Here is a 57671-nt window from a genome sequence, read left to right as displayed (position 1 = left end):
ATATATCTGTTGCTTTTACATTCAGGATTACTTTTTCACGGGCTTTATATACCGCTTTATTAGGCCTGATGCTGTAATTTACCTTTCTCTCTCCCTCAATAAAAGCCAAACGTTCACAGTGCGGTTTTCCTAAATCATCTACCAATGTAATGACCGCTATACCTGAATTAAATCCTTTTTTAGGGATGGAAACAGCAATGGTTGGCTTAATTAAATTTGCCTTTCCTGAATAAATGGTTTCTCCTGCCTGTTTGATGATGATGGATAAGGATTTCCCGTTCATCTCTTTGAACATTGGATCATTGGCACTTATCGCGGCTTTTATATTCAGTGAATCGCTGGTTATATGGAGTGCAAAACCTTTTTTTAAGATTTGCGGCAACACTGCAGAAAACTTTTCCTTCCCGTAAAAACCCGTTACTTTATAGGTTTCGTTTGCTTTAGGTATAAAGGTAAATAGCCCTAAACCCGCCTCAGTGCTCTGGAAACTCGTTACCGTATCGCCTCTGCTGGAAATAACAGTGCCCGATGCTTTTAATCCAATGCCCAAATCGTCATTTGTTTTAAAAGCCACCAAACTGTTTATGCCTTCTACCAATGCGCCACCTTCTGGGAAAAAAGCAATTGTTTTTTGCTGCCTGCTTTCGGCGATACCTGCAGCTTTTTTATCTGCATTCCTGGTAGCGTAGGTGGCATTTTCTTTCAAATTATTAGTGATGTAAATGCTTTTCTGAAACACAAATTCATTCGCAAAATTTCTCATCCAATTGGTGTAAGCACGAATGTTATACCACCCTGTCGGGATAGAATCCATTAATTTAAAATCTCCATGACCTAAACCTTTGTTCAATAGAATGGTTTTTTTATCCAGAATCTTCGAATCTGCAGAAATTAGCTCTACATATAAATTTGCACTGCTCGAAGTAAGGCTTGTACTTTTTCCGTTTACCAGATAGGCACTAAACCAAACATCTTCACCAGCACTGTAATAGCTTCTGTCTGTTTGAAGGTAAACTTTTTCGAAAAAAAGTTTCATTGTTTTAGCATCTGCTGCAGTACTTAATGACTGCTGTTGCGCATAACTGAATTGCGAACAAATGCTAATTGTGATAAAAAAAAGTGCGCTTTTGATATTCATTTGAGGTTAATTAGATTCAACGGCAATTTCATATACCTTCCCGGCCACTGTTTCGATTGTAGTTTTATAGTATTGACCAAGCTCAGCTGTTGTAGCGTTTTCAGCTTTGAGCCTCACTGGGGTTAAAAGGTTTAATTGTCCTCCGTTTTTAGATAGAATCGAAGCTTTTGTAAGCTTACCATCGTTCCAATACAAATCTACCTCAAAGCCACCACGGGCAACCAATCCTTTAACATAACCTTGTTTCCATGCATCCGGTAGCGCAGGCAATAGCTGTACATTATCCAAATGACTTTGCAATAACATCTCAGCAATACCAGCAGTTGCACCAAAATTGCCATCAATTTGGAATGGTGGGTGTGTATCAAAAAGATTGTTTAATGTGGAGTTTTTAAGCAATTCCTGATACATTTTATAAGCATGATTTCCATCAAGCAGTCTTGCCCAAAAGTTAATTTTCCAGGCTTTACTCCAGCCTGTGCCTTCATCTCCGCGAACGGTTAATGTTTTAATGGCGGCGTTCGAAAACACGGTATCAATCAAAGGAGAAATTTCTCTTCCAGGATGCAGGCCAAACAAATGCGAAACATGTCGGTGCTGAGGCTCTACATCTTCAAAATCACCATACCATTCCTGCAAATTGCCTTTTTTCCCGATTTGAAGTGGACGAAGCTGATTGCGTTTGGTTTTCAGAAGAGTTGCAAATTCGTGATCGATGCCTAGAACTTTAGCAGCGTCAATCATATTGTTAAACAAATCACGTATGATGGATAGATCCATTGTTGAACCAATAGTTACAACTTCTTTGCTCCCATCAGGCAGCAGATAGCTGTTCTCTGGAGAGGTTGAAGGTGCAGTAACCAAATAACCATCTTTCTCTACCAGCCAATCCAAACTGAAAAGTGCAGCACCTTTCATTAATGGATAGGCCGTTTCCTTTAAATATTTTTTATCCCCTGAAAAAAGATAATGTTCATATAAATGCTGAGAAAGCCATGGACTGCCCAAAGACCAGTTTGCCCATTTGGGATCGCCAGTGCCCTCGCCAACAGGATTGGTTTGCGCCCAGATATCTGAATTATGATGCAATGCCCAACCTTTGGCGCCATAATAATTTTTTGCCGTTTTTTCTCCATTGATTGCCATGTGTTTGATTTGTGTAATCAATGGCTCCGTCAATTCCGATAAATTAGTGACCTCTGCCGGCCAGTAATTCATCTGTAAATTAATATTGGTGGTATAATTACTGCGCCATGATGGCCGGATGGATGCATTCCAAATTCCTTGTAAATTGGCGGCAATACCACCCGGACGTGAGCAGGAAATCAGCAGGTATCTTCCAAACTGAAAATACAACGCTTCTAAACCAAAATCAGGCTTGCCTTTTTTGTAATCGCTCAAGCGTTCATCGGTAGTGATGTTTGCCAATGAATCACCCGCGTCATTAATAGAAATTGACAGACGTTTAAAATACTTTTGGTAATCGCTAACGTGGGCATTTTTGAGTGCATCAAAGGTCTTTTTCTCCGCAGTTTTTAAATAGTTTATTGCTTTTGAATTTTCATCAATCCCATCTTTATCAGGATATTGATCAAAGCCATTGAAGCTGGTCGCGGCCGAAACCATCAACACAATTTCCGAAGCGCCATTAACATTCAACAAGCTATCGGTACTTAATTTGCCATCGGTTTTAATAATTTTTAGCCTGGTTTGGTAGCGCATTCCATTATGATGAAGGCTATCTGCATAAATTAATGGCTTCTGATTTCTTCGTTCATCTGATGTGATACGGACTTTTCCTTTCAGTACAATTTGATTATTTCCTTCCGTTTTAACCGAATGTTCTAATTCATGATTTAAACCGAAATTCACGTTAAGGGCTGCCTTTTTACTTGAAGTTAACCGAATGATAATGACCTGATCAGGAAATGAGGAGAAAATTTCCCTTTTGAAGTGAACGCCATCTGCATCAAATGATGTTGTGGCAATGGCAGTAGAAATATCCAAAGTTCTGTTATAACCGCTTACCGCTCCAACAAGTTTTTGTTTGATAATAAGATTTGCCAGTGGCTGGTACATATTGGTATTTGGCCCCTGCATTTTTTTCATCAGTTTTACGGCCTCACCATTCTGCCCGGCAAAAAGTAATTTTCTTACTTGTGGTAAATATTGAGCGGCTCCCGGATTTGGGTTTGGATCAGCTGGTCCGCCTGTCCAAAGGGTTTCTTCGTTGAGCTGAATGAGTTCTGACTCAACGCTTCCAAATATCATGGCGCCCAATCTTCCATTGCCAATCGGCAAAGCTTCATCCCAATTTTTTGCTGGATTTTTATACCACAAAGTTTTGCTTAATGCTGGTTTTTGTGCATAGGAATTCGCACAATAACAGATCATCATTACAAAAAAATTGAAATAACGGAGCCTCATAAAATGATATTGGTTAGTGGCGATGACTGCCTAATAATGGGCTGAGATGATCATCGATTCGACAATTTAGAGACTAAATCACGAACTCGCATCCTGTAGTATCCTGCATTTTGATGTTAATATGCTACAATAATGATTTGAGCGCATTCGAGCCGGCCAAAAACAGCTCTTCCACATAAATGTTACGAAATACGAATCTTTCAGCTAAATGACGGGTGATTGATTAGCATATCGATGATAATATTCTAGTATACGATCAATAAAAAAAAATAATCGTACAAATAACGTTTATCTCCTTAAAAATTTTACTTTTACAAATAGTACCGACCAAATATTATCACGATGAGATTCCATGCCCCTATAAAAAGTGTGTTATTCACATGTTTTACAGCATTTTTCGCCTTTACTTCTGATGCACAAACAAAGGTTATTAAAGTTAAAATGGATCAATCCATTGCAAAAGTTCAGCCTAATATGTGGGGCGTGTTTTTTGAAGACATTAATTTTGGAGCTGATGGCGGAATCTACGCCGAGTTAATTAAAAACAGATCATTTGAGTTTGCAAAACCCCTGATGGGCTGGTCGGTTTCGAGAAAAAAGCCACAGGAAGGAGAAGTTTTGGTCGTCAATCGCAAGGAAGCTAACGCCGCAAATCCGAGATACCTTCAAATTAAAAAATTAACTGACGATTTTGAACTGATTAATGAAGGTTTCAAAGGTATTGGTGTAAAGAAAGGGATGCGTTACGATTTTTCGGTGATGTATCGCCAGTTGCAACCGGGCGTAAAAATGGTTTTGCTATTGAAAGATGCTGATAAAAAAGTAATCGGCCAGGGTACTTTCACACCAGAAGGAACTGGCAGCGACTGGAAAAAACAGTCTGTTAGTTTTGTCGCCACCGAAACCCATGCGAAAGCAAAATTTTCTATTTTATTTCAAGGGAAGGGAAATATTGATTTAGATATGATTTCCTTATTTCCCGGCGATACCTGGAAAAACCGAAAACAGGGCTTAAGGGCAGATATGGTTCAGCTTTTAGCCGATATGAGGCCGGGCTTTATTCGTTTCCCTGGCGGATGTATTGTGGAAGGAACAGACCTTGCCAATCGTTACCAGTGGAAAAATACCATTGGCCCTATTGAAGAACGAAAACTGCTCATCAACAGATGGAATACAGAATTTGCGCATCGCCCTGCGCCAGATTATTATCAAACTTTCGGACTTGGATTTTTTGAATATTTTCAATTGGCTGAAGATATTGGATCAGATGCTTTACCGATTCTAAACTGTGGAATGGCTTGTCAGTTTAATACAGGCGAAGTGGCTTCGCTGGATGAACTTGATCCTTATGTACAGGATGCACTTGATTTAATTGAATTTGCAAACGGCGATAGCTCCACAACCTGGGGCAAAAAAAGAGCTGAACTTGGACACCCAAAACCCTTTAATTTAAAAATGATGGGAATTGGCAATGAGAACTGGGGGCCTCAATATCTGGAGCGCTTAGCCATTTTCACAAAAGCAATTAAGGCAAAATACCCTGATTTTAAATTGATCAATAGTTCAGGGACAGATCCTGAAGGCGATCGTTTTAATTTACTCAACACATCACTACGTGAAAATAAAGCCGATTTTATTGATGAACATTATTACCGCCCGGCCGATTGGTTTTTGAAAAACGCTGGTCGTTATGACAACTATCCTAGAAATGAAACCAAGGTTTTTGTTGGCGAGTATGCCGTTCATGCCGATAAAAATGTAATTGGAAGTAACCGAAACAACTGGCAGAGCGCACTGGCTTCAGCATCGTTAATGACGGGTTTAGAACGCAATGCTGATGTGGTTCAAATGGCATCATATGCACCGCTTTTTGCCCATATTGATGGCTGGCAATGGGCTCCGGATATGATTTGGGTTGATAATCTGCAATCTTACGGAACGCCGGACTATTATGTTCAGAAATTGTTTTCTACCAATAAAGGAACTGATGTGGTTTCCATCACGCTCGATGAAAAAAATATCATTGGGCAAAATGGGCTTTTCGCCTCTTCCGTAGTGGATCAGGGTAAAAAACAATTGATTATTAAAATTGCAAACAACTCCGATCAAAGCCAAAAGGTAGATTTCGATCTGGAAGGAAAAACGAAGTTGAAAAGCAAAGGCACAATTGATGAGCTGTTTAGTGCTAACCTCAACCAATTAAACTCCTTCGAAAATCCTGGCGCTGTTAGCCCGAAAATATCCGCAATTAGCGTAAAAGGCAAAAAATTAAATACCACCTTAAAACCATTTTCGTTCAACGTTATCAAAATCCCATTCAATTAATCACGCCAAACATGAAGAAATTAATCCTCTCAGCAGCCATACTCTGTAGCTCCATCTTCGCCAACGCACAAACCGAAACGCTACTCAGCATCAAACCGGCGACCGATCAGGTTGTCAGTAAACACATTTATGGGCATTTTTCAGAACATTTGGGACGCTGTATTTATGATGGATTTTGGGTTGATGAAAATTCAACCATCCCGAATAAAGGCAGAATCCGTTTGGATATCGTAGATGCTTTGAAAAAAATTAACGTACCCAACCTACGTTGGCCTGGAGGTTGCTTTGCTGATGAATACCACTGGAGAGATGGCATTGGACCAAGAAATGAGCGGCCTAAAATGGTGAATACCAATTGGGGTGGCGTAACTGAAGATAACAGCTTTGGTACACACGAGTTTCTTGAACTTTGCAAAATGCTGAATTGCGAACCTTACATTGCAGGAAATGTGGGCAGCGGAACCGTAGAAGAAATGGCCAAATGGGTGGAGTATTTAAATTTTGATGGTGTGAGTCCGATGACGGCGATACGCAAGCAAAACGGCATGGATAAACCCTGGAAAGTTGCTTTTTGGGGTGTTGGAAATGAAAGTTGGGGTTGCGGCGGCAACATGACTGCCGCCTATTACAGCGATTTGTACAGACGATACGCTACTTATGCCCGTGATTATCCTGGCGCACCTTTAAAAAGAATTGCCAGTGGTGCTAATGCCGAAGATTACAACTGGACAGAAACCTGCATGAAGAATATTGGTTCAGGCAGAATGTGGGGTTTAACCTTACATTATTATACCATTCCAACCGGAAAATGGAACGCAAAAGGTTCTGCAACCAAATTTGATGAAGAACAATATTTCAACACGATGAAAAATTGTATCCGGATGGATGAAATTGTAACCAAACATTCGGCAATTATGGACAAATACGATCCTAAAAAGAAGGTAGCCTTAATTGTAGATGAATGGGGAATCTGGACAGATGTTGAGCCAGGCACAAATCCAGGATTTCTTTACCAGCAAAACAGTTTACGCGATGCTTTAATTGCCGGAACTACATTGAATATTTTTAACAACCACTCTGACAGGGTTCGCATGGCCAACCTGGCACAAACGGTAAATGTGCTGCAAGCCTTAATTTTAACCGAGAAAGATAAAATGATCCTCACCCCTACTTATCATGTTTTCGATTTATTTAAGGTGCACATGGATGCAAAGTATTTGCCTATCAGTTTCACCAGTCCTGATTACGTTTATGGCGATAGAAAAATTGCAGCTTTAAATGTATCTGCTTCACAGGATTCGACGGGTGCCATTCACATTTCATTGGTTAACCTCGATCCAAAAAATAAAATATCCCTTAATACTGATTTAGGCGACCTGAAATGGAAAACCGTAACGGGACAGATTTTAACTTCTGGAAAATTAACTGATGTAAATACTTTTGCTGATGGCAATAAAATCCATAATACCAGGTTCACAGGCGCAAAAAAATCTGGCAACGCTTTACAGGTAAATGTTCCGGCACAGTCTGTTGTCGTTTTGGAGTTGAAATAATTAGCAGTTGTAAACATGAGAAAAAAATACATCCTTTTGGCATTGCTGGTTTTGAACGTTGCAAACTTGCTGGCCCAATCTAAAAACGAAGTTTATCTGTTTGCCTATTTTAAAAATAACGGACAAGATGGTTTGCATTTGGCTTACAGCAAAAATGCTTTACAATGGACAGCACTTAAAAATGATTCATCGTTTTTAAAACCAAGCGTAAGTAAAGATAAACTGATGAGAGATCCATGTATCATACGTGGTGCTGATGGCTTATTTCACATGGTTTGGACCGTAAGCTGGAAAGATAAAGGTATTGGATACGCCAGTTCTAAAGATTTAATCCACTGGAGTGAACAACAATTTTTGCCGGTTATGGCTAAAGAAGAAGGGACACGAAATACCTGGGCGCCTGAAATTACGTACGATAATGATACCAAAACGTATATGATTTATTGGGCAAGTACCATCACTGGAAAATTTACAGAAACTGCATCAACGATGGAAGACGGCTACAATCACCGGATTTACTACGTGACCACCAAAGATTTCAAAACCTTTTCTGACACTAAACTCCTTTACGAACCAGGATTTAATGTAATTGATGCCTCAATTGTGAAGGATAACGTAAAATTCATCATGTTCTTGAAAGATGAAACCCGCGAGCCAGTACAGAAGAATATCAAAATAGCTTATGCCGATCAACTGACTGGCCCTTATTCGAAGGCGAGTGAACCCATAACTGGAAAATATTGGGCAGAAGGACCAACAGCTATCAAAGTAGGCAACAACTGGTTGGTTTATATCGATAAATACCGCGACCATAAATATGGCGCTATCCAGTCTGCCGATTTAAAAAACTGGACTGATGTTTCTGATAAAATTTCGCTACCAAAGGGTTTGAGACATGGAACCATACTCAGCATTAAAACAAAAGAACTCAAAAAATTACTAGCTCAATAGATGATGTTGAAAAAAATCAGTTTATCCATCCTCATGCTTTCAGCCATGCATTTCGCTAGCAAGGCTCAGGAAAAAATCATTACATCAAAAGGCAATCCTATTATCACCGATAAATATACTGCCGACCCCGCAGCCTATGTTTATGGTGATTCGGTATATTTGTACACTGGGCATGATGTGGCACCAAAAGGCAAAGAACGTTATGAAATGCATGACTGGTTGCTTTATTCATCTGCCGATATGGTAAACTGGAAGGAACACAAATCGCCGTTGAATGTGAAAGATTTTGCCTGGGCAAAAGATGATGCCTGGGCTTCTCAGGTTATTGAACGCGATGGTAAATTCTACTGGTTCGTAGCCATTTCTCATGGTACCATTCATGGCAAATCAATTGGCGTAGCGGTGGCAGATAATCCACGTGGTCCTTTTAAAGATGCGATAGGGAAAGCGTTGATTACAAACGACATGACCACAGATGTAAAAATCAGCTGGGACGATATCGATCCAACAGTTATTATTGATGATGATGGCCAGGCCTACTTATTTTGGGGGAATCAAAAATGTTATTACGCTAAACTTAAGAAAAACATGATTGAATTGGATGGCCCGATCCAGCGTGTTGATATTCCAAATTTCACTGAGGCGCCCTGGATTCATAAACGTAAAAACTGGTATTACCTGTCCTATGCATCTGGCTTTCCTGAAAAAATCGTTTATGCCATGAGTAAAAACGTAACCGGACCATGGGAATACAAAGGCATTTTAAACGAAGTTGCCGGCAACTCCAATACCAACCACCAGGCGATTATCGATTTTAAAGGAAAATCATACTTCATCTACCACAATGGCGCCATCAATGAAGATGGTGGAAGTTTCAGGAGATCTGTATGCATTGATTATTTAAATTACAACAGCGATGGCACCATGAAAAGAGTGGTAATGACCAGTGAAGGCGTGAAAAAAGTGAAGTAGTTTTTGCGATGGAAGATGGATTAAGAGGATGGGAAATGGATGATGGTCAATGGGAAATGGACATGGCGTTTATACCGGCATAGATGCATTCACTTAATTTCTTAATTCTTTAATGGTTATTGATGTAAGATGGACTAATGGTCAATGGAAAATAGACATGGCGTTTATACCGGCATCATCGCATTCTTAATTTCTTAATGCCTTAATGGTTATTGATGTAAGATGGATGATGGGAAATGGGAAATGGCGTTTATCCCGGCCTCATTGCATTCTTAATTTCTTAAGGCCTTAATGGTTATTGATGTAAGATGGATGATGGTCAATGGAAAATAGACATGGCGTTTTTACCGGAATTATTACATTCTTAATTTCTTAACGCCTTAATGGTTCTTGATGTAAGATGGAAAATGGGTGATGGAAAATCGACATGGCGTTTATACCTGCATTATTACATTTCTTAATGCCTTAATGGTTATTGATGCAAGATGGACAATGGTTGATGGAAAATAGACATGAAGTTTATACCTGCATTATTACATCCTTAATTTCTTAATGCCTTAATTGTTATTTATGATGTAAGATGGATGATGATCGATGGAAAATAGACAAGGTGTTTAAAGTCCCTCATCCACCCAACATCGATACATTTTACATCCACTTATTGGTTAGCTATCTTAGTTTAAAAACATGCTGAACACCTCTTAATCCAGGTGCAGAAACCGTTAATTTCACCTTCCCAGCTATTTGCTTAGACCGAAGAATCGCCATCACAAACCCTTTATGCAAATTCTTTTTATTCCCTGAAAATAATTCATTGCTTGCATGGTCACCGTTGTCAACTGCAATTAAATTTGCTGATCCTTCAACATCAAATGCTACCTCTCCTGCAGCAGTTGGTACTTTGCGTCCCTCGCTGTCGATAGCATATACCCGCACATACTGAAGATCCATACCATTAGCTTTCCATGCCTCGTTTTCAATTTCTAGCTTTAATGCCACTGCCTTTCCAGTGGTTTCCATTTCGCTTTGTGCCACCACTTTTCCACCTTTGCGGGCTATGGCAGTAATTTTTCCAGCCTGGTAAGGAACATTTTGCCAATAAATTACATTTCGACTTTTCACGTCAGTGGTATTTTTCTGAACACCTATTGATTTTCCATTGATGATGAGTTCAACCTCATCCGCATTGGTATAAGTATAGATATTATATTTTCTGCCTTCCTCCCGGTTCCAATGAGACGAAATGTATTTCCTACCTACCACCACATCATTCCATAAATGTGATTCAGCTTCGCTATCTACCACACCAATCTGAACTAAAGGTTTTTCCTGGAAAATACTTTTGATTAAATAAGCTTGAGGATTGGGTTCAAGTGAATGGTTAAAAAAAGAATAATTCCAGCCTTTATTGGGCCAGCCGCTAGATTCACCCCAATATTCAATTCCACCCCAATAAGCCAAACCAACCATTTTATTGTAGTCCATGCCAAAATAGGGTGCACCCAGTTCGTTAGTAACCGCTTCACTTTGATAAACGATCATATTCGGGGCATGCTTCAGGTATTCCTGATAATCATCCCATACATAATTAAAACTGGCAACTTCAGTCACCGTTGCCAATTCTGGTGGCACAATGTTTTCTTTTATTTTAAATGCCGGATCAGCTTTAATAATGCCCTTTGCCCGGGCAGGATACATGGCCACAGTGGTTTTTCGGGTAGGATCATAACGTTTTGCCACTACATCCATCAGGCGATAAGTGGTTACACCCCAATCGCTGGTTGGGAAATTCCATCTTTCTTCCTGAAACTGTAATTCGTTACCCAAACTCCACATGATTACCGATGGATGGTTCCGATCTCGTTTAATCCATTCTTTGATACTTGGGTACCATAAATCATTCCATGATGCGTCACCAGCCCAGGCTACCGTACTGCCCCATTTGTCATATAATTCATCAACCACTAAAATCCCTTTCTCATCAGCAAGATCAAAAAAGGCTTCGGAATATGGGTTATGAGAAGTACGAATATGATTGAAGCCAAATGCCTTGAGCTGATCCATCATCCTTGCAATAGAAGTTTCGTAAGCCGCTGCCCCTACAGCACCCAGATCATGATGATTTGCGACCCCTTTAAGAAAAACCTTTTTGCCATTTAACTTCATTCCAAATTCCTTTGAGAATTCGATCGTACGGATACCAAACTTTTTGGTCAGCTGATCGATCACCTTGCCATTTAAAACCAGTTCCACTTCTGCCGTATACAGGTTTGGTGTTTCACAATCCCACAGTTTCGGGTTAGAAATATTAATCTTAGGCAGAGGTACTTCCACTTCCGTAAGATTTACTTTTTGTGGTGCTTTTGCAGTAGTTTGCCCCACTTGTGTTCCATCCGGAGCAAGTATTTTCGTGTTAATTACTAATTCATAGGCTTTGGCCCTAATCCCAGCGATTTCAACCTGAACATTCACTTCCGCATTTTGATTTGAAATATTTGGTGTCGTAATAAAAATGCCATGGCGGGCAATAGAAACAGTATCTTTCACCACCAGATGTACATCACGAAAAAGCCCACCACCAGTATACCAGCGTGAGTTTGGCGTATCGCCGGTTGATGCCCGGACAGCAACTACATTGTCTGCATCGTATTTGATTACACTCGCAATATCGGCCTCAAAACCCAGGTAGCCATAATTGGTTCCACCGATTTTTTTCCCATTCAGCCAAACTTCACCGTGTAACATAATGCCTTCAAAATCCAGCAGAATCTTCTTACCCTTCCAGTTTGGATCGGCCTTAAATGTTTTTCGGTACCAACCAGTGCCCATTGCTTTAAAGCCCCGTCCTCTGCTGGCAGTTTTGTCCCAGGGTTGTTCAAACTGGAAATCATGTGGCAAGTCGAGTTTTCGCCAACCACTATCATCAAAACCAGGCTGTTGTGCATCGCTGATTTCTCCAGATTTAAATTTCCAACCAAAATTAAATAACTGGTTTAACCTAACCTGTTTCTTTTGCTGGGCAAAAAGTGATGTGCTTAAAATAACAGCAATTACCAATGCCATTATCTTGAAATGTTTTATAATCATATTAAACTATTGGTATTTTGAATTAAAAATTATTTGATCCGCTCTACAATCAATACATTGTCAATAATACCCGACGGCACCAAAGTGGTTTGTGGTGTAACGATTTCAGGATAAGCATAAGTGACCCTCTTATTTTCTGGCAAATCGGCATCGCCTACCATGCGGTTTACTAGGGAGTTTACCACTTCAATTTCAAGCAGATTTTCTCCGTTTTGGATAGATGATGTTATATCCGCCTCCCAGGGGCTACACCAAACGGTTGAAATTTCTTTGCCATTCAGAAAAACCCGGGCAATAGAAGCTAGGTTTGGAAATTGCAGCAATGTTTTTGTACCATTAGCAGCCTTGCTAAGTATTATTTTCTTTTTGTAAACAGCAGTTCCTGAATAAAACTTAATTCGGTTATCCGCATGCTTAGTCCAATCATTTAAAGTGGTAAATGTAACCTCGCCTGGTCCGCCCCATTTTTGATCAAAATAAACCTTCCAATCTCCTGTTATCGCTTTTGATTTTTCTTCCACACCACTTTGTTTTACGGGCAGGATATTTTCAGATCCATTTGTGGTTATGATAAATCCAGATTCATTTGGTTTTAAATTCAGGTTTAACAAAAGTCCGTTTTTGCCTGCAGAGGTAGTGGTAAGTACGTGTTGTTCTCCAGTAGTTGGATCCCAATATTCGGCATGGGTTGCTTTCGTTTGTAAACGAACCGAATCACTATAGTTATTTTTGCTATGGTTATTGAAAAAATAAATATCGTTTTCTGCCATTCGGCGATGTGCAAAGTATAATTTATCGGTAATAGTATTCTTACTTGTAAACCCGGCATCGGGTTTAATCCCTATCTCAAGTAATGCATCTTTTAACGTTTTACCCCAATAAACGCTTCCTTTATCTATTTTTTTATGGCCAGCGGCCGTTTTATCCCATAACTGATTGACAAGTTTTTGATATTCCTTTATTGCCGTTGCGTCATTTAATAACAGTGAACCAGACGGACGATCTCCATAAATCACCACACCCGCTTTTACCAAATCCACTATTTTTTTTAATGCATCTAAAGAAATATCACCACCGCGTTGTAGCACTAATATTTTATAGCTTACTCCATCAGGAAGAACAACTTTACCATCTTTTGAGCTTAGCCGGTTTATTAGCGCATCTTTAGTTAATACATCAAAATCATATCCTTCTGGTATTTCCGGTAAACGATAAGCCAACAATTTTACTGGTGCATCTTCGCCTAGATAAATACACAAATCTGCAACTGAAATGCCATTTCTTAATAAAGCAGCACACCTGGCCTGGTAATCCCAAAACGGGCGACTGTAATTCCAATAGGTATTGTTCCTATTTAATACATACTGCCTGCCACCACCAGTGCTCCCTGGAATTTTATCCAGCCAAGGCTGATAAGCTGATGCACAAACCACAAATTCCTGAGCACCAAATGCAAATGCATAGTCGGCAACATTTTTTGCATCAGCTAACGACTGACTAAATTTTAAATCTGTAAATGCTTCGGCAGATGCTATTGGTTTTCCATAAATATGAGCTGCTGATGATGTCTCTTTCACATCATAACTGCCATGTGTTTGATAAGCCCAAAATTCACCCTGGGGTTTTTGGACTTTCCCCTTGGCCTTGAAATTATCGGCTACCATAGTTAAACCATTACCAACAGCCTGTGCCGTAAACATAACATTCAGCGATCGGCATAAGCTATCCAACGTCCCAAAATACTCATCGGAGACCAGGTCTGATAATGTCAATCGCATATCATGTAGGAACCCATCTGTTTTCTCTTTTGAACCCACAATATAGCCCATCATTGCAGGAAGATAATTTTGAATTTCATAACCTCGCCTTTGCTTAAACTTTTTCTCAAAGCCGGCTGTCCAGTTTTGTGAGCCTGCTTCATGGCTGTCCATATGCAAACCGGTTAAGGGAATTCCCACTTTCTTGAGCGAATCATGCATTGCCCTGAAATAATTATCAAATTGAACTTTGGTAGCTACCGCAGAAAGTTTATCGCTCTCTAAACCCTGCAAATTTGGTCTTCCATGTTTGGTGGAAACGCCTATCGAAACACGAAAAAACCGCATCACCACCCATTTCCCAATAGGTGGAAGCCAATTCAACTCGCCTGATGAGTTTAGATTAGCTGTCAAATCGATGATGGTTTTAGGGTCAATGCCGGTAGCTTTCGAATAGGACGGCGTTTGATCCGTTTCAATATATTCAGAATTTAGCGCCGCCTTTTCTTCCCACTGGTCTATTTTTGCCTGTGAGGAGATCACCACATTTCCAAAAGGCAGGTCCTGCCTTTCATCTTTAGGGTTATTCCAATCATGAAGATTCAAACGAAAGAATTTCCCCTTTACTTCAGGAAATGCAATGGTTTTTTGATTCCAGCTAGGCGACTCGTATATCGGTTTTAAATCGCAAACTTTACGGTAATGAATGCCGTCGTCAGAAATCTCAAACTGGCCCAAATCTGGTTGTTTCACGTAGCCGGCACCAAAAAACACATCAGATGGAGGCCCGGGAATATTCATAGCACCTGTTCTCGATTTACCTCTGGCCCGAACGCGGTAGGTAATGCTACGAGCGGTGAAAGCATTATTGAAATCAAAATTGATTAATACAGATTTTCCAATTTTTTGGGCAGGAATACTGTTGAGCTTATTTTCTTTAGAAAAAACAAATGGCTTTACATCCAGCGAAGAAATATTAGTAGAAGCCTTGGGCAATTGGGTTAAACTCGTTTCCCAATTGGCTTCAGTGATAGGAAAAGCCAGCACAGCAACATCAAGTACTTTACCTGATTTACTTTTGCGGACGGGAAGTGGGAGTTTACCTACAAATCGCTGACCACCAGTTAACACGGTATCAGTTGCATCAAGCCGTTGCATACTCAATTCTTCTGTAATCCAAGGCCCGCCAGAAACATAACCATTTGATAAGTGCGTTTCGAATGTTAAGCCAAGTCTTTTGGCTTCGATTGCAGCGAAACGAAACATCTCCCACCATTTAGGCGAGAATGCCAGCAATGCATTTTCCCCTTTACCATGCTGTTGATCATAATAAACTACGCCCCCAACACCTTGCTTTTTAAATGCTTCCAAATCGGCAGTAATGCCTTCTTTAGTTGTTTCTGTGTCTCCATGAAACCACCAAAGTTTGGTTCTTGCTATATCTGATGGCTTGTAAAACTCCTTTCTAATCGATTGTAAAGCAGGTTTGTTTACTTGCGCAGACACTGGTAAACTATATACAGCAGCGGCAAAGCTCAACAATCTCATAATAAATGACATTTTTATCCAGTGCATCAGGTCTTGCTTTTCAATATTTCCAGTCGTTAATGTTCGGAAACGAAAGCTAATTGGAGGTTTCATATCTCGTCTTAAGTTTATATTTGGTTTGGTACATATATGATCTGCTATTATTAACTATTAGCACAAGGGAACATAAAAATTCCCTCGATCGAATAATTTGAGATCAATATTTTATTGAAAATTAAAGAGAATTGAATGGAGTACAGTAAGTTCCTTTAACCAAAAAAAAACCATTTTTATCCAAAGAATGGACAAGACAATACCTTGTTTTTCAGGATATTAATATTATAGAATTTAAAACAATTTCTAGAACTGATAAAGGATACTCCCATCCTCAGCGCTTAATTTACACGATTTCACAAAAGCCGTTCCTTCGAATTCCAGAAAAAGTCCTTTGATATTCCCAATCGGTTCCTTGTATAAACCCGAGTACAGAAGCTTATCGTTTACAAACAACGAAACTTTTTTATTGTGGTTTATCATTTTTACGGTTGTCCAACGGTTTAAATCCATTGTGAAATTTGAAAGATTAATTTTACTTCCAACATAAGAATGCTCACTAACGTTATTGGTGATGCGGTTGCTGCAACCGGGCGTGGCTAACCGGAAACGAATACGCTTTTTGATTCCAGAAACCTGAAATTGTGTGCTTTTGCAATAAACTCCGTTATCATCAACCTTGTTTTTAAAAATAGCCTCAAACACAAAATCTTCACCAGTATAGGCAATCGGTGTAAAATTGCATAGCCTGGTATAAACCAACCCAGCCGTATCGATCCCTTTATTTTTCAGTTGTTGGTTAGAAATATGGAAAAGGCTATCTTTTCCTGTTTTGGCAGCAATAAATTCGTAATAGTTTCGAGGCAGTTCCTCACCCTGGCGATAACCTAAACCTATCCAATTGGTAGAAGGAACATATACATTTACATAATTAAATAATTTTTTTCTGGTTTGTAGAGTAGCGGTAAATACTCCCGGAAACAGATAAACATGAGACAGTTGGTGTTTACCGGAAGTGATGTGCACCCAGGGCGTTTTGTCGCCAAAATTGAGGAACAGGCTATCTTTACTTTGAGGAGCTTCATATTCGAAAAAGGCGGTAGCAGGTAATTGCCCCTCCATTTCTAAAAACCGCAGATTGGATTTAAAATCAGCTTTATTGCTAAAAAAATTAAAGGCAATTAAGCAAACACCAACGAGGGTAATGAGTGCAAATGGCATTGCTAAGCGATAAATACTTTTTTTGGGATTTTCTTTCGATTTTACCGGAGCTTCTGTGACGGGGTTTACAAGAGGTGCCTCATCAGCTAAGTAGAGATTTTGCCCATATTTTTCCAAAGCCTGTATGGTAGCCTGCTGTGGAATGTAGTATTCATCAACTGCTATTTTTCCAAAAATTCGCTTCAAGGTATTGGTACTAATGGAAACTTTAGTATCACGAAGAATTGCCCGGCTTAGATCCATAAAATCACTGTGTTTCCATCCAACAGCTTCTCCCCTGTTGAAACGCATTTTGCAGCTCAATACAATATTTTCGAACTTAGTTTTCATTCACAATCCACAAAGGTATTTAATTTCAGTAAGGTTGGATAAACTATAATCAGCAAGTATGACCAAGTTATTGTCCAATGAAAATCCATTTTATTTCATTAACCTGATCTCGAAAACATTTCCAATTCTGGATTTCTCACCAGCCTCAAGTTTCACTGTAATAGCTGTTGTCAATAACGCTTGCGGAATGGTAAACTCCTGATTGAAGAATTGGTCTCCTTTACTCCCATCGAGCATAATTTTCGCAATGATCGTATCGTTCACAAGAAGATTAAAATTCCGGTTTTTTTCAGCGCCATAAAAGCGCAGACTGATTTTTCCTGCCTTTAGTTCCTTATTCTTCAACCTGTAACTAAACCAACCCGTTCCATTTCTAAAATGCTGATCTTTATAAATGCCACTTTCCGTTTTTTCTCCGAGAAAATCATGATCTTTTTCGGGCTGCTGCTCTCCGGTATTAACTAAATCGACCGTTTGTGCCTCTAGTTTTTGTTTTTCTTCTTCAGCAAGTTGAATAGCTTTTGCTCTTTCAGCAAGGTTCTCTGGCGAGGAATATGGGAAGTAAATCACATATCTTTTTTCGCTCATGTTGTAAAACGGAACCAATTTTAAATTTTTATATTTTGATTGATAAATGATATCTGCTGCGCTAAAAGTGGACGAACTATTTTTCGTTGCCCGTAAATCATTTGCCAGGGATGTTTTGTTTCCAGTGATTAAAGGCACCTCATTTATAGGGAAAAGTGCACCAAAAGCTATGTGCCCCATTCTGCTTCCATCTGCAATTAAATTTGGCTGCTTGAGACTATCTATCTCCGCGGCCAAAACAATCGGTCCATGTAAAAAAGCAACCCAATCCGATCCATCGGGCAAAAATTCAGCGCTGGTATGCATCGGTAATATCAGTTTTACTACATCACCTGTCGACCATAAACGATCGATGCCGATGTAACCATTTCCCAAATCTTTTCCACTAACTTTTTTGCCATTAACGGAAATTAACATTTTACCAGCTTGTACCCATGATGGATGCCGAACATTCAAAGCAAAACGGGTTTGACGCTTAAGTTTCAACTTAAACGTGGTATAATCAACATCAGGAAAGGTTGTCTGCTGAATCACTTGTATTCCTTTTTCTTTCCAATTCAGTGTTGATGGAATGAAGAGGTTGACAAATAGATCGCGATCATCATGCGCATAAATCAGTTCACCATATTTTCCATGATTTTCAAGTCCCGAACCCACGCAGCACCAGAAACTCTCTTGTGGATTTGAGTAAGTACGATAATGGCCCGGACGCATGGGCGTAAAATAGACAAATCCACCACCGGCTTTTTGAGAGGTTAAAATATGATTGTACAGTGTCCGCTCATAATAATCTAAATATGCGCTTGATGGATGAGAAAGAAAAAGCTGCTTCGTCAACTTCAACATATTATACGAGTTGCATGTTTCCGGTCCCTCGCGTGATTCCATCATAGAAGAAAAATCGTTAGCAGGATGAAAATGCTCCCGAACGCTGTTTCCACCAATTGCCACGGTTCGGTTTTTCACAACAGTTTTCCAAAAAAAATCGGCGGCATTGGCCATCGAAGAATCGCTGTCGGTCAACGCAATTTGCTCAAAACCAATAACCTTTGGAATTTGGGTATTGGCGTGCAAGCCGTTCAAAGCATCCTTATTGTTTTTGAGTGGTTTAAGAATCGATTGATCAGAGAATTGGCGGGCCAAATGAAGGTATTTCTCATCTTTAGTTATTGAATAAACGTTTGCAAAAACCTCATTTAAACCACCATGTTCGCTTTTGAGTAAAGTTTGAATTTGTTGATCTGACAAACCCGAAACTAAATCAATACACCAATCGGACAAAGCAATGAGCATTTTTTTGGCTTTTTTATTTCCGGCAATGGCATAAGCATCGTAAAGGCCTGCATAAATCTTATGGATATTGTACAATGGCACCCATCTGTCGTTTAAGGAAAAACTAGATGATTTAATATTTCCAGCTTTTATTTGCGCCCAAATTACTTTTCCGCCAGGAATCCCTGATAAATAACCGTTTCCATTTTTGATTTGGCATTTCTCCAGTTCATCAATCATGTAATCGAGCCTTCGTTTCACTTTTAAATCGCCGGTTGAAGCATACATTAACGAAAGTGCAGAAACATAATGCCCTCCAATGTGGCCATCTAAACCTGTATTTTCCCAGTTGCCATAAGCAGCCTTTTTCGGAACCAAACCTGCCTCAAGCAAATACGGCGACAAAAGTTTGTCGGCATCAAGAGCAAGCATATATGTTTTGTCGGTTTCTTGAGCCGCCAAAAACGGACTTTCCAACAAGCGAACATCAGCCAAATTAAATGCGCTAATATTATTTTGTGAGAAAGATTTTTTTGCGAAGGCAGCAATACAAATCAAACAAAGAATGAATCTCATCTTCAGATATTAATTGCCATCAGGTTTAACCAAGCTACTTTTAGGGCTATCTGGCCATTTCCAAACCATTGGATCATCAGGTTTTGAAGGATCAAAATCAGGATAATCATCAGTGATATATTTTGCAAGACCTAACTTTTGTGATTTAATACCCAAGACCACACATTTTGCAATTTCATAAGCACCATACGGATTGAAGTGCGTATTATCTGCCAATGGTTTATCTTGACCAGGATAGCTGTTCGCCGCATAATGAACTAACGCTTTTTTAGATAGCTCTTCACCTAATGCATCGTACAATTTAGCTGTCATCACATTGAGATCAATTAATGCAACATTTTCGGCAGCTGCAACTTTTCTTGCCGCATCTGGAAAATCTCCTAGGGTATTTTGAGTTTTACCATCAGCTCCAAACGATCTTCTGCTGGTTGAAGTAACAATAACAGGAATGCCACCCTTCTTTTTAAATTCAGAAACAAACATTTTCAACCGCTCGGTATATGATTTGTAGGCACCATCATTGGCTCCTTTTTCCTTTTGATCATTATGGCCGAATTCAATAAACAGGTAATCATCTGGTTTGGCAATACTTAACATTTTATCTAATCGCCTGCTGCCCGAAAAAGAACCCAATGTTAAACCTGATTCTGCATGATTGGCGATTGCTATTCCGGGTTTAAAAAATCGGGGAATCATCTGCCCCCACGATGCCCATGGCTCATCTTCCTGATTTACGACGGTAGAATTTCCAGCTAAAAACACGGTGATCTGATCCTCAACCTTTGTAATTTCTAAAGCCGCCAGCGCCGTCTGGTGGTCAAATTCCAGCGTTAATTTATCATCCCAATCCAGTTTTGTTAATTCACGTGGTTTTAAACCGACAACTCTTCCATCACTAATATTTCTATTTTTAATATTAACGATAAAAGTTTTGGTCACAAATTCCCCGGCCTTGGTTTTTACGTCTTCCAGCATTAAACGACGGGATTCTGCTTTAACTGTGGTTAACGCTGCCGCTTTTGAATCGCCAAGGGTTACGGTGATTTTGTAATTTCCCTCAGGTACTGCAACCGAAAAATAAAACGGTTGCTTGCTTCTTATTAAATCAGCTGTCAACGAATTTTTCCCGCCCCGGTCAATGCCTTCTACTTTGGTATCAAAATCGAAACCATATTTATTATTTTCCGAGAAAGAGGTTTCCGGTAAAATCTGAATGTAATTTTTAGCTACTTTTCCAGGTCCGAAGTCGAATTTGTAATCAACTTTTTGTTGAGCCCTTACATCAAATAACAGGCTTGAAAGTGCAGTGATTAAAAGTATTGGTTTAAAGTTCATTTGGTTAGTTTAATATGTGGTTTAGCCATTAGTATTTTATGTATCGATAGATCCCAATTATTTTTGGCTCGAAAATCCTGTTACATTTTCATGAATACTTTCAGACCCGGTTATACTCTTTGCTGAAACTTTTTTAAGCGAAATGTTCTTGACAGGCAGTTTCTTTTCGCCTAAAATCCTGGAAATGAATTTCACTTCTTTTGCCGTTACCTGATCTAAAAATACATTTTCGATTGGCGTAAGTCTAACTTCAACGGTTGGCACCAGATTTTTCCATTGATAGAGCACATTCGTCTCAATTCCCAGGATACCAAGATCAATTTTGCCTGCATTAATGTTTTTGGCATAAATATTTTTCACAAAACCGCCCATGCGCTCGTTGGTTTTGATGAAAATTAAATGGTTAAGTTTAGCGCCATCTTTCACCTCACAGTTTTCTATGAGCACATTTTCAATACCACCAGATAATTCGCTACCAATGGCCACCAGTTGATGACCGTTTTTAACCAAACAGTTTCTGATCACAATATTTTTAGATGGTGTTTTAAGCCGCCAACCTTCGGGGTTTCGACCTGATTTAATCGCAATGGCATCATCTCCCTGATCAAAAACGCAATCTTCTATTAATACGTTCTGACTCATTTCAGGGTCTACGCCATCATTATTGTGCCCATGTGCATAAACCTTCAATTTTCTGATGACAACGTTTTTTGATAAATAAGGATGTATGGTCCAAAATGGACTGTTCGTGATCGTTACGCCTTCTAACAAAACATTTTCGCAACGGTTAAACTGAATAAATTGCGGACGAAGATGTGCCGTATCGTTTACCATTTGCCTTTCTTTTACCGGACTGTAAGCTGATGCCAGGTTGTATAATCGTTTAATGCTTTCCATGTGCGCCTTTGGTCTGGAGAACCAGGTTTTCCAAAGATCCATTTTGGCTTTTAATTCACCTTCGCCAGTTATGGCAACGTTTTTACATTGATAAGCGTAGATGAGTGGTGAGTAATTATAACATTCCATTCCTTCCCAGCTGCTGTGTACTGCCGGCAGATAATCATTGGGATCATCAGAAAATAAAAGCACTGCTCCTTTATTTAAATGAAGGTTTACGTTACTTTTTAAGTGAATTTTCCCAGTTAGCCATTCGCCTTCAGGCACCACAACAATTCCACCATTAATTTTATTGGATTGAGTAATTGCTGCTGCGATCGCTTTTGAATTTTTAGCTTTATTACCCGAAATAGCCCCGAAATCAACAATTGAAAACTTTTTATTGCCAGAAAAGTCAGGAAATTTGACTGATGGCATTGCGAAAGGTGCTGTTACTTTAATTTCTTTAACTTTTACGGTATCGATTTTATCGCTAAAAGAAAGCGCAAATGCAGCAATCAGGATCAAAAAGAAAATTTGTCTACTCATAACAACGAACCATTTAAACACAAAAAGTGTAAAAGGATGATAATAATATTTGGTTAACTGCTAAAATAGATCAGCAGCAACCAAATATGCATAAACAATTTCTTTCCGCCATCCTGTAGCCACCCGTTCCAACTGCGTTTTAAATCGACAGGAAGCAGGGAATGTTAATTTACTGTACTTATTCCAATACTACTGCTCTTTAGGCCTTTACCAGTTACATTCAGCTGTATTTTACCAGCCTCTCGATCTGATTCAACAAGCACAACCAGCTTTCCGCTAAATAGTTTCATCGTTGGCTTTTCAAATGATTCTAATGATGTAGCATCGCCATTACACACGGCTTTAAATTTACCGGCACCTTTCACTTCAAATTTTAAAGATTGATTTGCGGTGGGGCAAGGATTACCATCTTTATCTACAACAGATACCGTTACAAAAGAAAGATCTTTGCCATCGGCTTTGATCTGGTCCCGATCTGCGCTAAGCAGAATCCGATCCGGTTTACCGGCAGTAACAATTTTTTCTTCTGCGACCGGTTTACCTTGAGCATTAAAAGCAACAACCTTTAGTGTGCCTGGTTGGTATTTCACATCCATCCACATCAATCTATACCGATTTTGAGGAGATGTTTTATCTTTTTTTCTAATCCCTAAGCTCTTTCCGTTCAAAAAAAGCTCGGCGCTATCGTAGCTGGTGTACACAAATACAGGCGTAGTTTCTCCTTCTCTGCCGGCCCAATTCCAATGTGGTAATAAATGCAGCGTGGGTTTAGTTGTATTCCATCGGCTACGGTATAAATAGTACCTGTCTTTTGGTAAACCAGCTAAATCGGATATTCCGAAATAAGAACTTCTGGAAGGCCAGCTGTTATCATAAGGTGTGGGCTCGCCCAGATAATCGAACCCTGTCCACACAAATTCGCCGATTACCCAGGGTTTATCATCCTGCATTACGAAATCATCATCCGGAAGATTAGACCAGCTGCAATATTCCATATCGTAAGAAGAAGACTGAAAATCATCATACTGTTTATCTTTTGCCTTTACTACGGGAAACTTGTAAACCCCTCTAGAACTTACTGTTGAAGCGGTTTCAGAGCCCAGAATAAAACCCTGCGGAAAAGCTTTATTCGCTTCCTCGTAAAGATGAACCCTATAATTTAACCCTGGAATATCTAACAAAGCGCCGAAACCAGATTGCATGGTGGCCTTTACCTGATCCATACCTACAGTAACAGGACGGGTCAGATCTTCACGGTGGAAGATTTCCTGCAACCATTTTGCCCGTTTCACGCCTTCGGCACCAAACTGATCAGGAACTTCGTTTCCTGAACTCCACATTACAATGCTCGGATGGTTTTTATTAGCCTTTACCAGATTGACAATATCTTTTTCAGCATCCGTATTAAAATACAGGTGATAACCGTTTTCTACCTTGGCCTTTGCCCATTCATCAAAACTCTCTGCCAAAAACATAAATCCCATTTCATCACAAAGTTCCAATTGCTCAGGCGATGGCATATTGTGCGAACTCCTGATGGCGTCGCAACCCATATCTTTTAAAATGGTTAACTGCCTGCGTAAAGCCGCAATATTTGTAGCCGCACCTAAAGGCCCTAAATCGTGGTGTAAACAAACGCCTTTAAACTTTCTTACCTGACCATTAAGACTGAAACCTTTTCCGGCCTGGAAATTAATGGTTCTGATACCAAACCGGGTTTTAACTTCGTCTTTAAGTACATTTCCATCATACACTTTAGAAACCAATGTATATAAGTAAGGGCTTTCCGGACTCCATAATTTAGGATTAGATACCTGAAGATTCTGATCGCTCTCCTGGCCAAAAAATGATTTTGCGGTATCAATAGCAATTCTTTTATTCCGATCATCAAACACCTCGTTTACAAGGCGTAAATTCGAACCATTAAGTTTTGTTTTAACGTTAACCTTTGCAAATTCAGTCTGAACAACTGGTGTGGTTACAGTAATGCCCCACTGCTCAATGCTTTTATCTTCTTTGATAATCAGGTGAACATTGCGGTACAAACCTGCGCCAGGATACCAACGCGACGATTTAGGCTTATTGTTAAGGTGGATAGCCAGAATATTATCGTTTGATTGGAGCGCTTTGGTGATGTCTATATAAAAATAATTGTATCCATAATTCCACTCACCAACAAGTTTTCCGTTTAAATAAACCCGAGGTTCACTCATGGCGCCATCTAGTTGAAGCAAAACTTGTTGCGTAGGTTTAATCGTTGGCAAATTAAGTTTTTTCCGGTACCAGCCTTCTCCTATATATGGTAATGCCCCCGTTCTTCCTGTTTTTTCTGTAGGCTTGGTTTCACCATTTTGCGTAATGGCAGTTACTTGTTTATCTATTTCTTTATCAAACGGACCAGAAATTGCCCAATCGTGTGGAATCTGAACGGTTTGCCATTTACGATCATCAAAATTTTGCGATGCAGCATCGGTAAAATTCCCCTTCGAAAACTTCCAGCCATCATTGAGTAAGATCTCAGTTCTTTGTGCTATGCTCAGAAAATGAACACATGTGAGTAGGGTTAGTATTAAAAGTACTTTTTGTTTAAACATTTCTTAGGCGCTATAATATTGGGAAGATGGTTAGGTATGGCTTTTTAATGACGGCCAAGAAACGAAAGTTTTAACAGAAAGTCAATTAAAATCAGTTAATAATAGGTAAAGATTTGTAAAGAGATTACTTACTGAATCGGCACAGCATGTGGCTGGCGAGATTGATATAAAAAACGTACTTCAGTCTCTATCATAAAACCGAATTACCTTGCACTTTAGAACATTGATCAACTGATTCGAATTGCCCTCCTTCGCCACTTTAAAAAGCCCCGCTTTGCCGAGTTTCTCTGATAAGATTTGTCAAAACGAAAAAACATAAAGTCCGGCCATCTGCCCGGGGACAAAAAACTTAATACCCCCCAGGATTTTCCTTTATTATTAAACCCAGCTATCGCGACAGAATGAAGTTAAAAACTAAGGAATCACATCAAGTTGTTTACCCGCAATATCTTCCCATCGATAGAAATGAAAAGTTTTATCATCGCTCATGGCAACCAGTAAACCATGTTTAAAATCGTTATTTAATGGCACTGAAACCACATCGATACCATCTGTTTGGTTGGCAGAATACTTAACCGTTGCTAGTAATGGGTGTTGATTTGGGGCGCCTGACTTTCCTGCTCTGTTGTAAACCTTTAATTGCCTTGATCCCTGATCAGAAACTAAAACATAACCTTTATTTCCGGCAGTTTTATAAATTGCGATCCCTTCATTATCTACGGAAAAATCGCCTTGTCCGAATAAAGAAAGTTCTTGATTTCCTTTGGCAGGATCAGCATAATATTTGCGAACGCCAAATTGTTCATCGGAATAGTAAACATAACCCAACTCGTTATCAACGGCAATGGCTTCAATTTCTTTTTTGCCACTGTATTTGCCAAACTTTCTAACTAAAGTTGCTTTAACGCTTCCTGTTCCATCATCAGCTAATAAATACTGCCATAAATATCCCCCATCTTTTGGTCCGGATTTGCGGCCAACGATTGCGTAAATTTCCCCTTTCGGATTAGTGTACATTGCAATGCCCATCAAATCGCTGAATTCTGGTCCTGTTTCCCCTTCAAAAACCGGTATCCCGCCATGATCAACAGGTTTCATATCAGGAAGGGCATACATCCTGAGCTTATGGGTGTAACGTTCAGTTGTCACCGCAATATCCGTTTTCTTGCCGGCCAGATTAAGTCCGTAGGCGATATCAACATTATCAGGTCTTTTTAAACCTTTAACAGTTTTTGCAGGAACGATTTTTCCCTTCAAATCAAAAACATATAAACCACCGTTTTCATCCTTATCTGTTCCGATTACAAGTGATTGCGCCGGGTTTGCTACATTTACCCAAATGGCAGGATCATCGGTATCGAAATCAACCGGGTCAGAAACGTAAAGTGGTTTAACTGCATCAGGGTCGATTTTTTGAGCAATTCCATTACAAGAAAAAAGCAGGCTAAAAGCAGCAATTGCAGCAATATTGATTGTATTTTTATTCTTCATTTTATTTTTTTATGCCATAAGCACCCACAAAAACAGCTGGCGCCGGAGAGCTGTAAGTTATCCCATTTTTCATTACCATTCCTGCAGCGTGGTGTCGGGTAAAGTTTGTAATTCCTTTAGTTAATGCAGGAGAATTTCCCTGTAGGTGAAAATCCCATAAAGTATTAAAATCAGCATTTGATACTGCGGTATTTACCGGATAGTTCACAAATTTAGGATCATTGGCTCCGGCAACGGTACTGATTACATCATTAACTCCGCCAATCACATCGTTTTTACCTGGCTGAAACTGGCTAACCGTAAGCTGATCAAATCCATAATACCAGTTGTTGCTGTAAGCAGAACGGGTATCTTCTGGTTTCTTTGGATCTCTTTTTATACCAAAACGGGTATTCGCAAAAAGATTGTTGTACAAATCAGCACGAACGGTACTTTCCAGCCAAACCGATCCACCTTTAGCTGTTGGCCGTCTCCAACCTGTGTTAACCATCGTATTGTTATAAATAATGATATAGGTTTGTGGCGTTTTATCTCCTGTGTTCGATAGCTTTAAAGCATTGGTGTTGGTGCTATAAACCAAGTTATAAGCAATATCAGCCAAACAGCCAGATTTAAAATTCATCGCCTCACCGCCCGTTACACCCGTAGTGTAAAAAACATTATTGGCGAAAATAATTTTTCCACCCTCAATATAAGTACAATCTTCCTGAAGATTTCTGAAAATACTGTTCTGAACCACTAACTTTCCTTTTGCATTGGAAAACCACAATGCAGGAAGATTTTCTCCGGCAACGGCTTTGTATAATCCCATTTTTACCGATGTAGATGCATCGGAAGTGGTTGAACCGGCATACTCAATAATTGTATGATCCAATACCAATTCTTCGCAGGTTGGGCCTGCCAAAATACCACCCCATAACTTACCGAATTTCTTTTGAGCGGTTTTGTAAAATTCGTTTACGGTAAATTTGATTGGATTTTCTGCCGTACCCAAGGCATACAAATTACCTTTTACAATAATTTCGGGTTTAGCAACCGTATCCATCAACACCGTAACACCTTCTTCAATGGTGAGCGATTTACCTTCCGGGATAATGATATCACCTTTGATCAGCTGTGTGCTTCCTTTTGCCCAAACGCCAGAAACTTCACCGATTGCAGCGCCATCAACAACGGTTGTATCAACATCAATGTTTGCTTTTTCACAGCCTGTTAATGCCAGAAGTGCAAGAATTAACAATTTAAAAATCTGATTCGATTTCATGTTTTTATCTTTAAAATTTCAATTAATTAAATTTATACCTAAAGCCAACTAAATAGTTTTGCCCGTAATAATCACTTCTAACCAAAGTATTTCCATCCTTTACCAAATCCTCATTGATTTTGTTATTCTCCGGATTAGTGCCTTTGATGAACAGCTTGGTTGGTGTATTTAAAATGTTATTGGCTTTGATGAAAACACTAATACCACTTTTAAATCTTTTTTCTGCCGATGCATCCATCTGGATAAATCCTTCCTGCCATAAATCATTATTCAAAAATTGAGAAACCGTATTGATTCTCGGCCCTGTATATGCTCCCGCCAGCTGTGCATCCCAACCTTTTTTGGTATCCTTGAACAATAAAGAAACATTGGCGATATGTTCAGACTGACCATAAAGCGGGCGTTCCTGATCAACCGATAGTGCCTGGATATCTCCGGTAGCTGGATTGATAGTTCTCGTTGTTTTAGGCGTAGTAATTCGCGAATGCGTGTAGGTATAGTTTGCCTTTAAGCCTATTTTACTGAAATATTTAATATAGTCTACCTCAGCGCCATAGTTATTGGCTGTACCAAAGTTTCCCGGAGTGTAATAAATATCCTGTCCGCGAACAGCATCAGCCTGAAAAGTATATTCAATCGGGTCTTTGATGCGTTTGTAAAATGCACCTACAAGCAACTGTTCTGATGCGCCAGGGAAAAGCTCATATCTTAAGTCAAAGTTATCGGCCAGGGCACGTTTTAAGTTTGGATTGCCACGCTCCTGATACTCTTCGTTAACCACCTTACCCGGTACAATTTCATAGAAACCCGGCCGGTTAAGCGCTTTGTAATAAGACGCATGTAATTGTGCCTTATCAGTGATGAAATACTTTGCAGTTAAGCTTGGCAAAACATCAGTATAAACTTGCTGTCCTTTCGGAAAGGTTTCTCCAGCCGGAAAAAGTAAATTATAGCCCTGGGCGGTATGTTCTACCCTTGCACCACCAACAATTTCCAGTTTATCAGCGGCATATTTAAACATTCCATAACCTGCTGAAATTTTTTCGGTTGCATCATAGGTTAGTGGATTGGCTACTGCACCTGTTGGGTTGCTCACCACGAGGTTTAAATCAGTATAATTTTGAAAATCAACTCCATATATCTTGCTTGCATCGGCAGCACTTGGTGCCAGCGTGTAATTATTAAAGAAACTGCTCCGCTGCTTATCGCGATATAAACCACCAGCCATTATATCCAGCTTATTTTTACCAATATCGATTCGGTAAGAAAGATCCAGATAACCTGCTAAATCTTCATCAGTGTTGCGCTCCCACCTGCGATTTACAGGCGAAGTATTAACCAAACTCAAACGTCGGCTTTGAAAATTCTGCTGGATTCCGTTTAAGCTGATACTGGTATTTTCAGGCACATCGTTCTTAGCTGAGGAATACACCGCAGACCATTGTAATTTAAATTTTCCATCGAAAAATTTATGGTCGCCATGAAGTGTACTGTTGTAAATCTGTTGTTCGGTTAAGCGGCTACGGGTATTGTAAACCAGTTCAGCATTGCCCAGCGCAGGATTATAAACACCGTTATAAGTTGTTGTCACTGCATCCCTTAATTGTTCGTTCTTTAAATTTACGTACACGTTGTAAAGGCTTAATTGGTGGTTTTGATTAAAAACATAATCAACTTTTCCATGTAAACCTGTACGTTGTTGCTGCTCCGAAAATTCCCTGTAGCTTTTATTCGTGATCACAGCATAAGCGTCTGTTCCGTTTACAGCAGTATTGTAAAAGGTGCTGTTACTGCCGCGATAAGTATTTTGATAACTTCCGGCTAAAACAACACCCAATTTATTGTCTAAAAACCGCTGGCTGAGTGACAAACTACCAATTAAATTCGGTGCCGGATTTTTATATTTATAATCAAGCGTTCCTTTCGTAAAATCGTTTTGTGTAGCAGTATAGCTTTTGCCATTCAATTCGTAAGGCGATTTATAATTAATATCTGATGAATTAAAACTGGCAAATTTCCGATCGATGAAGAGTTGACTGTAACCGGATGAAACATTTGCGTTTACCTGAAATTTGCCTGGAGCATTTTTCATTACCATGTTAATTGCACCGCCAATGGCATCACCTTCAAGGTTTGGTGTGAGTGTTTTATAAACTTCAAGTCGATCAAGCAAATCAGATGGAAAAAGATCGAGCGGTACATAACGGTATTTATTATCAGGACTTGGGATTTTAACACCATTTACTAAAGTATAATTGTAGCGTTTATCCATCCCCCTTAAAATGGCATATTGTCCGTCGCCATTGCTATTACGCTCAATAGATACTCCTGAAATACGTTGCATGACATTGGCAACCGTTAAATCAGGAGAAATCTCAATTGACCTGCCTGAAACGATATTCATGATCTGTGTCGCATTTTTTTCCAGCCTGCGGGCACCCTGATCGGTTGAGCTTACCGTATTTGATTTGATGGTTACATCATCCAGCGCTTTTGAATCACTTTCCATATAAAACTTTAAGTGCTCATTATCTTCTTTCTCTACCATAATGGTTTTGGTTATGGTTTGATAAGTAATGTAACTTACACTAATGTTAGCTAGCCCTGTCGCCATGCCTTTGAACTCAAATGTACCGTCAAGACCAGTGTTGGTTACCCGCCTGGGATTATCAAGTACAACCGTGGCGCCTACAATGGCCTCGCCGGTTTGCCTATCATAAACGTGTCCTTTAATTTTTGTAGCGTTGGCTGTGCCAGTACAAAAAAGAAGAAGAAATAGAATTTGTAAAAGTTTATTCATTGCGTTTGGTCATATCTTTTTATTATCGACATGGCAAAGGTGTGTACACGCATCCACACTGAAAAATTTAGCGGGTTACATAAAAGCAACAGCGTTACTATAGGCATATATCAGAAAGCAACACCAATAAATAAAATATTGATTATCAAGTAGATAACGCAACCTAAAAGCGCCGTTATGCTTTTATTACCGTTACATTAACAAATTGTTAAGCATGTAAATGGCGATGAAAATCGATTTTTAAATTTGAATTGTAACGGCTAAAGTGCCTGAATAAATGCTGATAAATTATCGCCCTGCGAAAGATTTAGTTTCTTTCTTAAACGATATCTCGATACGCGTAGGCTATCTGTCGAAATACCCAGCAAGGTTGCCACATCAGTAGAATCAAGATTCATTTTAAGCAAAGCGATTAACCGCATATCTGCTGAGGTAAGCTCATTGCTAAATTTTCTAAGATTCTCCAGGAACTGATGGTGAACCTGTTCAAAAGCCTGCGTAAATTCTTTCCAGTTTCTTTCGTGATTAAAACTTTGGTTAATCTCCGTTAAAATATGATTCATTTGTTTTTTCTGGTCACGTTTATCATCCTTTACCATTGCCTGCAACGTATTACGCAGGTTTTCGAGAAACTGATTGTTTTTGATCAGATTTAAAGTATGCGTAGAAAGTTCACGGCTTTTTACCTCCAGCTGTTGTTTAAGGTTTTGCTCTTCCAACTGAAGATTTTTTAATTCCAGACTGGTTAAATCATGTTCAATTTGCTTTTGCTTACCCAACATTTTTTCGTCCCTTAGCTTAAACCGTTGCCTGCTAAAGATCACAAACCCAAGAATAATAAGCAGCACTACCACGATTGTGGCAGCGGTTACAATAATCCTGTTGATTTTTTTATCTGCATGAAGTTTATTGATTTCATCTGATTTTTTATTGATATCATAAAGTACCTGCAAAAAAGCCACTTGTTTGGCACCATCTTCCGAATACAGATCTAAGGTGTACTTGTAGCCCAGCTGGATATAATGATAAGCGCTATCCATTTGATTTAACAACTCATAAGCCTTGCCCAAATCTCTACAACAAGATGCCAATTGGTAAGCATTTCCGAGCTTACTTGCCAGGTGCATGGCTAACCTGGTTTCCGTTATACTCTTGCTGTAATTTCCGGTTTTACGTAAGATATCGCCGAGGTTATTAATGACTTCAATGCTGCCCAGTTCATTATGGTCTTTTTGATATAAGAAAAGTGATTTTTTGAAGTGCTGGTCTGCCAATTCATATTTTTCCAGGTCTTCGTATATGCTGCCCAGGTTTTCATAAATTTTAGCAGCACCACTCCTGTCGTTGGTTTTTTCGATAATTTTTAGCGCCAGCCTTTGGTACACGAAGGCACTATCAAAGCTTTTGCGTTTTTCGTAAAGCTGGCCGATGTGACCATATACCATGGCCTGACCTTTTAGATCCTTTTGTTTTTTATAAATCGATAATGCCAGCGAATAGTTTTTCATCGCCTTATCTGGTTGTTTAATGTAGTAGTATAAAACCCCGACATCGCTTAGGTTCGCAGCAAGTGACAAAGGTTTACCGTTATTGCTGAATATTTTTTCTGCTTTTAAAAAGAATTCTAATGCCTGCCTAAAATGTCCCTGGCGATAGCAAACCCTTCCCATTTGCTGTAAACATTCTCCCTCCAAAACCACGTCATTGTGTTCAATTGACCATTGGTATTGTTTCTTTAGTTCAACCAAAGATTCTATCGGCTTTTTTACGTCGGCAAAAGCAGGTCCACCGAATTCGGCTTCCTGACTAAAGGCACTCCAGGTGAAGAAGAATAAGATTAGGCAAATGCCGAAGTGTTTTTTCATGTCGAAGGATTTATGGCGACAAAGAAAGACCGGCCATGTTAAATTAAGGTTAAACCCATAAATTAAATCAATAAAAAAAAGCTGCCTCACCAATATTTTGTTAAATGTTAAATCATTTAATCCAAAATTTTAGAGGCAGCCTTTGGCGAAAAAGAGTTCCTTTTTAAGGTTTACGTAAAGTGGTTTCGTAAATATTTTTACCAGTGTGATCAATGATTTTTGCATTCAATCGGTTCTGATCAATTGAAAAGTACATAAAACCATAATCTGATGCCTCAAATTTACTGTAGGGTATTCCGCTGCTTACGGGTGTAACCTCCGAACCTGCCCCGGAAATAAACTGATGCGTGATGCCCGGCGTTACCAGATGTTGTAGCGAATGATCATGACCTGATAAATAAACATCAACCTTATTGCGCTGGAAGATATCTTCGAGCACTTTCCTGACTGCTAAGGTATCGTAGTTTTTAATTCTTGGCCCAACCGTATAAATTGGATGATGCCCCATCACCATTTTCCACTTTACATCTGGCCCTGCATTTTTTAATGTGTCATCCAGCCATTTTAGTTGTTTTTCTGGATGCTGATCTTGCACCCAGGGTTTGTACTGCTCACTTTGATGGAATTCAGGAATCAGCGGACAAGTATCGATATAAATCATTAACACCTTTCCGCCACCCTTAATGGGCACTTCTTTTGAATAATAGCGTGATGGCATTTTCCATCGCCGGCTGATTTTGCTGTACCTTACCTGCGCATCCGGATCAGAAATGTAATCGTGGTTTCCTAGAATCGGATACCAATCCCATTGCAAAGTAAAATCTGTATAGATATTTTCGAAAGAATAATGCCACAGTGGATCGTGTTCACTGGTAACCCCTTTCGGGTAAAAATTATCGCCTAACGAAATAATAAAATCATTTGGGTTTTCGGTTGCCCACTTCCCCATCTGTTTGGCCACGTGAAGCTGGTGATCCGCACCGTTTCTGCCCCAATCTCCAACGGCCATAAAATGAACCGGATAATCATCCTTTAATTCACTTCTTGGTGCAACATCCTCACTTTCCAAATGTGTTTCTCGGGTTTCGGCAAACGAGTGTAATGGCGCAAGCATGCCTGCACCTAGAGCGCCTAACGCTGTTCCTTTTACAAAATCTCTTCTCTTCATTTTAGTAACCTGTATTTTGTTTAAGGTTTTTATTAAGCACCAACTCTGTTGCAGGAATTGGAAAAATGTCGCGGTAAGCACCTTCATTACCTGCTTTAAATCCCCATTTGCCCTGATATTTGCCAAAGCGGATCAAATCATTTCTGCGCCATCCTTCCCAGGCTAGTTCGCGTCCGCGTTCTTCCAAAATCCCGTCTAAAGTAATGGTGGTTACCTCTGCCGCCTTTGCACGAACACGCACCCGGTTTACCAGTTTCACTGCTTCAGCTGTCGATCCATTGGTCCTCAGTAAAGCTTCAGCTTTTAGCAGGTAAACGTCTGCCAACCTGAAAATTGGCATATCATTATTTTGAAAACGTGTACTGCTGTTTGTATTTGGATCAGGATAAAACTTAATTGAACGAACGCCTCTGGAAATACCCCCCACTTCAGCGCCTACATCCATGGTTTGATCATTGGTTAAAATGATTTCAGGAGTAAAATTTAATTGAGCAGAACCATTCATAATTGGCGTGGTGCCATCAGCTAGAAACTGCCTGCCAGCAAGCCAGGTGGCGTTACGTACATCCCCAGGCAGATTAAAGGTATCATAAAACTCTTTTAAGGTACATTGCGCATTACTCGGACTAAAAGGAAGATTATATTTTGCCCTTAAAGTGCTGTGCAAGGTATAGCGGGTAATGGCATTTCCGGCAGAATAATTGGCATCGTAAATGGCAGCAAATATGGTTTCTGTGTTGGCACCATTGGAAGGCGAAAAGAGTGTATTGTAATCGCTCACTAAAGCCATGGATGTGCCATTGATGATTTTATCGCCATAAGTAATCGATTCGGCATACATCGGCTTACCAATATATTGTTGGGCGTTAATATAAAGTTTTTGCAATAACGCATAAGCCATCCATTTTGTCGGGCGACCATAGAACTCAGCGGTAACAGTAGCAGGAGCTGATAATCCTTCAGAAACAGCCAGAAGTTCTTTTTCGATATAGGCAAAGACTTCAGCTTTTGTAGATTGTTTAGGGCTTTCAACACTTCCAAAACTGGTAATCGGCACATTGCCAAACATATCCATAATGTAAAAGTAGTACAAGGCCCTCATCGCTCTGATTTCATTTAAAAATTGAATTTTAGTAGGGCTGTCTACCGATTTTTCGAGCAAATTCAATACCCGGTTACAATCGCTGATGCCAGCGTAACCCCATTGCCAGGCACTTTGAACAATGGGCTGATCGGGTAACCAGTTGTGTTTGTGCAAAGTCTGGTATCTGCCCTGATCATAATAACCGCCATTTCGGGCTGTAATAATGGCTTCTTCACTGGTTAATTCGTAAATCCGCCAAACATCCGTACCAAAACCTGAATTAAATTTTTGGTAGACCGTTCCGGTTGCCGCCACAAAAGCATCTGGGGTTACCGGAAAATTTTCACTGGTTAATTGTGATTCCACATTTACATCCAGTTTAGTACAAGCGCTTAATGTGAAAGCCACTAACGCCGCCGCTGTTATATATTTTTTCATATTAAAAGTTGTAAATATTATAGATTGAAGTTTAGTCCAAAAATTGCCGAACGGGTTTTAGGATAGAAATTACGATAATCAATACCTGGGGTTTGACCAGCCATATTAATTTCCGGATCTACACCTTTGTATTTGGTTATGATGAATAAATTGTTTCCGGAAGCATAAAGGCGCAAGCTTCTGCTGCCTTTCATTTTGAAAGTGTAGCCTAAAGTTGCATTATCCAGGCGCAGGTAAGAACCACTTTCCAGATAACGGTCAGAAACAAATTGAGCTTTATCATCATTAATCGATTCGGTAAGGGCTTCCTTCGCAATGTTGGTTTGAAAAGCGTAAATAGGTGCAGTCATATCAGCAAGCGTTGCATTCAGGATTTTATTACCATAAACACCACGGATGAAAAAGTTAAAATCAAATTGTTTGTACCTGAAAGTATTGTTCCAACCGTACAATAATTTGGGTTGCGCTGAACCGGTAACATCAAAATTTTCAAAACCGGTATTGGCTGTTGATGCATTTCCAGCTTTATCGTAAAACATCGATTTTCCTGCGGCATCCTTACCTGCATACCTGAGCGTGTAAAAAGAACCTAAAGGCAACCCTTCTCTAATGATCTGATATCCCAAAGCACCCGATTGTCCTCTACCGCCTACACTTGCCGTATAAAATTCGCTGGCCTGAAATAAATCGTTTGAGATTGAGGTAATTTCGTTTTTGTTATGCGATAAATTAATCGCTGTATTCCAGCTGAAGTTTTTGGTTTTAACGGGCGATGTATTCAACGTAAATTCGATACCCTTATTCGTCATTGCGCCAACATTTGCAGTTAACACATTAAATGGATACTGTGTTGTTGATACGGAGTAAGGTGCAATCAGATCTGTCGTTTTTTTGTTATACACATCAAGTGATCCGGAAACTTTATTTTTGAAAAGGCCAAAATCCAAACCAATGTTTAACGTAGCGGTACGTTCCCATTTCAAGTTGGGATTGTCATTTTGTGTCGGGCCAATTGCCGTTAACCACTTGCCGTTGGAGTAAAAATAAGATCCACTTTGTGCGCCATAAATAAGTCGGGCGGTGTAGGCATCAAAACCGATTGAATTTCCAGATACGCCGTAACCAGCACGTAGCTTTAAGTTATCAACGAAGGAAACATTTTGCATAAAGGCCTCGCGATCAATATTCCAGCCTGCAGAAACTGAAGGAAACATTCCCCATCTGTTGTTAATACCAAAGGCTGATGAACCATCCCTACGAATGGTGGCCTGCAGCAAATATTTGCCTTTATAGTCATAGATGGCTCTTCCATAAAAGGAAATCAATCGAAGGGTAGAAATGTAATTGCTGCCATAATTTACTACCGTTGAGCCGTTACCATTACTTAAGCCCAGGTTGTTCCACAACAAATCATCTGAAACGAAATTTTGCCCTGAAGTTTGAAAACCATCGCCATTGCGGTTTTCCTGCCACGAGTAACCAGCCAGTAGTTTCAGGTTATGGTCGCCAAAGCTTTTATCGTAGTTAAAATAACCTTCAAATACCTTTTGCGTGTTCTTTACTGACGAACGTTCTGCGTAACCGTTAAATCCCTGTTTTAACATCGAAAACCGGTTATTGTACAGGTTTTCATTAATCTGCTCACTTTGCACGGAAACCATTGCATTGAAATCCAATCCGTTTAAAATATTGGCTTTAACATTACCATTAATTAAGTAAAGATTGGTTTTGCCTTGAAAAGTATTGTTTTCAAGCAAGGCAACCGGATTATAATAACCACCCGTTCCGGTTGTTCTGGTCGGGTCTTCATAAAAACTTCCATCTGCTTTTCTAACACCAACAGTCGGTAAATACGTAAACATATTGTTGTAAACCTGGCTTGCAATCCTATCATTTGTGGTATTGCTATTGGTTAAGTTCAAATTTATTTTCAGGCGGTTATTCAATAATCTTTGTTCCATATTGGCCCTGGCAATGAACCGTTCCATCCCTGAACTTTTAATAATACCCTGATTATCAAAATAATTTAAACTGGCGCCATACGATGAATTTTCTCCACCTCCATTAAAATTCAAGTTGTGGTTTTGAGAAATACCTGTTCTAGTTACCTCATTAAGCCAATTGGTATTGCTGTCATCATCACTTATTTTATCCAATACCTTACCGTTATCTCTTAAATAGGTTCTTAATTCATCGCCTGTGGCCATTTCAATACTATTAGAAATAGTTTCAGCTGCAGCATAAGCACTGTATGAAAGTTTCCCAAGCCCTTTGCCGGAGTTTTTGGTATTCACCATGATAACACCGTTCGCTGCTCTTGAGCCATAAATTGCGGTTGATGAAGCATCTTTTAATACCTCCATACTTAAAATATCATCCGGTGCTACCAGATCGATCGATGCCCCTGGAACACCGTCAATCACATAAAAAGGTTCTTGTGCGCCTTCCCTAAAACTCGATGGACCACGTAAAATTACGGCAGGCTTATCAGTTGGATTACCGCTTCTGGTAATATTCAAACCTGCCACCTTACCTTGCAGCAACTGTCCGGGAGAACTCACTACACCCCGGTTAAATTCATCTGGTTTAATGGAAGTTACGGCACCGGTAATTTCGTTTCTTTTGCTTTTACCATAACCGATTACCACTTCCTGCAAATCATTTGACGCTTCTTTTAATTTTATACTCAAAGCAATTTGCTGCCCTGCGGTAACGGTATAACCCGAAAGCGTATCAGATTTAAAACCGATGGAACTGAAAATAAAACGATATGGACCACCAGGAGCAATGTTTGAAAAGCTGAATAAACCGGTGCCTGATGAAGTTGTTACCGCCGATTTGCGTGTTTTTTCATGCTCTGCTTTAACGGTTACTCCGGGAATTCCCTGTCCCGTAATATCCAGAACAATTCCTTTAACGGGTTGCTCCTGTGCCAAAAGTGGACTTGCCCAACCGATGATGCCGAGGCATAACATACGTTTTAGCATGTTTAATCTTTTTGAATACATAATGATTTGTGTGGATGCTGTTTGGTTATATTAATTGGATTTTTGAATAAAAAATTCGTTTTCTGATACCTTAATAAAAGTCATGTTATTAATGAGGCATATTACCTTAAGGATGTCTTCTGGTTGTTCCCTTACCGTATCAACTTTGCCTGTAAAAGTGATGTGATTGATTTCTTTTTGATCGGTGCTGATTTTAATTCCATATGCTTCGTGCAAGAGATTGAATACTTTCGCCAATGGAATATTTTTCATATTAATTACAGTGCCCTCATGTGAAATGGTTTCTGTAGGCGCTTTAACTAATTTTATTGGACGGATGAATTTGGCAGATTCCAGATTTGGATCATACATTAAAGTGGTTCCAACGGTAGAAATGTATGCCAGTGGCCTTTTGGTTTTAACATTTGCCACAACAATCTTCCCTGTATGCAGCTTAACAGAAATGTTTTTTCCTTTGGTATTTATGGTAAAAGAAGTGCCAAGAGCAGTAGTTTTTAAAACACCTGAATACACGCTAAATGGCCGCGAAGTATTTCTTTTAACCTTAAACTTTGCTTTACCGGTTAAATAAACATCACGCAGTTTTTGATCGAATGCATTTTTAAATTTAATACCAGAATGTGGATATATCGTTACCAGTGAAGCATCCGGCAATTGATAATTAAGTATTTCCTGAGTGGTATTATTAATGGTTTTCCAGGTATTTTCTGCTGCGACTGGTTTAATTGTAGTTTTGGCAACCAGGTTGATTTTTGCACTTTGGTTGCTAACATTGTTTACGCCCAGATACAATGCAAACCCTAAAAGCACCGTTACACAAGCCGCAGCAGCATATTTACTGAACCGGATTAATTTGATTCTTCTGGTTTGCTTTTTTGCTTGCTTGGCGAAAATTTCATTGAGCACAAAACGATGCATCTCTTCTGATTTGGCTGAAGACAATGCCTCATTGGATTCAAAAGATTGCCATTGCTGATCACTAAAATTTTCCTGAATAAACACCTCATTACTGAGCTTGCGTTTTCTTCCTTTGTTTGGCTTCATACCATAATTACGTATGCCGCCCGGTTAGCCCCCACGGGTTAACAATAACTTAATATAGCTACATGAATATGGTGAACATATAATGCTTTAACCGCGATAAAACCTTACCAATATGGTTTTCGACGGTTTTGGTTGAAATACCCAGCATTTCGGCGATTTCAAGATATGAAAGTCCATTATTCCGACTCAGGTTAAAAACCATTTTTCGCATCGGCGGCATCGCCTCTATTTCTTGCTCGAAATGTTTTAACATATCCTTACTTTCAATCATTTTCATCAAATTATCAGTGAAAGGATATTGGCTGGATTGTGTGTTGTATTTTAATCGGGTTGATTCTTTTCTCAGTTCATCAATCATTACCTGGCGAGCCATACCAAAAAGCTGAACATTTAATTCGGTGGTTTCGCTCAACGAATTTCTTTTTTCCCACAAACGGATAAAGCAAAGCTGAACAACTTCTGTAGCAATATATTCTGATTGTGTTTTCTTAAAAACAAACTGATAAATCTGCTTGTGATAACGGGAATATGCCTCATTAAAAGCCGGCAGTTCTCCTGCCCTAATTTCGCGTATCTTATCTTGGATCATTGAAGCCACAAAATTATAGGCTTACACGCAAAGGTATTTTAATTTAATATTACCAATGTGTAAAGTCTCCCCTGGCAAACGTCAATGTTGTTCATGATCTTTCTGACCAATCTCACCCAAGAGTTTAGCTTTTTTGTTGACATCAAATTTGCAGGTAAAACATTTGCTTTACGCGATTGAAATTAGGCATGAAAAAAGCATTTGATGAATTGATCAGGGCTGCAAGGTCATTCTTAAGCTACTCATCAGTACACATTAGGGAGTAAATTAAGTAACGACTTGAGCAGAAAATCTTTCGCCACATTTAGAATAATCTCCAATAGAAAAAGTTCCGTGAAACCGAGATAGGATGAAAAGATTTAAGGGGTCTAACACATGTACATTTTGTTATCGAACCTCGCGAAAACCATAAGCCAATATTAATGATCTGTATTGGAAACAATTAACATAACCTACATCCAACAAGTATAAACCATTTATCCATCATCCTAATTTTATGATTTAAAAATAATGGAAGTTTCGTCAAGTGCGTTGGCTTTTTATTATGTTTACTACATCTTTTTAAATCAAATGATCTCTAAAAAATATTTCTTTCAATTCCTGCTGATCGCCTTGCCTTTTTTAGTAAGCGCACAACAGCAAAATGACGACGTTGGTAAATTTTCAGTCTCCCCCGCATTTGAGTTGATGCGCTCTACCCACAGTAATCTTTTTTATGCACCTTCGTTAAAGGTGAACTACCTTTTCAGCAACGGACTTGAGCCAGGAATCGGGATTGAGTATTCAAGCACACCAATACATCACGACAATGGGTACGTGTTATACCAAGTGAGGTTCCTGCCAGTTTATGGCAACTTGAAGTACAACTTTAAAACAAGTAAAAAAATCAGACCCTATTCCGAAACCTCGCTTGGGATTTCATTTAACCAATATAACCGTGCGGAAGACCCTACACCAGATGTAAAGACGAAGGTTTCAGAACAGGGATTTTATGTTTACACCGGGTTTGGTGCTAAATATCGCATCAGCCAAGGTATAAATACTTTTTTGGCTGTCGGATTTAAAGGTTACAAAATGAGTACGAACGATTTGGATATTAATCCTCACGGACTTTCATTTACACTTGGTTTTACATTTTTATAAGATGAAGGGTTTTGGATGGTTGTTGGTTATTAGTATACTTCTGCTGAATAGCTGTGCAATCTTCAAACGAGAGCGGGTACATGAAAATTTCGGTGTAGAAAGCCGGGAATTTAATTTGCCTGTTTTCTTTTATCCTGCAAAAAATCCAGCTGCAAAAAAACTGCTTATCTTTCTTTCTGGCGATGGTGGCTGGATTAAGTTTGAAGATGATCTTTCTTTAATGTTTGCAAAAAACGGTTTTCACACGATTGGAATTAATTCAAGAGATTATTTCTGGAAGCAAAAAACACCAGAAGAAACCGGAATAGACATCAGTCAGCTCATCAGAAAATATGCCCTGAAGTATCAAACGCACCAGATTTATTTATGTGGATATTCTTTTGGCGCCGACATTATCCCTTTTATCTACAATCGATTGCCATTCCGAGCAAAAAGACATGTAGTGGCTTTAGAAATGTTATCACCCTATTCTACTACCGCTTTTAAAGTTCGATTCGGCGATCTCACTAATCTCTCGAGCGACAATAATCCATATAAGGTTAACCAAGAAGTTGAAAAAATCAATGTGCCGATCTACTGTTTCTACGGCATAGAGGAGAATGAAAAGCCGCTCGAATCCACCATTCAGAAAAACTTCATATTAAGCAAGCTTCGAGGGGATCATCATTATGAAGAAATCGAATATGAAAAAATAGTTTCCGCTTTGAAAACAAAAAAATAACAATGAAAAAAATCTCCTTATACGTGTTTTTGCTGATTGGTTTTTATGCCTTTCAGGCAAATGGACAAGATATGTCAAAATATCCCCTATCCATTAAAAAAAAGAACAGCGCCAAACGCATTATTTTTTACCTGAGCGGTGATGGCGGAATGAACAGCTTTTCACAAAGTGTTGTAGATGCCCTGTCAGAGAAGAACTTTGCAATAGTTAGCCTGGATAGTAAAAAATATTTCTGGGATGCGAAAACCCCGGATAAGCTGGCGCAGGATTTGAATGGCATTATTGCACATTATTTAAAAGCCTGGGATAAGGACGAATTTTCGATTTTAGGCTATTCATTCGGTGCGGATGCCGCTTTATTTCTTGTACCACGTTTAGCCAAAGATTTACAGTCAAAACATCAATCCACAGTCGTATTGTCTCCATCAACATCCACCGATTTTGTGGTGAAGCTTACCGACTTGATTGGTTTTGGTAACAAGGAGGCCAAATACAAAACCGTGCCTGAACTTGCCAAAATCAATAGCCCTTTAATGATAATTTTCGGCCGCGATGAAGATGATAACATTTACAAGGCTTTTCCAGAAAGAAAAAACATCAGCAAAATCCAAATTCCAGGTTCACATAAATTCAATAACGATATTCAGAAAGTTGTCAGCACAATCCAGTCGGGTTTATAAACTAACTACCCTCTGATATCCGTTTTAAAGCGTTCGGCACTTGCAGCAAATGGTAATGGTGACTGTAGATCAGATACTTTTTGCGCCATGATGGATAAAATTTTTCCTTGTATTTTCTCAATCCCTTGAATTGAGCAAAAGCCTTTAGGTTATCATAAGCATACTTAATGGTTTTTTGAGTAAAATCAGGCCCATCAATGCCCGAAAGTGGGGCAAGTCCTAAATTTACACTTTCAAAGCCCTCTTCTTTGAGGTACAAAAACGTTTTTGCCAGCAGCATATCCAAAACACCATTTGGTGCATCGGTCTCCTTCCTGATTAAATCATAAGTTGCCTCCCCTGGCGCATAATCCGGAACTAGGTTTAAGAATGCGTAAACTTTTTCCTCCTGATCCTCAATGGTTAGAATAACCTGGTTTTTTAGAATGCTCTTGTCGAAAACGCCTTGTGTAAATGCAACTTCTTTCTGGTTTAAATCGCGAAGCCAATTATCAGAAACCGTCTGCAACTTTTGTAACAGACCTTCCTTTTGCTGTCCTTTATAAACCTTAAATACATAGCCTTCACCACTCAATCTGTTGATTGCACTTCTGGTGGTTTTCATCTTCCCGCCATCAATGGTAAAAGCCCGAAGATCAAGAATCGCCTCTTCGCCAATGGGAATATACTTTTTGCCAACGGCTTTATACATATCCAGGGAATCTTCGTCCACGCGATAATAAGCTGCAATAAAACCATTCTCCCGACAACGTTCCTCAAATTTTTCAATCATCGTGATTTTATCAGCCATATTATCTGCAACAGGATCTTCCAATACGAGCGCAAAATGCCTGGTAATTTTGAAACTGATAAATGCCGTCCGGGTATCGTTAAAGTAAATGAACTTATCAGGATAGGTTTTGAAATAGTCAAGTGCCGAATTTCCGTTTGCAGCCATCAGCAAATCAGCCTCCTTAAATTCTTCAGGGCTATTGTAGGGTTTTGAAAAATATGGTTTTAATAAACTGAAGATGATGAACAGGATCACCACCCCACTTGCTGCGTAAATCGACTGCTCGAAGTGGATACCGAATTTTGTTAACGGGTGCAAAGCCTTATCATCAATAAAGAAGATTACCTTCAGCACAGCTGTTACCGAATCAATAAACTTGAACTCTACACCGAAATGTCTTTTCTCCATAAAGTAGAAACCCAATACACCATAAGCAAATACTGATGCAATGGCATAGATAAATACGCTGTAGCTAATTTTAATAAATTTAGGATGAGGCTTGAGTTTATAGTTATCTCTGGTATAAAATAATGACGAGCCAGCAATCAGCGCAAGTGCAGCCTCTTCATAATCCGCAGCCTTTAACAAATGGCCGATGATGGAAAATAAGGTTAGCGATATGGCAACATACCAGGCCCTTTTAGATCCTTGAAGTAAAAAGATGCTTACCATAACCAGAATCAGACCAAAAATGAGCACCAATGCGTTACTGGTTACGATTAAATCCTCGGGCAGAATATTTTTGACCAACCTTAACCTTGTAGGAATGGATGGCGTAATGGAAGAAATAATATTCACCACGCCCAAAATAAGGATAATGAAAGCCGGCAGGATACGAAGAATGATACTGTCTTTTTTTAGAATAAATGCAATCACACCACCGATTAAAGGCAGCCAGAACTCGAAAAACCTGAACATTAGGGTAATGGTTGCTGCTGCAATAAGCGGGAAGCCGAATTGACCGAGAATGAAGGTAAGCGAAACCTCAATGGTACCCAAACCACGTAGAAACGGCGAAGCAATGAGCAAAATGACCATGACGATATAGCCTACAATTGCAGCGGGAATGCTGGCTTGAAAACCCAATGCCAGCATACAGATATATAAATGAACAATGCCAATAAACTCAATCGCAATGGAAACCAGCAATGTTAACCAAAACTGCTTTCTGCTGATTTGTTCCTCGATCATATCATCAAAAACAGTTGAAAGGGATGGTCTGATTTTAGCGATGTAGCGATAGGCCCAGCCCTTTTTCGAGATGGAGTAAATGGATACAAAAAGAAAGCCGGTAAGCAACAATAAAAAAATAAAACTCCAAATTTCAACCTGACCTAATTTAGTTGATAGCAAGGCAATACCCAGAACAGGAATTGCAACCACAACTACGGATAGAATTCCGCAAAAGGCAAATAGTGTAGAGGAAAGATGGATTTTGGATTTAGATATACCTTGTTCCTCAATTTCCCGGGTAAAAAAAATGAGGGAAGAAAAGCCTCCGGCAGGTAAGAATATGCTGATTAAATTACGTTTCAAAAAAAGCTTGATGGCATTGCCTAAGGATAAGTCGACATTTAAAGCCTTGAAACTGTGCACATACATTTGGCCCTGGGCAACAATATAAACCCCGGTTAACAAAATACCCAATACAATGTAGAGAGGTATGGAAGTCTGGAGTTGCTCGCTTATTTGCACAACCTCTACATGCTGTGCCCTTATAAAAAAAACAGCCATTCCGAGCATGAAAACCGCAAGGAAGAATTGCCAAAAAAACTTATTGTAAACGAGGTTGGATAGAAATGATTTTGCTTTGTGCATAGTAAATATTGATCATGACAAAACACAAAAAATTGTTCAGCACTGATCAAGGGATGGTTAATAATTAGTTCTTCAATTACTAAAGTAAAAACATTTTATTAAACAACCACCCCAATAATTAATTTATTCGTATCAAAACAGCAAGCAATTTAAAGCTTACGGCAAATCTTAAACTTTTAGCAGGGATTAAGCCTTGGGCATGGTATTGCGTACCTAAACCAAGAAGCACAATTTTGAAAGGATGGCCGATCAATACGTATAGCGATGTTAAGCTTAGCTGAGGATTAAGCCTAAACTTATTAAATAAGCTGCAAGAAACATCCGTTATCCTGCAGCTATCAATCATTAACTATAATTAAGTTCTTATTTTTCTGCGATCACTTCACCGCAGGTAAGCATATTTTTTGGATAATACGGGTTTTCAATTTTCTTATCATCACTAACCCATGTAGTTCCCATCATCGGACATTTTTGCTGGTAAAGCTTCATATTTTCAGGCTTTACTTTTTCTACGATTGACCAAAATTGAACGGATAACTTTTCGAATAACTTCCGCTGATCATTTATTGATGGTGAAACCGCAATACTGTCAGCTAATGCTTTGATATCTTTACGGGCAGTGGTAGCTGTATTCATTTCTTCCAGCGTCAACTTCTTAAACTTATATTTCCCGAAAGTGGTAGAAAATTCTGATGCAGCTGTTGCCATTTTTTTTGAATCAGAAACAACCAGGCTGTTTTTCATGGCCAAATAATGAGCAACCACTGTTTTCTTCTGCTCCTCTCGTTGTTTAGCCAGTTCTGGTGTGGCTACTTCCTGCGCAGATGTTTTAACCTGAGCATTTGTATTGATGTTAACTGCAATTATTAGAATTATTGCAGTGATGATGTAATTCTTCATTTTTAAGGGTTTAAGCTTGTTTTCTTTAAAATTCTATCTATATCTATAGTTATATCGTTGAGGTGTAGCTGATCGATTCCTGAAGTTAGTGGGATGAGCGCTTCTACCTTTTTTCTGATGGCTTTGATATGGGCAATGGCTTCCAACCTGACATCACTACGCTGGGCATTACTCATCATCTTTCCGTCAGCAACATCTTTTGGATTGATCAACATGCCTAATTTTTCTATGTAAGATCGTTGTAAACTCCTTAAATAAGTATTTTGCTGAATGTTGGGCGAGGTTTTTTTCCAAACTGTTGGCAGTAAATCATTTAAGAACTCGCTAACCGGGTACGGATCGGTGGAAGTTAACGCTTTCTGACTCAAGTTATACAGCATGCCAGCACTCAAAAACATGTTTAACATCTGCGACTGCTGATCAGAAATTTGCTCCATGGGTTTCAGATCAATAAATTTGGAAATTTCTGCAGGATACATCCAAAGTGGTGCTTCGAAAACCTGCCGTCCTACGTATCCCACTACGCTTTTAACCTTCGCTTTCGGAACCTCCGCATAAACCACTCCTTTCTCATCCACACTTCTTTTGGTTACATAGCGATTGCCGATATTTTTCATTACATGATACAGATAACGGCTATATTGCTTCACCACTTCCTTGTGCAATTCTTCCAGATTATTATACTGGTCGCCAGGCTCATAAGTCCATTGATTTAAATGAGTCACTACCCTTTTCAGGTTTTTGATTCCATAATCACTTGCGGCAATTGCATCATCTCCTAAATCTTCAGATTGACTCCTCGGATCTTCATCTTTTCCTTCCCCACCAAACCATAATCTTGGATTTTTGGTTAACGTATCAGTTGTGATTTTACTCAACAGCTGCTCTTCTGCATATTCATCTTTTTCTCCATCAAAATAGCGGTAACCCCAGTTAATTGCCCATTTGTCGTAAGCCCCTATTCTGGCATAAATTCCTTTAGGCGAAATATTATCTTCAGGCTGCGCCACATAATTAAATCTGGCATAGTCCATAATAGAAACCGTATGGCCGTTTTTCTCCACCCATGCCTTGTCGCGTAATTTCTCAACGGGCGTTTGGCTGCTTGCTCCCATATTGTGCCTTAAACCGAGGGTATGTCCAAGTTCATGCGAAGAAACGAAGCGAATCAGTTGCCCCATCAGCTCATCATCAAATTGCATTTTCTGTGCCCTTTTATCCAATGGGCCTGCTTGAACCATGTACCAGTTGTGTACCAGTTTCATCACATTGTGATACCACCCTACATGGCTTTCCATAATTTCCCCACTGCGTGGATCACTGATTCGTGGTCCATAAGCATTAGGCGTTTCAGAGGCATAATACCTGATTACAGAAAAGCGGGCATCTTCCAAACTCATTGTTGTATCTGCTTCAGGCCATTCTTTCCCAACAATTGCATTTTTAAAACCTGCCTGCTCAAAAGCCTTTTGCCAGTCGTTAATTCCTTGAATGAGGTATGGACGCCATTTTTTTGGCGTTGCCGGATCGATATAATAAACTATTTGTTTCTTCGGTTCCACAAGAACCCCGCGTTTATATTTGGCCAAATCTTCCTGCTTGGGTTCCATGCGATAACGTTGCACCAAATATTTAGTTTGCGTTCGCTGATAATCTTCATCAAACAGAATGTATTTGTTATTAAAATAGCCCACACGTTCATCAGAAATCCTTTTCCGCATGGGCACCTTCGGCAATAAAATAATCGACGTATTTAATCTTAACGTAACCGCTCCGGTAAGTGCACCCGCCGGAATACCAAGACCGGCACTGGCGTAGGTTTTAGTCGTCTTAATTTCTGTATTAATCGGATAACAGGCAATACGCTCTATGAATGAGCGATCATCGGCTAAACTGTTTAATTTTTTCGATGATTTTTCATCTGCAGGAATAGAAACTACCGGGATATCCTTTTTGAAAAAATCGGTTACATCAATCACATAGTTTCCAGTAATTGGATTTTTTGCCTTGATATCAAAACTTGCCACAATAGGACTCTCCTGCGATTGCATCACCGCCTGATAAATAGGGCCATCTGTATTTTTAGTTTCCTGGCGGTAAACAACTCCTTTTAAAAAGAGGTTATTGTTGTTTCCTTTTTGAAAGTAAAGCGTCTGTTCATTTACTTTCTCCCCGCCGAAGCTGCCAAAGCCCTGAGGCGTGGTGATGTAGCGGGTAACGGCAAGTAGGTAACGTCCTAACAAACTATCAGGCACCTCGAAAAACCACTTCTGATCTACCTGACGAACATTGAAAAGCCCATCTTGCCCAATTGCCGTAGCCGGAATCACCTTGGCATATTCTACTGGTGCTTTTTTCGCAGAACTATCGGGTTTTGTAACCGGTTTCTGTCCAAATGCTGTTAGTGAGAGCGCAAATGAAATCGGAAATAAAATTTGTTTAAAATTCATCTTAAAACGGAAGGGTTTCGTTGGTATTTAATGTAAGGTTTGGATTCTTCTTTAATATGCCAAGCGGAAAAGGAATTACATATAACCTTGAAGTTGGCAAAAGTGTATAGGTTTGCTGAGGAACAGTTTTGTTAACCAAAGGATAAGTACGGACTACAGTTTTTGCATATTCCGTTTCAGTGTTCAATCTTTTCAAGTCGAAAAACCTGTTAAAACCTAAAACCATTTCTTTTCTGCGTTCATTAATGATAATCTCCATCGTTTCTTTTCTGGTTGCCGGAACTGGTAGATTAATGTTTCCAGATAGTATACGTTTTTCGCGAAATTTATTAACAATGGCCATTGCACCTGCTAAATCATTTTCACGAGCCAAACACTCGGCCTGCATTAAGTAAACTTCGGTAGTTTTCAAACCAACCGTTGGATAGAAAAACCGTGTGTAAGCGATACTATAATATGCAGCGCCAGAACCAATATCCAAAAAGCTTGCGCTTGTGGTATTGAAGAACATGTTAAAACGGGCATCATTGGTTCCAAATAAATTCCTCAATTCGGGACTAATTAACCAAGTATATCCAAAGTTGGTTTCGTTATAACCTTGAATATATTGATAACTTAAAACTTCAGGATTGTTAGGTGCAATGATTGGTGTAACAGATGGTCCACCTTGGATTATAGTGTATTTTACCAAATCGAAAATTTGATTATTATAAGAAAGTGATTTTTCGCAAGCCTCTTTTGCTTGCGCAATTTCTCTTTTAAACAAATGGATTTTCGCTTTCAATGCCCAGGCAAACGCCAATGATGGATGATATGGATCTAATGGCTGTGCCTGTAGAAAAGGAATGGCTTCATCAATATCTTTCTGGATAAAATCATAAACCTGTGCAACTGTAGATTTTGTAGGCTGCGCTTCCAAATCGTATTTATCCATGATGCAAATACCACCATCTGTTGCGGCAGTTGCCGGATTATAAGCTTTTGCATAAACGTTGACCAATAAAAAATGATCAAAAGCCCTGAATGCTTTAGCCTCTGCCTTAGCCAATGCTTTGATATTATCATCTCCCTTGCTCGCATCAACTGATGAAATGATGGTGTTCCATCGATTAATATAAAGATAAGCACGATCATAAAAGTTTGATGAACTAACCATCGATACTCGATCTAAATTTTCGTTGAACGTGAAATGTACCGTATTAATATTCGGTGTTAGTCCGATAAAATTTGATTCCTTCAACCACATATCATCAACCAGGTACTGGAAATTACTAATTAGGTATGCCCTATTCGGAAAAGAAACCAATTCGTAATAATCTTGAGCAGATTCTACAACTTGTATCCCACGAGGCGTTAAGTCGGTGTATTTTTTACATCCAGAAATCGCGAGGGCGATTAAAAAAGATGCAATGATTGCTATATTTTTTTTCATGATGTTAAAAAGTTAAGTTAATGCCTAGTACAAATGATTTAGGATTTTGAAGGGTTCTGGTTCCACCATTTAGTGAATATGATTCTGGGTCAATATCATCGCCAGCTGCACTTGCGTACCATAAATTATTTACCTGAGCTGTAAATTTTGCTGATGGAATGTTGAATTTTTTCACGAAAGCTTTTGGTAAATTGTATCCTAAAGAGATACTTCTAAGTTTAACGTAATCAGCCTTCACTACATTTATATCAGCTTTTTGCCACATAGAAGAAATGGTAAGGGCTCTAGGAATCATTGCTTCTGAATAATCAACGAGAAGTCTTGGTAATTCTGGCGTAATTCCGTTTTTATAACGTTGTGTGATATCTAAATCAGAAATATCATTACTAGCAAGTGGCGTAACATCTTTCCGCATCACGTTACCACCAGAGAAGATTAATAAAGCACTAAGCTCAAAGTTTTTATAAGAAACCCGTTGAGAGAATGAACCATTATAAGTTGGTATTAGAGTCCCCATACTTACAAGCGCAGCGTAATTATTTATTTCACGGCTACTTGCTACAATTGGATTTCCACTTGCATCAAACTCAAGCGTTGCTCTACCATTTTCATCTAAAAAATATGGATAACCATTTGTCATTCCGCCATAGCGGTAGGCATATAAGGTATTGTAATCTGTTCCTTCAGTATAATAATCCTGCGGAGAGCCAACGTAAGAACCTGCAGGAGCTAGAGCCCGGTTTACTTTTCCAATTTTACTTCTATTAAATCCCAATACAAATGTTGAACTCAATGATAAATCTCCGGATTTTAGCCAGTCGCCGTTTACTGTAAATTCAATTCCTTTATTTCTTAAGATACCATTATTAATCACTAATGATGCTGTTCCAACAGTCGGATCTAAATCAGTAGTTACCATTAAATCGGTACTTTTTCTATCATAAAAATCAATAGTTCCGCGTAGTCGATTACCCAGGAAAGCCAGATCTAAACCTATGTTGTAGGTTTCTGTTTTTTCCCAGCGTAATTTAGGGTTTGGTAGTCCGGTAATACTTAGATATTGAAGTGAAGTGAATAAGTTATCGTTCACTCTTCTGGCCGTTAAAAATTTAGTTGTTTGGGTATTTTGGTTGCCATTAACGCCATATGTAGCTCTAAGTTTAAGTAAATTAATCCAACCTAGCGATTCAAAAAATTTCTCGTTACTGGCATTCCAACCTAAACCAACTGACCACAATGGTCTGTTTTTAAATTCAGGATCACCACCAAAAAAGTCGGCTTGATCTATCCTGAAACTTCCGGTAACGTTATATCTGCTTAAATAGGTATAACTGGCGTTTGAAAAGTAAGAAAGATTTCTATGTTTTGTTTCCTGAAATGAGCGAGCTGCAATACCTAAAGTTTTATTGCCACCAAAAATATAACTTGGCAAACCTGTTTGACTAACAGTTTGATTATTAATAATCGTGGATGTTAATGTTACCGGATCATAGCCGTATCTAATATCCATCATCCCAATAGGTGAAAAAGTTTGACGCATTTCTGTACCTGCAATAGCGGCTATTGAATGTTTACCACCGTCAAAAGATTTATCATAACTCAATTGATTTCTAAAGGTATAAGCATTGGTTTGTTTCATATTCTGGCTTATTCTGCCGCCTGTAGGTAATCCATAAGTATAAACATTTGTAGCTGGCGTAAAACCAACCAAGGCATTGTAAGCCGCTCTCATTTTATAAGAATTTACATCATAAATTTGTTCACTTTTCGTTGTTCCCATTTCATATTGAATCTGACTTGAGAAATTCAAACCATCCATAATTTTGGCCTGAATATTGGCATAAGCCCTTAAGGAAACAGTATTGGCCTCAGTTAAACCTTCGTTTAATGATTCCAAAATATTAAAACGGTATGATTTATATTGAGCTGTATTTTGTAATGCACCTGCTACTGCACCATTAATTGGCGACCCAGCTATACCATCTGGTAAATTCACATAATTAGCATAAACCAAACTTCCATCAGGATTTACGATTGAAGCATATCGAGGTAAAATAGTAGTGTAAGAGTCATAACTCCCGTCAGTTGAGGTTGAAGTGGAGTAAGCGCCATTGAAACCAATATTTGTAGATAACCACTTCTTAATGTTGTAGGTGTTTTTAAAATACAAGGTTACCTTTTGACTGTTATTTCCTATTATACGTTCAGCAGAACGATCATAATTAATGGAAGCAAAGGTGTTTGATTTTGTACTTGCAGAACTTAATGATAAATTGTACCGTTGACGAAAAGCGTTCTGCCATACATTGTCGCGATATTGCTCGTAGTAATCGGTATTTTTGAAATTACCAATTTGCTGGTTAAACTGATCAGCTGTAACCTTTCCTGCGTCTCTATCGCGAAATAATTGGTAAAGCGGACTATAATACTTGATACTTCCATTTGCTACGGTTCCGTAAACAGCAAACATGGTTTCAGTATTGGCGTATCTAGCTCTTTCTCTGCCGTAAACATCCGTTTCAAAATCAACAATATCAGCAGGTGAAGCATAATGCATACTTGCAAAAGTTGGTTTGGTATCAATGAAAAAATCTGTATTTAATGATATTTTCAAAGGCGTATTACCCTTTTTAGTCGTTAAAACGATTACTCCATTTGCCGATCGGGAGCCATAAATAGAAGCCGCAGCACCATCTTTTAAGACAGTAACCGATTCAATATCATAAGGATTAATTTCTTCCAATGGCGTTTCAGTTGGCAAACCATCAAGCACAACTAATGGAGCACTTGCACCTAATGAAGCAAATGTTGCTTGCCCTCTTAGCACAGGTTGATCTACGCTTTGTCCAAACGGATTTTTATTATAAACTAATCCAGCAACACGGCCTTCTAAAGCACTTAGAATGTCGATATTAATATTTTCGTTTAGTTTTTTTTCATCTAATATGGTCGCGGCGCCAGTTGAACGTTCTTTACTTATCGTTTGAAATCCATTTACTACCACATCAGCCAGTAATGATGAGTTTGCCATCAATTTAACAGTGACAACTTTCAAAGCAGCATCTTTATCAAATTTTTGTGTAGCGGAAAAGTATCCGATATAATTAATATCCAAAGTGTTAAACTGGCTGTTTAAGTTCACGTTAAAGTGACCATTTCCATCTGTGGTTGTATATCTATTTGTACCTTTGATTTTTACAGATGCTCCCGGTAACGGCCCGCCCAAACTGTCGGTTACCATACCATGAAGGATGTAGTCCTCCAGATTTTCAACAACAGCTTTTAATACAATTGTTCTGTTGTTACGAATTTCATAAGTAAAAGCCTGCCCCTTTACTACCGCGTCCATCAATGTTTTAATATTTGATGTGCTTAGGCTCAGATCAATCGGCTTAGCCTTTTTTACCAATTCAGCATCATAAACAAATTCGTAGGATGTTTTGGTTGATATTTCTGAAATAACACTATTTAGAGGCGCTTTGTTAAAGTTGTACTGGATGTTTTGCGCATTTACATCAAACGAAATTAACATCGTTATGCATAAAAATGCAGACCAGTTTAATAAATAGCCGCATCCCGATCTGACGAAGCGAAAGTAGTGGTTTGTCATAAAAATTAGTTTGGTTGGTTGTTAGTTGACGACGACGGGAATCTTACTCTTCTAATACAATTTTATTCGCTTCCAAATTAAATTTCAGGCCTGTAGCTTTTGAAATGTTTTCCAATACCTCATCAATATCCGCCCTGCGGGATATTTTCATGTAGAGATTTTTCTTTGGTAAAACCGCCAGATCTACTTCGACATTATACCATCTGGCTAACTTCTGCATCACAACAGCCAATGGCGTATCATTAAACAAAAATTCACCTTTAGTCCATGCGCTAAAATCCTCAGCAGAAACATTACGTACATTCAATTTACTGTAACCTGCAATCACCTGCTGATTTGGTTTCAAAACAACTTTGCCGCTTGTGTTGGAGAATTGAATACTACCTTCCAATAAAGTTGCTTCTGTTCCTTCATTTTCAGGATAGCTGCTCACATTAAACTGTGTTCCTAAGACCTTAATTTCACTGCCACCAATGGCCACAATAAAAGGTTTCTCAGGATTTTTTGTTACGCTAAAGAAAGCCTCTCCTTCTACATAAACCTTCCTTTCCGGTCCGCGAAAATCCATCGGGAAGATTAATTTTGAGCCAGCATTCAACATCACGACCGAGCCGTCGCCCAGTGTAATCCTGTACTCACCACCATTTGGTGTTTCCAGGGTATTCAGTTTAGAAGCAGTTGCAGCATCAGCATTTACGGCCATGTAAACTATTGAACCATCTGCCTTCTTAATAATCTGAATACCACCTTTTTCATAAATCTTTCCCCTTTTAACTGCTCCGAGTTTAGCTTTTGCTCCATCGAAACTTAAGGTGGCGATAGCAGCACCCGGAACGACATTGTGGGTGGGATTTAAAAACCTAAAGATCATCAGGCCAATTGAAAAAAACACTAAAATGGCAGCAGCAATTTTAACAGTTTCAGACCTAAGGATTTTGAGCAATTTGCTTTCCGGCTTGGCAAATAGCTGTTTCGTGAGATTTGAATAAATCAAATCAAGTCTCGGCTGTTCAGTTTCGCTTAAATCTTGTGTGTCTTTCTCAAATTCAGCACGGATCAATCTTTCCAACTCCTCCTGATCAGCATTGCCGAAGTACTCAAAAAGTTGATTCAATTCGGCAGCACTGCTTTTCTCAGCAAGAAATTTTTCGAATAATTCTGGTTTTGAAGTGTTTTCTTCCATCGTTGTCATAGTATAATATGCACGAGATTGCGAAACACACTATTCATGCTTTAACTTTTTTGTTTTATTTTTTGAGGTAAGCCGCAATGCAAAGCAGAATGAATTCCTGAGCGTGAAAAAAGACGTATCGTTTGATATATTTGGTAGCGCTTACCAGTTGATTACTGACTGTTGATGGACTTAAAGACAATATTTCTGCAGCTTCCTGGTAGCTTTTTCCTTCTATCCTACAAAGCTTAAAAATTTCTTTACGTTGTGCGGGAAGCTTTTCTATCGCTTCGTTCAGCAAGGAAAGACGTTCCTTATTGAAAATATAATCTTCTGTTTGATTGTAGAATTCCGCAAAGGTTTCCAAAAGATGCCTTTGCATTTTGATATCAAGCGCTAATTTGCGGTAATAGGCATAGATGGTATTTTGGGCGATGGTAAAAATCCAGCCTTTGAATGATTTTTCTAGTTCGATTTCCGATTTATTTAGCCAGACCTTTAAAAAGACATCCTGCATTAACTCATCAGCAATTTCACTTGATTTAATCATTCGCTGCATCTTTGGAAGCAACATCTTACTATATCTAGCATAAATAAAATCAAAAGCATCCCTTTTCCCAACTTTTAAGTCTTCGAGGTGTCTTAATTCTTCGCTATCGTTCAGATTATCAAAGGGCATTTACGCAAAAATACAAATTATGCGTATAAAATCTTTATATTACCATTCAAGAAGTAGAATAATTGGGATAAAACTAAATTTGATATAGCTTAAAAAAAAATAAATATGCCGAACCATACCCAAATTAGAATTAGATGTAAAAAGAACGGGCTAAAAAGCAAGGCTAATTGGTTTATGGTGAGCTTACTCTAAACGAACTGAAGTTTGAAAGAGTTGAAGAAGACGAACTTTATGGCAAGTTTCTAACTAACACAAGAAAAATCGGGATAAAAGATAGTGAACTCGCTAAAGTTTCTTTAGGATACTTCTGAAAACACCAGGTTTTTTTTTCCTGAAGCAGCTTCTTAACGTGCTAATAAAATGTTACTTTAACTGGCCAGAGAGGTTATAAAATTGATAAATTGGAGCAATAAGATTACCGATATTGACCGTAATCCAGTTACATCACATTATGTTAGAGCAACGCATTGGTTAAATTAAAAGGGCTGGCAAATCGATAGATCTAACCAGCCCTTTTAACATACTGAAATGATAAATAAGTCTACTAGTAAACGGTTTTATTCGTTAAAGCCAAACGTTTTTTAGATGCTAAAATAGCTCCGAAGGCTGCGCTCACAGCACCTAAAATCATACCTATAAATGAGAATATTGCAAATTTAGATAGTGCAGAAGACACATCATCACCAACTTCTCTTGCTTTTAGTTCAGCCTCAGCTTTTACTTCCTTCACTTTTTCCTTTGCAGTATTTAAAGTGTTTACCCAGTTCTCAACGATTTGCTCAGATTCTGCCTTGCTTTTACCTGTTCTGTTTTTAACAATATTTACCAATGCTTCCTGATCTACAGCATTGAAAGTCGAATCATTTTCAGAAAATAACTTTTTAAATAAACCATCAATTTGAGCCTGCGCCTGCTGAGGATTTTCCAAAGCTTCCTGACCGGCAGACTTTCCCTGTGCTTTGGCTTGATTTGCTTTGTCTGCTAACGCACCCGGCTGCAATTCTTTCTTTTCAGTTTGCCTTAACAAAAGTTCTGCTTCCTGCTTCATTTTCGCGAATGTGTTTCGATCAACACCTAACTGATCTTTGATGAGGTTTCCAGCTTCAGGAGCTGCCGCTTTCAGACCATCTCCTGCCATAGAAAAACCTTTATTAATCACGCTTCCTACCCCACCTACTATTTTACCAACTGAAGAGGTGATCAGATACATATTCAGAAAAGTAAGCAAACACCAAGTCAGAAGTCCATGCAAAACTAAATCCGTTCTTTGAATGTGGTTTGAAAACCAGCCAGCCACCCAACCGCCAGTGAACACAGATATTAGCATGGTGATGATCCACCATATTAGTGCACCGGTTCCCAGTCCGCTAAAAGGTTTTGCTTCCTCCATGGGATTGATGCTTCCAAAGCCTATACCCAAACCTAAAAAGCTTAATAATAATTGCACCGCAATAGCGATGAATACGCCTGCAATTATTGCGCTCCAGGTTAAGCGATTAATAAAACTGATTGCAGTATTATCTGTTGATGTGTGAATTGTTTGTGACATGTTTTTTATATATAATAGTAGATGATTTTTTATTCGACAAAAGAAATGCTGAATTAAAAATCATTCAGCATTGTCTTTTTTTTACTTAATGTCTCCCTTTACTTTATTAGCCGTTCTCTGGCCAGGAAGATAAATCTGGAAACCAAATGATAGATTCAGGTTATTTTGCGTAGTTGAACTACCAAAACCTACTAATCCATTATACTTTAGTAACGTTTCCAAGCCAATATTTGGCGTAATGAAATAGGCAAAACCGGGACCTACACTGATGTTTAATCCATTGGTGTTACCACCTCCTTTACTTACATTTACACCACCAATACCTGCTGTCGCCTCTGCAAAAAAACGCCCATGACGAAGTACTTCTGTATCGCTACCAGCATAATAACGCCCTAATGCACCTACACCGTAACTGGTTGTGGTATTCGAGTTTTTAGCTGTCTCCAAACCGAAGTTTACATAGCCCCCAAGTGCCAGATTATCTTGAATAAACCAAGCAGCCTTTGGCGTGATATCTACACTGAAAATTTTTGGATCATCCAAGCCAAGGTTTATATTGGTTAGGTTACCACCTACCATCACATTACCCTTCTGGATTTGCGCATTTGCCGCAATTACTGTTGCTGCTGATAATAAAATTGTTGCTAGAACTTTTTTCATGATTTGTTGCTCGTTAGTTATATATATTTAATGCTTAATACAATGTAAATTCTACACGACGGTTTTCTTGACGACCGGCAGCAGTTTTGTTAGTTGAAATTGGTTGATCAGGTCCGTAACCAGTTGCTTCGATTCTTGATGCATTAGCACCTTGAGATACTAAGTAAGCTTTTACTGATTCAGCTCTTTCTTTAGATAAACGC

The 57671-nt window shown here is 39.0% G+C and carries 35 protein-coding genes (1 of these 35 running past the window's edge); 7 read left to right on the top strand and 28 right to left on the bottom strand.

What is annotated here, in order from left to right:
- Together R2Q70_RS11615 and R2Q70_RS11610 are read right to left on the bottom strand one after the other, a co-directional pair.
- Positions 1-1138: the start of an MG2 domain-containing protein gene (locus tag R2Q70_RS11615; RefSeq protein WP_316807742.1), read on the bottom strand. It extends 1286 nt beyond the left edge of the window; the window shows 1138 of its 2424 coding nt (coding positions 1-1138); the start codon lies at positions 1136-1138; its stop codon lies off the left edge, out of view.
- Between the two features lie 6 nt (positions 1139-1144).
- Positions 1145-3535, bottom strand: coding sequence for a glycoside hydrolase family 95 protein (locus R2Q70_RS11610; protein ID WP_316807741.1), 2391 nt, complete (start codon positions 3533-3535; stop codon positions 1145-1147).
- A gap of 372 nt (positions 3536-3907) precedes the next feature.
- Between R2Q70_RS11610 and R2Q70_RS11605 the strand changes: the two genes are divergently transcribed.
- Genes R2Q70_RS11605 through R2Q70_RS11590 form a run of 4 tightly spaced genes read left to right on the top strand, consistent with a single transcriptional unit; the run spans position 3908 to position 9366 of the window.
- Entirely contained in the window at positions 3908-5890 is a 1983-nt protein-coding gene (locus R2Q70_RS11605; protein ID WP_316807740.1) for an alpha-L-arabinofuranosidase C-terminal domain-containing protein, read from the top strand.
- 11 nt (positions 5891-5901) lie between these two features.
- Positions 5902-7443: an alpha-N-arabinofuranosidase gene (locus tag R2Q70_RS11600; RefSeq protein WP_316807739.1), complete on the top strand. Its 1542-nt coding sequence runs from the start codon at positions 5902-5904 to the stop codon at positions 7441-7443.
- A gap of 15 nt (positions 7444-7458) precedes the next feature.
- A complete protein-coding gene (locus R2Q70_RS11595) occupies positions 7459-8394 on the top strand; it encodes a glycoside hydrolase family 43 protein (RefSeq protein ID WP_316807738.1) in 936 nt (311 codons plus the stop codon).
- Complete coding sequence (locus tag R2Q70_RS11590) at positions 8395-9366, top strand: glycoside hydrolase family 43 protein (protein ID WP_316807737.1); 972 nt, start codon at positions 8395-8397, stop codon at positions 9364-9366.
- Positions 9367-10035: 669 nt separating this feature from the next.
- Here R2Q70_RS11590 and R2Q70_RS11585 read toward each other — a convergent pair.
- From R2Q70_RS11585 to R2Q70_RS11510, 16 genes are all read right to left on the bottom strand, one after another.
- Entirely contained in the window at positions 10036-12429 is a 2394-nt protein-coding gene (locus tag R2Q70_RS11585) for a glycoside hydrolase family 2 TIM barrel-domain containing protein (protein WP_316807736.1), read from the bottom strand.
- A gap of 53 nt (positions 12430-12482) precedes the next feature.
- Positions 12483-15851, bottom strand: coding sequence for a glycosyl hydrolase (locus R2Q70_RS11580; RefSeq protein ID WP_316807735.1), 3369 nt, complete (start codon positions 15849-15851; stop codon positions 12483-12485).
- A gap of 246 nt (positions 15852-16097) precedes the next feature.
- A complete protein-coding gene (locus R2Q70_RS11575; RefSeq protein WP_316807734.1) occupies positions 16098-17342 on the bottom strand; it encodes a hypothetical protein in 1245 nt (414 codons plus the stop codon).
- A 90-nt stretch (positions 17343-17432) separates the two neighbouring features.
- Positions 17433-19778, bottom strand: a complete 2346-nt coding sequence (locus R2Q70_RS11570; protein WP_316807733.1) for a beta-L-arabinofuranosidase domain-containing protein — start codon at positions 19776-19778, stop codon at positions 17433-17435.
- A gap of 9 nt (positions 19779-19787) precedes the next feature.
- Positions 19788-21113, bottom strand: a complete 1326-nt coding sequence (locus R2Q70_RS11565; protein ID WP_316807732.1) for a rhamnogalacturonan acetylesterase — start codon at positions 21111-21113, stop codon at positions 19788-19790.
- Between the two features lie 57 nt (positions 21114-21170).
- Positions 21171-22538 (bottom strand): glycoside hydrolase family 28 protein, encoded by a 1368-nt coding sequence (locus R2Q70_RS11560; protein ID WP_316807731.1) that lies wholly within the window; start codon positions 22536-22538, stop codon positions 21171-21173.
- Between the two features lie 164 nt (positions 22539-22702).
- Positions 22703-25132: a beta-galactosidase GalB gene (gene galB, locus R2Q70_RS11555; RefSeq protein ID WP_316807730.1), complete on the bottom strand. Its 2430-nt coding sequence runs from the start codon at positions 25130-25132 to the stop codon at positions 22703-22705.
- 414 nt (positions 25133-25546) lie between these two features.
- Positions 25547-26623: a phytase gene (locus tag R2Q70_RS11550; protein WP_316807729.1), complete on the bottom strand. Its 1077-nt coding sequence runs from the start codon at positions 26621-26623 to the stop codon at positions 25547-25549.
- A gap of 1 nt (position 26624) precedes the next feature.
- Positions 26625-27887 carry a right-handed parallel beta-helix repeat-containing protein gene (locus R2Q70_RS11545; protein WP_316807728.1) on the bottom strand — a complete coding sequence of 421 codons (1263 nt, stop codon included), beginning with the start codon at positions 27885-27887 and terminating at the stop codon, positions 26625-26627.
- A 22-nt stretch (positions 27888-27909) separates the two neighbouring features.
- Positions 27910-30687 carry a TonB-dependent receptor gene (locus R2Q70_RS11540; RefSeq protein WP_316807727.1) on the bottom strand — a complete coding sequence of 926 codons (2778 nt, stop codon included), beginning with the start codon at positions 30685-30687 and terminating at the stop codon, positions 27910-27912.
- Between the two features lie 260 nt (positions 30688-30947).
- Positions 30948-32552, bottom strand: coding sequence for a tetratricopeptide repeat protein (locus tag R2Q70_RS11535; RefSeq protein ID WP_316807726.1), 1605 nt, complete (start codon positions 32550-32552; stop codon positions 30948-30950).
- A gap of 163 nt (positions 32553-32715) precedes the next feature.
- Positions 32716-33720 (bottom strand): metallophosphoesterase, encoded by a 1005-nt coding sequence (locus R2Q70_RS11530; RefSeq protein WP_316807725.1) that lies wholly within the window; start codon positions 33718-33720, stop codon positions 32716-32718.
- Between the two features lies 1 nt (position 33721).
- Entirely contained in the window at positions 33722-35242 is a 1521-nt protein-coding gene (locus R2Q70_RS11525) for a RagB/SusD family nutrient uptake outer membrane protein (protein WP_316807724.1), read from the bottom strand.
- 17 nt (positions 35243-35259) lie between these two features.
- Positions 35260-38229 (bottom strand): SusC/RagA family TonB-linked outer membrane protein, encoded by a 2970-nt coding sequence (locus R2Q70_RS11520; RefSeq protein ID WP_316807723.1) that lies wholly within the window; start codon positions 38227-38229, stop codon positions 35260-35262.
- 51 nt (positions 38230-38280) lie between these two features.
- Entirely contained in the window at positions 38281-39294 is a 1014-nt protein-coding gene (locus tag R2Q70_RS11515; protein WP_316807722.1) for a FecR family protein, read from the bottom strand.
- Positions 39295-39352: 58 nt separating this feature from the next.
- Positions 39353-39883, bottom strand: a complete 531-nt coding sequence (locus R2Q70_RS11510) for a sigma-70 family RNA polymerase sigma factor (protein ID WP_316807721.1) — start codon at positions 39881-39883, stop codon at positions 39353-39355.
- Positions 39884-40393: 510 nt separating this feature from the next.
- Here R2Q70_RS11510 and R2Q70_RS11505 point away from each other — a divergent pair.
- Genes R2Q70_RS11505 through R2Q70_RS11495 form a run of 3 tightly spaced genes read left to right on the top strand, consistent with a single transcriptional unit; the run spans position 40394 to position 42427 of the window.
- Complete coding sequence (locus R2Q70_RS11505) at positions 40394-41026, top strand: outer membrane beta-barrel protein (protein ID WP_316807720.1); 633 nt, start codon at positions 40394-40396, stop codon at positions 41024-41026.
- 1 nt (position 41027) lies between these two features.
- Positions 41028-41747, top strand: coding sequence for an AcvB/VirJ family lysyl-phosphatidylglycerol hydrolase (locus R2Q70_RS11500; RefSeq protein WP_316807719.1), 720 nt, complete (start codon positions 41028-41030; stop codon positions 41745-41747).
- Positions 41748-41749: 2 nt separating this feature from the next.
- On the top strand, positions 41750-42427 hold the full coding sequence (locus tag R2Q70_RS11495) for an AcvB/VirJ family lysyl-phosphatidylglycerol hydrolase (RefSeq protein ID WP_316807718.1): 678 nt from the start codon (positions 41750-41752) through the stop codon (positions 42425-42427).
- A gap of 1 nt (position 42428) precedes the next feature.
- Here R2Q70_RS11495 and R2Q70_RS11490 read toward each other — a convergent pair whose 3' ends face one another.
- From R2Q70_RS11490 to R2Q70_RS11445, 10 genes are all read right to left on the bottom strand, one after another.
- Positions 42429-45017: a phosphatidylglycerol lysyltransferase domain-containing protein gene (locus R2Q70_RS11490; RefSeq protein WP_316807717.1), complete on the bottom strand. Its 2589-nt coding sequence runs from the start codon at positions 45015-45017 to the stop codon at positions 42429-42431.
- A gap of 363 nt (positions 45018-45380) precedes the next feature.
- Entirely contained in the window at positions 45381-45917 is a 537-nt protein-coding gene (locus R2Q70_RS11485; RefSeq protein ID WP_316807716.1) for a DUF3347 domain-containing protein, read from the bottom strand.
- 2 nt (positions 45918-45919) lie between these two features.
- The gene (locus R2Q70_RS11480; protein WP_316807715.1) at positions 45920-48367 is read right to left on the bottom strand and encodes a zinc-dependent metalloprotease; all 2448 of its coding nucleotides are present in this window, start codon (positions 48365-48367) and stop codon (positions 45920-45922) included.
- A gap of 1 nt (position 48368) precedes the next feature.
- Entirely contained in the window at positions 48369-49799 is a 1431-nt protein-coding gene (locus R2Q70_RS11475; protein ID WP_316807714.1) for a RagB/SusD family nutrient uptake outer membrane protein, read from the bottom strand.
- A gap of 4 nt (positions 49800-49803) precedes the next feature.
- On the bottom strand, positions 49804-53409 hold the full coding sequence (locus tag R2Q70_RS11470; protein WP_316807713.1) for a SusC/RagA family TonB-linked outer membrane protein: 3606 nt from the start codon (positions 53407-53409) through the stop codon (positions 49804-49806).
- Between the two features lie 43 nt (positions 53410-53452).
- Positions 53453-54592, bottom strand: coding sequence for a FecR family protein (locus tag R2Q70_RS11465; protein ID WP_316807712.1), 1140 nt, complete (start codon positions 54590-54592; stop codon positions 53453-53455).
- 64 nt (positions 54593-54656) lie between these two features.
- A complete protein-coding gene (locus R2Q70_RS11460; protein ID WP_316807711.1) occupies positions 54657-55259 on the bottom strand; it encodes an RNA polymerase sigma factor in 603 nt (200 codons plus the stop codon).
- 544 nt (positions 55260-55803) lie between these two features.
- Positions 55804-56808, bottom strand: a complete 1005-nt coding sequence (locus R2Q70_RS11455) for a hypothetical protein (protein WP_316807710.1) — start codon at positions 56806-56808, stop codon at positions 55804-55806.
- An 81-nt stretch (positions 56809-56889) separates the two neighbouring features.
- Entirely contained in the window at positions 56890-57468 is a 579-nt protein-coding gene (locus tag R2Q70_RS11450; RefSeq protein WP_316807709.1) for a hypothetical protein, read from the bottom strand.
- Positions 57469-57502: 34 nt separating this feature from the next.
- Positions 57503-57671 (bottom strand): OmpA family protein (locus tag R2Q70_RS11445; RefSeq protein ID WP_316808054.1); only part of this gene is annotated, 169 nt, incomplete at its 5' end.

It is taken from the genome of Pedobacter agri (assembly GCF_032678665.1).
GTDB lineage: Bacteria > Bacteroidota > Bacteroidia > Sphingobacteriales > Sphingobacteriaceae > Pedobacter > Pedobacter agri_A.
This window is presented reverse-complemented; position numbering and strand designations above follow the sequence as displayed.

Excerpts from the sequence above, each read along its gene's own strand:
- R2Q70_RS11610 (WP_316807741.1), bottom strand. The coding sequence starts at position 3,535 with ATGATGATCTGTTATTGTGCGAATTCCTATGCACAAAAACCAGCATTA.
- R2Q70_RS11605 (WP_316807740.1), top strand. The coding sequence starts at position 3,908 with ATGAGATTCCATGCCCCTATAAAAAGTGTGTTATTCACATGTTTTACA.
- R2Q70_RS11600 (WP_316807739.1), top strand. The coding sequence starts at position 5,902 with ATGAAGAAATTAATCCTCTCAGCAGCCATACTCTGTAGCTCCATCTTC.
- R2Q70_RS11595 (WP_316807738.1), top strand. The coding sequence starts at position 7,459 with ATGAGAAAAAAATACATCCTTTTGGCATTGCTGGTTTTGAACGTTGCA.
- R2Q70_RS11590 (WP_316807737.1), top strand. The coding sequence starts at position 8,395 with ATGATGTTGAAAAAAATCAGTTTATCCATCCTCATGCTTTCAGCCATG.
- R2Q70_RS11585 (WP_316807736.1), bottom strand. The coding sequence starts at position 12,429 with ATGGCATTGGTAATTGCTGTTATTTTAAGCACATCACTTTTTGCCCAG.
- R2Q70_RS11580 (WP_316807735.1), bottom strand. The coding sequence starts at position 15,851 with ATGAAACCTCCAATTAGCTTTCGTTTCCGAACATTAACGACTGGAAAT.
- R2Q70_RS11575 (WP_316807734.1), bottom strand. The coding sequence starts at position 17,342 with ATGAAAACTAAGTTCGAAAATATTGTATTGAGCTGCAAAATGCGTTTC.
- R2Q70_RS11570 (WP_316807733.1), bottom strand. The coding sequence starts at position 19,778 with ATGAGATTCATTCTTTGTTTGATTTGTATTGCTGCCTTCGCAAAAAAA.
- R2Q70_RS11565 (WP_316807732.1), bottom strand. The coding sequence starts at position 21,113 with ATGAACTTTAAACCAATACTTTTAATCACTGCACTTTCAAGCCTGTTA.
- R2Q70_RS11560 (WP_316807731.1), bottom strand. The coding sequence starts at position 22,538 with ATGAGTAGACAAATTTTCTTTTTGATCCTGATTGCTGCATTTGCGCTT.
- galB (WP_316807730.1), bottom strand. The coding sequence starts at position 25,132 with ATGTTTAAACAAAAAGTACTTTTAATACTAACCCTACTCACATGTGTT.
- R2Q70_RS11550 (WP_316807729.1), bottom strand. The coding sequence starts at position 26,623 with ATGAAGAATAAAAATACAATCAATATTGCTGCAATTGCTGCTTTTAGC.
- R2Q70_RS11545 (WP_316807728.1), bottom strand. The coding sequence starts at position 27,887 with ATGAAATCGAATCAGATTTTTAAATTGTTAATTCTTGCACTTCTGGCA.
- R2Q70_RS11540 (WP_316807727.1), bottom strand. The coding sequence starts at position 30,687 with ATGAATAAACTTTTACAAATTCTATTTCTTCTTCTTTTTTGTACTGGC.
- R2Q70_RS11535 (WP_316807726.1), bottom strand. The coding sequence starts at position 32,552 with ATGAAAAAACACTTCGGCATTTGCCTAATCTTATTCTTCTTCACCTGG.
- R2Q70_RS11530 (WP_316807725.1), bottom strand. The coding sequence starts at position 33,720 with ATGAAGAGAAGAGATTTTGTAAAAGGAACAGCGTTAGGCGCTCTAGGT.
- R2Q70_RS11525 (WP_316807724.1), bottom strand. The coding sequence starts at position 35,242 with ATGAAAAAATATATAACAGCGGCGGCGTTAGTGGCTTTCACATTAAGC.
- R2Q70_RS11520 (WP_316807723.1), bottom strand. The coding sequence starts at position 38,229 with ATGCTAAAACGTATGTTATGCCTCGGCATCATCGGTTGGGCAAGTCCA.
- R2Q70_RS11515 (WP_316807722.1), bottom strand. The coding sequence starts at position 39,294 with ATGAAGCCAAACAAAGGAAGAAAACGCAAGCTCAGTAATGAGGTGTTT.
- R2Q70_RS11510 (WP_316807721.1), bottom strand. The coding sequence starts at position 39,883 with ATGATCCAAGATAAGATACGCGAAATTAGGGCAGGAGAACTGCCGGCT.
- R2Q70_RS11505 (WP_316807720.1), top strand. The coding sequence starts at position 40,394 with ATGGAAGTTTCGTCAAGTGCGTTGGCTTTTTATTATGTTTACTACATC.
- R2Q70_RS11500 (WP_316807719.1), top strand. The coding sequence starts at position 41,028 with ATGAAGGGTTTTGGATGGTTGTTGGTTATTAGTATACTTCTGCTGAAT.
- R2Q70_RS11495 (WP_316807718.1), top strand. The coding sequence starts at position 41,750 with ATGAAAAAAATCTCCTTATACGTGTTTTTGCTGATTGGTTTTTATGCC.
- R2Q70_RS11490 (WP_316807717.1), bottom strand. The coding sequence starts at position 45,017 with ATGCACAAAGCAAAATCATTTCTATCCAACCTCGTTTACAATAAGTTT.
- R2Q70_RS11485 (WP_316807716.1), bottom strand. The coding sequence starts at position 45,917 with ATGAAGAATTACATCATCACTGCAATAATTCTAATAATTGCAGTTAAC.
- R2Q70_RS11480 (WP_316807715.1), bottom strand. The coding sequence starts at position 48,367 with ATGAATTTTAAACAAATTTTATTTCCGATTTCATTTGCGCTCTCACTA.
- R2Q70_RS11475 (WP_316807714.1), bottom strand. The coding sequence starts at position 49,799 with ATGAAAAAAAATATAGCAATCATTGCATCTTTTTTAATCGCCCTCGCG.
- R2Q70_RS11470 (WP_316807713.1), bottom strand. The coding sequence starts at position 53,409 with ATGACAAACCACTACTTTCGCTTCGTCAGATCGGGATGCGGCTATTTA.
- R2Q70_RS11465 (WP_316807712.1), bottom strand. The coding sequence starts at position 54,592 with ATGGAAGAAAACACTTCAAAACCAGAATTATTCGAAAAATTTCTTGCT.
- R2Q70_RS11460 (WP_316807711.1), bottom strand. The coding sequence starts at position 55,259 with ATGCCCTTTGATAATCTGAACGATAGCGAAGAATTAAGACACCTCGAA.
- R2Q70_RS11455 (WP_316807710.1), bottom strand. The coding sequence starts at position 56,808 with ATGTCACAAACAATTCACACATCAACAGATAATACTGCAATCAGTTTT.
- R2Q70_RS11450 (WP_316807709.1), bottom strand. The coding sequence starts at position 57,468 with ATGAAAAAAGTTCTAGCAACAATTTTATTATCAGCAGCAACAGTAATT.